Source organism: Adlercreutzia sp. ZJ138 (assembly GCF_011038935.1).
In the GTDB taxonomy this organism is placed as follows: domain Bacteria; phylum Actinomycetota; class Coriobacteriia; order Coriobacteriales; family Eggerthellaceae; genus ZJ141.
The window spans coordinates 57,672-114,498 of the sequence record NZ_JAAKEA010000005.1; the positions used below are offsets into that span (position 1 = coordinate 57,672).

The 56,827-nt window shown below is 55.5% G+C and carries 57 protein-coding genes (2 of these 57 only partly in view); 17 read left to right on the forward strand and 40 right to left on the reverse strand.

The window, feature by feature from the left end; genetic code table 11:
• The 9 genes from G7Y43_RS03475 to gluQRS all read left to right on the forward strand — a co-directional run.
• Positions 1-454: the end of a nickel-dependent hydrogenase large subunit gene (locus tag G7Y43_RS03475; RefSeq protein WP_165044130.1), read on the forward strand. The gene continues 635 nt to the left of window position 1, outside the view; only the last 454 of its 1,089 coding nucleotides appear in the window; the start codon falls outside the window, past its left edge; the stop codon is at positions 452-454.
• A 6-nt stretch (positions 455-460) separates the two neighbouring features.
• Positions 461-835: a 4Fe-4S binding protein gene (locus G7Y43_RS03480; RefSeq protein ID WP_165044132.1), complete on the forward strand. Its 375-nt coding sequence runs from the start codon at positions 461-463 to the stop codon at positions 833-835.
• 148 nt (positions 836-983) lie between these two features.
• On the forward strand, positions 984-1,646 hold the full coding sequence (locus G7Y43_RS03485; protein WP_165044134.1) for a CDP-alcohol phosphatidyltransferase family protein: 663 nt from the start codon (positions 984-986) through the stop codon (positions 1,644-1,646).
• Between the two features lie 55 nt (positions 1,647-1,701).
• Positions 1,702-4,065: a VanW family protein gene (locus tag G7Y43_RS03490; RefSeq protein WP_165044136.1), complete on the forward strand. Its 2,364-nt coding sequence runs from the start codon at positions 1,702-1,704 to the stop codon at positions 4,063-4,065.
• Between the two features lie 9 nt (positions 4,066-4,074).
• Complete coding sequence (locus tag G7Y43_RS03495; protein WP_241158137.1) at positions 4,075-5,484, forward strand: D-alanyl-D-alanine carboxypeptidase; 1,410 nt, start codon at positions 4,075-4,077, stop codon at positions 5,482-5,484.
• 20 nt (positions 5,485-5,504) lie between these two features.
• Positions 5,505-5,951, forward strand: a complete 447-nt coding sequence (locus G7Y43_RS03500) for an FHA domain-containing protein (protein ID WP_165044138.1) — start codon at positions 5,505-5,507, stop codon at positions 5,949-5,951.
• A gap of 88 nt (positions 5,952-6,039) precedes the next feature.
• Entirely contained in the window at positions 6,040-7,773 is a 1,734-nt protein-coding gene (locus G7Y43_RS03505; RefSeq protein ID WP_165044140.1) for a thiamine pyrophosphate-dependent enzyme, read from the forward strand.
• A 12-nt stretch (positions 7,774-7,785) separates the two neighbouring features.
• Entirely contained in the window at positions 7,786-8,421 is a 636-nt protein-coding gene (locus tag G7Y43_RS03510; RefSeq protein ID WP_241158138.1) for an indolepyruvate oxidoreductase subunit beta, read from the forward strand.
• 24 nt (positions 8,422-8,445) lie between these two features.
• Complete coding sequence (gluQRS, locus tag G7Y43_RS03515; RefSeq protein WP_165044142.1) at positions 8,446-9,402, forward strand: tRNA glutamyl-Q(34) synthetase GluQRS; 957 nt, start codon at positions 8,446-8,448, stop codon at positions 9,400-9,402.
• A gap of 8 nt (positions 9,403-9,410) precedes the next feature.
• Here gluQRS and G7Y43_RS03520 read toward each other — a convergent pair whose 3' ends face one another.
• From G7Y43_RS03520 to nrdR, 4 genes are all read right to left on the reverse strand, one after another.
• Entirely contained in the window at positions 9,411-10,310 is a 900-nt protein-coding gene (locus G7Y43_RS03520) for a prenyltransferase (RefSeq protein ID WP_165044144.1), read from the reverse strand.
• 41 nt (positions 10,311-10,351) lie between these two features.
• Entirely contained in the window at positions 10,352-10,858 is a 507-nt protein-coding gene (locus G7Y43_RS03525; protein ID WP_165044146.1) for a hypothetical protein, read from the reverse strand.
• Positions 10,859-11,284: 426 nt separating this feature from the next.
• Positions 11,285-11,761: a dUTP diphosphatase gene (dut, locus tag G7Y43_RS03530; protein ID WP_165044148.1), complete on the reverse strand. Its 477-nt coding sequence runs from the start codon at positions 11,759-11,761 to the stop codon at positions 11,285-11,287.
• Between the two features lie 22 nt (positions 11,762-11,783).
• Positions 11,784-12,230: a transcriptional regulator NrdR gene (nrdR, locus tag G7Y43_RS03535; protein WP_165044150.1), complete on the reverse strand. Its 447-nt coding sequence runs from the start codon at positions 12,228-12,230 to the stop codon at positions 11,784-11,786.
• Between the two features lie 519 nt (positions 12,231-12,749).
• Between nrdR and lexA the strand changes: the two genes are divergently transcribed.
• A complete protein-coding gene (lexA, locus tag G7Y43_RS03540; RefSeq protein ID WP_165044151.1) occupies positions 12,750-13,388 on the forward strand; it encodes a transcriptional repressor LexA in 639 nt (212 codons plus the stop codon).
• 10 nt (positions 13,389-13,398) lie between these two features.
• On the opposite strand, the gene hflX is transcribed toward lexA, so the two are convergent.
• The 10 genes from hflX to G7Y43_RS03590 all read right to left on the reverse strand — a co-directional run bounded on the left by hflX (position 13,399) and on the right by G7Y43_RS03590 (position 23,770).
• Entirely contained in the window at positions 13,399-14,709 is a 1,311-nt protein-coding gene (gene hflX, locus G7Y43_RS03545) for a GTPase HflX (RefSeq protein ID WP_165044153.1), read from the reverse strand.
• Between the two features lie 202 nt (positions 14,710-14,911).
• Positions 14,912-15,832 carry a diaminopimelate epimerase gene (gene dapF / locus G7Y43_RS03550; protein WP_165044155.1) on the reverse strand — a complete coding sequence of 307 codons (921 nt, stop codon included), beginning with the start codon at positions 15,830-15,832 and terminating at the stop codon, positions 14,912-14,914.
• A gap of 11 nt (positions 15,833-15,843) precedes the next feature.
• Entirely contained in the window at positions 15,844-16,845 is a 1,002-nt protein-coding gene (gene miaA / locus G7Y43_RS03555; RefSeq protein ID WP_165044157.1) for a tRNA (adenosine(37)-N6)-dimethylallyltransferase MiaA, read from the reverse strand.
• 9 nt (positions 16,846-16,854) lie between these two features.
• Positions 16,855-18,216: a tRNA (N6-isopentenyl adenosine(37)-C2)-methylthiotransferase MiaB gene (gene miaB, locus G7Y43_RS03560; protein WP_165044159.1), complete on the reverse strand. Its 1,362-nt coding sequence runs from the start codon at positions 18,214-18,216 to the stop codon at positions 16,855-16,857.
• A gap of 8 nt (positions 18,217-18,224) precedes the next feature.
• Positions 18,225-18,551 (reverse strand): stage V sporulation protein S, encoded by a 327-nt coding sequence (locus tag G7Y43_RS03565; protein WP_241158143.1) that lies wholly within the window; start codon positions 18,549-18,551, stop codon positions 18,225-18,227.
• 150 nt (positions 18,552-18,701) lie between these two features.
• The gene (locus tag G7Y43_RS03570) at positions 18,702-19,817 is read right to left on the reverse strand and encodes an ATP-binding protein (RefSeq protein WP_165044163.1); all 1,116 of its coding nucleotides are present in this window, start codon (positions 19,815-19,817) and stop codon (positions 18,702-18,704) included.
• Positions 19,818-19,830: 13 nt separating this feature from the next.
• On the reverse strand, positions 19,831-21,363 hold the full coding sequence (rny, locus tag G7Y43_RS03575) for a ribonuclease Y (protein ID WP_165044165.1): 1,533 nt from the start codon (positions 21,361-21,363) through the stop codon (positions 19,831-19,833).
• A 237-nt stretch (positions 21,364-21,600) separates the two neighbouring features.
• Positions 21,601-22,242, reverse strand: coding sequence for a regulatory protein RecX (locus G7Y43_RS03580; RefSeq protein ID WP_165044167.1), 642 nt, complete (start codon positions 22,240-22,242; stop codon positions 21,601-21,603).
• A gap of 5 nt (positions 22,243-22,247) precedes the next feature.
• Positions 22,248-23,306, reverse strand: coding sequence for a recombinase RecA (recA, locus tag G7Y43_RS03585; RefSeq protein WP_165044169.1), 1,059 nt, complete (start codon positions 23,304-23,306; stop codon positions 22,248-22,250).
• Between the two features lie 155 nt (positions 23,307-23,461).
• Positions 23,462-23,770, reverse strand: coding sequence for a hypothetical protein (locus tag G7Y43_RS03590; RefSeq protein WP_165044171.1), 309 nt, complete (start codon positions 23,768-23,770; stop codon positions 23,462-23,464).
• Positions 23,771-23,957: 187 nt separating this feature from the next.
• On the opposite strand from G7Y43_RS03590, the gene G7Y43_RS03595 reads away from it, so the two are divergent.
• The 3 genes from G7Y43_RS03595 to nth all read left to right on the forward strand — a co-directional run bounded on the left by G7Y43_RS03595 (position 23,958) and on the right by nth (position 25,915).
• Entirely contained in the window at positions 23,958-24,587 is a 630-nt protein-coding gene (locus G7Y43_RS03595) for a TetR/AcrR family transcriptional regulator (protein ID WP_165044173.1), read from the forward strand.
• A gap of 123 nt (positions 24,588-24,710) precedes the next feature.
• The gene (locus G7Y43_RS03600) at positions 24,711-25,241 is read left to right on the forward strand and encodes a zinc ribbon domain-containing protein (RefSeq protein ID WP_241158139.1); all 531 of its coding nucleotides are present in this window, start codon (positions 24,711-24,713) and stop codon (positions 25,239-25,241) included.
• A gap of 8 nt (positions 25,242-25,249) precedes the next feature.
• Positions 25,250-25,915 carry an endonuclease III gene (nth, locus tag G7Y43_RS03605; RefSeq protein WP_165044175.1) on the forward strand — a complete coding sequence of 222 codons (666 nt, stop codon included), beginning with the start codon at positions 25,250-25,252 and terminating at the stop codon, positions 25,913-25,915.
• Between the two features lie 112 nt (positions 25,916-26,027).
• Here nth and G7Y43_RS10660 read toward each other — a convergent pair whose 3' ends face one another.
• The gene (locus G7Y43_RS10660; RefSeq protein WP_241158140.1) at positions 26,028-27,131 is read right to left on the reverse strand and encodes a diacylglycerol kinase family protein; all 1,104 of its coding nucleotides are present in this window, start codon (positions 27,129-27,131) and stop codon (positions 26,028-26,030) included.
• A gap of 216 nt (positions 27,132-27,347) precedes the next feature.
• On the opposite strand from G7Y43_RS10660, the gene panB reads away from it, so the two are divergent.
• The 3 genes from panB to panD all read left to right on the forward strand — a co-directional run bounded on the left by panB (position 27,348) and on the right by panD (position 29,634).
• Positions 27,348-28,178 carry a 3-methyl-2-oxobutanoate hydroxymethyltransferase gene (gene panB / locus G7Y43_RS03620; RefSeq protein WP_165044177.1) on the forward strand — a complete coding sequence of 277 codons (831 nt, stop codon included), beginning with the start codon at positions 27,348-27,350 and terminating at the stop codon, positions 28,176-28,178.
• Positions 28,179-28,284: 106 nt separating this feature from the next.
• Complete coding sequence (panC, locus tag G7Y43_RS03625; RefSeq protein ID WP_165044179.1) at positions 28,285-29,139, forward strand: pantoate--beta-alanine ligase; 855 nt, start codon at positions 28,285-28,287, stop codon at positions 29,137-29,139.
• A 111-nt stretch (positions 29,140-29,250) separates the two neighbouring features.
• Positions 29,251-29,634, forward strand: a complete 384-nt coding sequence (gene panD, locus G7Y43_RS03630; RefSeq protein WP_165044181.1) for an aspartate 1-decarboxylase — start codon at positions 29,251-29,253, stop codon at positions 29,632-29,634.
• Positions 29,635-29,687: 53 nt separating this feature from the next.
• Here panD and pgsA read toward each other — a convergent pair whose 3' ends face one another.
• From pgsA to lepA, 11 genes are all read right to left on the reverse strand, one after another.
• Entirely contained in the window at positions 29,688-30,950 is a 1,263-nt protein-coding gene (pgsA, locus tag G7Y43_RS03635) for a CDP-diacylglycerol--glycerol-3-phosphate 3-phosphatidyltransferase (protein WP_165044183.1), read from the reverse strand.
• A 2-nt stretch (positions 30,951-30,952) separates the two neighbouring features.
• Positions 30,953-32,335: a 30S ribosomal protein S12 methylthiotransferase RimO gene (rimO, locus tag G7Y43_RS03640; RefSeq protein ID WP_165044185.1), complete on the reverse strand. Its 1,383-nt coding sequence runs from the start codon at positions 32,333-32,335 to the stop codon at positions 30,953-30,955.
• A 9-nt stretch (positions 32,336-32,344) separates the two neighbouring features.
• The gene (locus G7Y43_RS03645) at positions 32,345-32,842 is read right to left on the reverse strand and encodes a YajQ family cyclic di-GMP-binding protein (protein WP_165044187.1); all 498 of its coding nucleotides are present in this window, start codon (positions 32,840-32,842) and stop codon (positions 32,345-32,347) included.
• Positions 32,843-33,057: 215 nt separating this feature from the next.
• A complete protein-coding gene (mtaB, locus tag G7Y43_RS03650; RefSeq protein WP_165044189.1) occupies positions 33,058-34,392 on the reverse strand; it encodes a tRNA (N(6)-L-threonylcarbamoyladenosine(37)-C(2))-methylthiotransferase MtaB in 1,335 nt (444 codons plus the stop codon).
• Positions 34,389-35,192, reverse strand: a complete 804-nt coding sequence (locus G7Y43_RS03655) for a 16S rRNA (uracil(1498)-N(3))-methyltransferase (RefSeq protein ID WP_165044191.1) — start codon at positions 35,190-35,192, stop codon at positions 34,389-34,391. Before G7Y43_RS03655 ends, mtaB begins: the two co-directional genes overlap by 4 nt.
• A gap of 28 nt (positions 35,193-35,220) precedes the next feature.
• On the reverse strand, positions 35,221-36,354 hold the full coding sequence (gene dnaJ, locus G7Y43_RS03660) for a molecular chaperone DnaJ (protein ID WP_165044194.1): 1,134 nt from the start codon (positions 36,352-36,354) through the stop codon (positions 35,221-35,223).
• 35 nt (positions 36,355-36,389) lie between these two features.
• The gene (gene hrcA / locus G7Y43_RS03665; RefSeq protein WP_165044196.1) at positions 36,390-37,403 is read right to left on the reverse strand and encodes a heat-inducible transcriptional repressor HrcA; all 1,014 of its coding nucleotides are present in this window, start codon (positions 37,401-37,403) and stop codon (positions 36,390-36,392) included.
• A 274-nt stretch (positions 37,404-37,677) separates the two neighbouring features.
• Positions 37,678-38,790 carry a radical SAM family heme chaperone HemW gene (gene hemW, locus G7Y43_RS03670; RefSeq protein ID WP_165044198.1) on the reverse strand — a complete coding sequence of 371 codons (1,113 nt, stop codon included), beginning with the start codon at positions 38,788-38,790 and terminating at the stop codon, positions 37,678-37,680.
• Positions 38,791-38,859: 69 nt separating this feature from the next.
• A complete protein-coding gene (gene dusB / locus G7Y43_RS03675) occupies positions 38,860-39,840 on the reverse strand; it encodes a tRNA dihydrouridine synthase DusB (protein WP_255464301.1) in 981 nt (326 codons plus the stop codon).
• A gap of 12 nt (positions 39,841-39,852) precedes the next feature.
• Positions 39,853-40,050: a hypothetical protein gene (locus tag G7Y43_RS03680; RefSeq protein WP_165044199.1), complete on the reverse strand. Its 198-nt coding sequence runs from the start codon at positions 40,048-40,050 to the stop codon at positions 39,853-39,855.
• Positions 40,051-40,053: 3 nt separating this feature from the next.
• Positions 40,054-41,859 (reverse strand): translation elongation factor 4, encoded by a 1,806-nt coding sequence (gene lepA / locus G7Y43_RS03685; protein WP_165044201.1) that lies wholly within the window; start codon positions 41,857-41,859, stop codon positions 40,054-40,056.
• Positions 41,860-42,351: 492 nt separating this feature from the next.
• Here lepA and rpsT point away from each other — a divergent pair, with 492 nt between their 5' ends.
• On the forward strand, positions 42,352-42,840 hold the full coding sequence (gene rpsT, locus G7Y43_RS03690; protein ID WP_165044203.1) for a 30S ribosomal protein S20: 489 nt from the start codon (positions 42,352-42,354) through the stop codon (positions 42,838-42,840).
• 134 nt (positions 42,841-42,974) lie between these two features.
• Here the strand turns inward: rpsT and holA are convergent, their stop codons facing one another.
• From holA to G7Y43_RS03760, 14 genes are all read right to left on the reverse strand, one after another.
• Positions 42,975-43,949 (reverse strand): DNA polymerase III subunit delta, encoded by a 975-nt coding sequence (gene holA / locus G7Y43_RS03695; protein ID WP_165044205.1) that lies wholly within the window; start codon positions 43,947-43,949, stop codon positions 42,975-42,977.
• A 10-nt stretch (positions 43,950-43,959) separates the two neighbouring features.
• Positions 43,960-46,311 (reverse strand): DNA internalization-related competence protein ComEC/Rec2, encoded by a 2,352-nt coding sequence (locus G7Y43_RS03700; RefSeq protein WP_165044207.1) that lies wholly within the window; start codon positions 46,309-46,311, stop codon positions 43,960-43,962.
• Complete coding sequence (locus tag G7Y43_RS03705) at positions 46,308-47,063, reverse strand: ComEA family DNA-binding protein (protein ID WP_165044209.1); 756 nt, start codon at positions 47,061-47,063, stop codon at positions 46,308-46,310. The genes G7Y43_RS03700 and G7Y43_RS03705 overlap by 4 nt, the downstream gene beginning before the upstream one ends.
• Positions 47,064-47,342: 279 nt before the next feature.
• Positions 47,343-48,557, reverse strand: coding sequence for a tRNA uracil 4-sulfurtransferase ThiI (thiI, locus tag G7Y43_RS03710; protein ID WP_165044211.1), 1,215 nt, complete (start codon positions 48,555-48,557; stop codon positions 47,343-47,345).
• A 56-nt stretch (positions 48,558-48,613) separates the two neighbouring features.
• Positions 48,614-48,874 (reverse strand): DNA-directed RNA polymerase subunit omega, encoded by a 261-nt coding sequence (locus G7Y43_RS03715; RefSeq protein ID WP_165044213.1) that lies wholly within the window; start codon positions 48,872-48,874, stop codon positions 48,614-48,616.
• Positions 48,875-48,881: 7 nt separating this feature from the next.
• Positions 48,882-49,454: a guanylate kinase gene (gene gmk, locus G7Y43_RS03720; protein ID WP_165044215.1), complete on the reverse strand. Its 573-nt coding sequence runs from the start codon at positions 49,452-49,454 to the stop codon at positions 48,882-48,884.
• A 5-nt stretch (positions 49,455-49,459) separates the two neighbouring features.
• The gene (mihF, locus tag G7Y43_RS03725) at positions 49,460-49,768 is read right to left on the reverse strand and encodes an integration host factor, actinobacterial type (protein ID WP_165044217.1); all 309 of its coding nucleotides are present in this window, start codon (positions 49,766-49,768) and stop codon (positions 49,460-49,462) included.
• Between the two features lie 173 nt (positions 49,769-49,941).
• Positions 49,942-50,670 (reverse strand): orotidine-5'-phosphate decarboxylase, encoded by a 729-nt coding sequence (gene pyrF / locus G7Y43_RS03730; protein ID WP_165044219.1) that lies wholly within the window; start codon positions 50,668-50,670, stop codon positions 49,942-49,944.
• Entirely contained in the window at positions 50,664-51,608 is a 945-nt protein-coding gene (locus tag G7Y43_RS03735) for a dihydroorotate dehydrogenase (RefSeq protein WP_206215084.1), read from the reverse strand. Before G7Y43_RS03735 ends, pyrF begins: the two co-directional genes overlap by 7 nt.
• Positions 51,609-52,406, reverse strand: a complete 798-nt coding sequence (locus G7Y43_RS03740; protein ID WP_165044221.1) for a dihydroorotate dehydrogenase electron transfer subunit — start codon at positions 52,404-52,406, stop codon at positions 51,609-51,611.
• A 113-nt stretch (positions 52,407-52,519) separates the two neighbouring features.
• Positions 52,520-53,812 (reverse strand): dihydroorotase, encoded by a 1,293-nt coding sequence (locus G7Y43_RS03745; protein WP_165044223.1) that lies wholly within the window; start codon positions 53,810-53,812, stop codon positions 52,520-52,522.
• Positions 53,796-54,740 (reverse strand): aspartate carbamoyltransferase catalytic subunit, encoded by a 945-nt coding sequence (locus G7Y43_RS03750; RefSeq protein WP_165044225.1) that lies wholly within the window; start codon positions 54,738-54,740, stop codon positions 53,796-53,798. Before G7Y43_RS03750 ends, G7Y43_RS03745 begins: the two co-directional genes overlap by 17 nt.
• Before the next feature lie 3 nt (positions 54,741-54,743).
• A complete protein-coding gene (gene pyrR / locus G7Y43_RS03755) occupies positions 54,744-55,331 on the reverse strand; it encodes a bifunctional pyr operon transcriptional regulator/uracil phosphoribosyltransferase PyrR (protein ID WP_165044227.1) in 588 nt (195 codons plus the stop codon).
• A gap of 397 nt (positions 55,332-55,728) precedes the next feature.
• Positions 55,729-56,827, reverse strand: the 3' portion of a protein-coding gene (locus G7Y43_RS03760; protein ID WP_165044229.1) for a serine/threonine-protein kinase. Its footprint extends 182 nt past the window's final position; the window shows 1,099 of its 1,281 coding nt (coding positions 183-1,281); the start codon falls outside the window, past its right edge — the gene reads right to left on this strand; its stop codon occupies positions 55,729-55,731.

Genomic DNA, 56,827 nt, shown 5'->3' on the forward strand with positions numbered 1-56,827 from the left:
TATGGTGGGTCCGTTCGCTCGCGCTTCGAACGTACCATACGACGTTCGCTCGCTTGGTCGAGGTGCCTACGGTAAGCTATCTGACTTCCAGCCCATCGTTGACACGCAGGGCGACTGCTACGCCCGCGTGAAAGTGCGCGCGAATGAAGTACTGCAGTCAATTGACATCATCGAAGAGCTGATCGCTGGCATTCCTACTGGTGACATTAGTGTTCCGGTGAAAGGGTCGCCCGCTGCGGGCGCGCAGGCGAGTAATGTGGTAGAGCAGCCGCGTGGCGAGTGTTACTACTTTGCGCGCGGAAACGGCACGAAGTACCTCGACCGCATGCGCATGCGCACACCGACCTCTCAGAACCTCGCAGGCATGGTCAAGGCGCTCGAAGGGTGCGAGCTGTCCGACGTCAATATGATCATTCTGACGATCGATCCGTGCATTAGCTGCACCGAAAGGTAGACGACAATGGGTGGATTCAAACTCGGAAAAATGACGTTGGGCTCGCTGTTTAAGAAGCCTGAAACCGTGATGTACCCGCTCGAGACGAAGCCTGTGCCAAAAGGCTTGAAGGGTTGTGTAGAAAACAATGTGAGCGCATGTATCCTCTGTGGCATTTGCGCGAAGCGCTGCCCCTGTGGAGCCATCGTGGTGGACAAGAAGGCTCGCACGTGGACGATCGATCGTTTCCGCTGTGTGCAGTGTGGTACGTGTGTGGCAGAGTGCCCGAAAAGCTGCCTTGAGATGAACCCCACGCGTCCGAAGGTGGCCAAGGAAAAAAGCCTTGTTGAGCTGCATGTCCCCGAGCCGATTGCCGAGCCTTTGCAAAACCCTAACGGTTAGGTTACCGTCTTGCGATTTAGCTGTGTCAATCGCGCTGCCACTACACTTACGGGTAAACGGGTGGTGTGAAAACTGATAAAATTTTCCCGTATAACAGATCCGGGCGCGAAAGCGCCCGGTTTTCAACGAAGCAGGGGAGAAAGCTATCATGCCAAGGCATGTCGATACGGTAGTCAATACTGTGTCAAACAAGGTTCTGACGGTACCGAATGTTATTTCGGCCATCAGACTATGCCTGATCCCCGTGTTTTTTGTAGTGCTGCTGAGTGGGCATGACGTTGCAGCGGCTATTATCTTTGCTATCGCGGCGGGCACTGACTGTATTGACGGTCAGATTGCTCGGCGTACAAATGCGGTAACGCGCCTAGGCCAGTTGCTTGACCCCGCGGTCGACCGTTTGCTCATGATCTCCGGAGTACTCGGAGTATTTTTGGTTGGTCGCTTGCCGCTGTGGATCATTCTCTTCGTGCTGGCGCGTGATCTCTTCTTACTGGTGGGAAGCTTCTATCTGTTGCGGAGCCGTCATATTCGTATACCTGTGGTTTTCGCGGGTAAAGCATCAACCACGTTTTTGTTCATCGGGTTTGCTGGCTTGTTGCTGAATGCTCCACTTATCTCTGGGTTGGGCTGGGTTTCTTTCGATTGGCTACCAGGGTTCAACGCCGATCCCTGCTCGTGGTCGATCTGGTTTCTGTATGTTGGGCTGGTGCTCAGCGCCGTGACGGCGGTGTATTACGCGTACTCAGCGCTACGCGAACTGCGAGAACACCCTTCTGCTGCACGCATGCAACGGGAGTTGGGACATGAGTGATGCAAAAAAGCCACGCCGGGGTGCACACGCATCACCCACACGGCGAGGCCAAGCGATGCAGGGAACGAATCAAACAACCAGGCGCCCACGTGGCGCCTGGTCGCGTCGCACTGAATCCGCTTACAATCTTTCTTCGGAACGTCGTGGTAGTCATAGTGCCGAACACGACTTCCAGCGCTCTTCGCAGGACGCTTCCACTCGTGTGAGATCTGAGCGTTCGGTGGCCCATATGCACTTTCCGCGTGAACACAGGAACCGCGCAGCCGCGCGCAGGAAAGCTGAGTACGCACAGCCGACGCGTGGCGTTGCGCTGTGGACGAAGGGTGAGCCACGTGCTACATCACGAATGGGGGCTGCGTCTCGTGTTATAGGTGTTCTCAAAGCGCTTGCTCACGGTATCGTTTCTCTTGTTGCTGTAGCTGCGAAAGCTGCATGTGCGGGAGTGGTTGCCCTTGCGCACCGTAGCAAAATTGCGGCGGTAGTGCTGGTGCTTGTCTGTGCGGTAGCGCTCCTAGGTGCAGGCGATGCGCTTGTTCATCTGGGCCGCGCTTACGGCGGTGTGAGCGTGGGCGGCATTGATGTTTCGGGTATGACACAAGATGAGATTGCGTCGATGCTGGATGAAACCTACGCCGATACGGTTTCTCAAGGGCAGGTTTCAATTTACGCGAGCGATGAGGCACAACAACGTGTGAACGACGCTGCTGTCTCAGCTCAGGATGCAGCACTTGCCGAGCAGCTTGCTGTTGAAGAGGCGCGTGAGAACAAGCAAATGTGGATGGCTACGTCCAGTTCGCTTTCCGCATCGGTTCCCGCTCATTCGCTGGCTCAGGCGGCGTTGGCGGTCGGCCGCGACGACGGGGGTATCATCGGGCGTCTTGGTGCGCGCCTGCTCGGCCACGACATTCCCTTTTTGCTTGAGTTTAATGAGGAAGAACTGGAAGGGCTTGCGCTCGACATCGACAAAACTATCGGCACGCCGCGGGTTGATTTCAACATTGCCGTCGATGGTGGCGTAGCCAGTGTTTCGCCTGGCAACGACGGTAACATCATCGACCGCGACGATTTGCGCCAACGCCTCACAAATGCGTTTGCTGGGACGAATGGCGGCGAGACATCATTTGTCGCTGAGGTGTCGTATGCTCCCGTGCGTATCGATGAAAAGGAAGCACAGAAGGCCTGCGATACGGTAAACGCTGCCATCGAGCACGGTGCTACCGTTTCGTGCGAAGGTACAACATGGGAAGTAAGTCGTGCTGATTTGGGAGAATGGGTGAGCGCGCGGCCGGTTGAGAAACGGGAAGGGCATTGGGAGCTTCTTCCTTGCTTTGACGCCGATGTGGTGAAGCCGGCCATTTTGCAAAACATCGAAATGGATCAGGAGGGTGGCTCGATCACGGTGTCGTTCTCGACGTCTGAAGATGGTGAGGTCAGCGTCGCGGCGCAAGGTGTAGCAAAAATTCCTCTGGTTGCTCAAACGGTGAGCGCGATGAACGAAGTTGTGTTCGGTGAGGCATCGCGAGCTGCCGCCGCAGAGGAAGAGGGCGATGTTGCACCGGATGCGGCCTCAATGGTTTCTGCCGAAGAAGGGCAACCGATCAAGGTTAGCGTAGCGACTGGGGAAATGCCTAGTTCCATGACGTTTGATGAAGCGCTTGATTACGGCATTATCGAGCTTGTTTCCTTGTATACCACCGAGTACACGTCGGGTGCGGGTACCGAGAACCGCAATCACAACATTCACCTCGCTGCCGATCTTATTAGCGATTCTGTTGCGAAAGCGGGTGGCACGTGGTCGTTTATCGAAAATGTGGGCGAATGCGACGAAAGTCAGGGCTTTGCCTCAGCAGGTGCTATTGTGGGAGACGAGTATACCGACGAAATCGGCGGTGGGGTTTGCCAAGTTGCCACCACCGTGTTCAATGCAGTGTATGAAGCGGGTTATCCGGTGCTCGAACGGCGCAACCATTCGCTTTACATAGCTAGCTACCAAGCAGGGAGGGATGCTGCTGTTGCTTGGCCTGATCTCGATCTGGTATGGGAGAACGACAGCGATTCTGATGTGCTTCTTCGAGCATCGTACACCGAAACTTCGATAACCGTATCCTTGTACGGTATTGATCCTGGTTATGAGGTTACATCAGAAGATGGCGTGTGGGAAGAAGGCGAGAAGTACATAACCCGCGTGGTTATCAACGATCAGCTTGATCCGAGTACCGTGTTTTTGAAGTCGTCTGGTGCTGACGGTAGCAGCTTCTGGGTAACCCGAACGGTAACAAACGCGGCGGGCGAGGTATTGCACGTCGATCGCTTCGATTCGGTATACCAGCCGAAAAACGAGGTGTATGAAGCGGGTTCGCAAGAAGCAGCCCAGAGTGTGACACTACGTCAGAACGTAATGAGCGAATCTGAGGGGTAGGAACGTCGTATGGCAACGCATGAAAAGCACAATCGCAACGGTATGAGCTTCTTGGCGCGCTCACTGTTGTCTGCTGCGCTTGCAATAGCGCTTGTGCTGCCTGCAACAGCGTTCGCTGATGTGCGGAAGGCTGATGTTGTCTGTGGTGAAACCGTTGAGGCTCGGGGGCTTTCGGTTGCGCAATGTCCGAACATCGATGCAGAATATGCTCTTGTTATGGGGGCTGATGGAACAGTGTATTTCGAGCGCAACGCGATTACAGCAACCAAAATCGCCTCAATTACGAAGATTATGACGGCAATTGTTGCCCTTGACGCTGTGGGGAGTGATTCGAACGGCGTCGTGGTTACCGTAAGTGAGAACGCTGCTACTGTAGGCGAGTCGTCGGCTGGTCTGGCGGAAGGCGACACCATGGACTTCGAATCGGCCTTGAAGGCTTTGATGGTCCCCTCAGGTAACGACGCCGCAGTAGCGCTGGCCGAAAGCCTTGGCGACCGGTGCGCAAGTTCGAACGAATCGCTGTCGGGCTACGACCGATTCGTGCAGGCTATGAACGACAAAGCGGCAGCGCTTGGCTGTACCGACACGCTATTCACGAACCCCCATGGCCTGGACTTCGGCGAGTTTGAGGGAGACCTGCATAGCTGCGCGCTCGACGTTGCTAAGATTACCCAACATGCAATGACCAACGATCTCTTCCGTAGTATTGTTGCTGGAGGAAGCACCGCGATTACAGTCACGCACGCAGATGGCGCGGTGGGTGAGGTCTTTCTCGAAACCACCGACGAGTTCTTAGAACTCTACGAATACGCATGTGGCGTGAAGACCGGCGTTACCGAGTATGCCGGCCCCTCGTTCGTTGGTGCGGCGAACAAAGACGGCCGTGAGTTGTACGCTGTTGCTATTGGGTCAAGTTCGGAAGCGCAACGCTTCGTTGATTGTCAACAGCTGTGTGAATGGGTGTATGAGCATGAGATCTCTTACCCGCTTGCGACAAGCGACGAAATGATGCGAGCAAACGTGAGCGGTGAACAAGCAGAGGTTCCGGTGGTTGCTCGGGTGGCTCATCAAGATTGGATTGATCGCACGGTAGCAGCGACGCTTTCCGACCCCGATGCCGCGGTGACGATCTTCGATCTGAACGGAAACGTTAGTCAGTCGGTAACCTACGACAATCTGACGGGCAACGTGCATGTAGGCGATAAGGTTGGTACGATTACCTTCAAGCAGCGTAACAACGTCATTGCCGAATATGATCTCGTTGCGTGTGAGGACGTGTACGCACCGACATTTATTGAGGGTGTTAAAATATGGTGGACGAGGTTGTTTAACGGTTTTACCGGCAAGCCCAAGGTAGCTGAATCTGTTACGTTGAACGAATTGCCCTACGTTATCGACAAAACTTCGAACACCCAATAGGGAAGGAAAGCGCGATATCCATGAACGTTCTTTGCCCGGTATGCAACAACGATTTTGATGCGGCCTTAAACGGTGCGTGTCCGTTTTGCGGGTTCAAGCTCGCCGAGTCGACGCAGCGCTTCGAGCCGATTGTTTTAACGGACGTAACGAATACGCGTATGGCGCCGGTGCGCTCATCGGCCTCGCTGCGCGTGGTGCGCGGTCCGCAGACCGGCATCGAGTTTCGCTTGGAAGGGGATAGCATTCGGCTCGGTCGCAATCCCCATTGCGAAATCTTTCTGAACGACATGACCGTTTCGCGCGATCATGCCACCATCGAGCGTTCTAATTCCGGTTCTTATGCCATCGTTGACAATCATTCCTATAATGGTTTGTGGGTTAACAACGAAAACGTTGATGCCGCCGAGCTGAAATCGGGCGATTTCATTCAAATCGGGTCGTTCTGCTTGGTCTACCAAGAGGATTAGGCTCTATCAAAAATAATGATGCGCACAGCGTTTTAGGAGGTCATCCTGAGACACTGTGCGCAGTGCTGTGAACTTAAGGGGGTTTCGTATGATACTCATGTCGGGAAACGAGGCTATCGCTCAAGGGGCATGGGAAGCTGGTGCTACCATTGGCGTCGCGTACCCTGGTACGCCCTCAACCGAAACGCTTGAGAACTTTGCGCTGAAAAACGGCGTATACGCCGAGTGGTGTGTAAACGAGAAGGTTGCGGTCGAGGTGGGTGTCGGTGCGTCCGCAGCTGGTGCTCGCGTACTTGCTACGATGAAGCACGTGGGCGTGAATGTTGCTGCCGACCCGCTGTTTACTGCTGCTTACACGGGTGTGAATGGCGGTCTGGTGGTGCTTGCTGCCGATGACCCCGGCATGTATTCGTCGCAAAACGAGCAGGACTCGCACTGGTACGCGCGTGCGGCGTGCATTCCCATGTTCGATCCTGCTGATTCGGCCGAAGCGCTCGCCTTTACCCGCGATGCGTTCGACGTGTCCGAACGGTTCGACGTACCGGTGTTCATCCGCTCGACTGTGCGCGTGTCTCATACGAAGACCCCGGTTGAGATTGGCGAGCGCAACGAATATGTGCGCAAGCCGTATGAATCCAATCCAGCGAAGTACGTCATGATGCCCGCATATGCAAAACCCCGTCGTATCGACCAGCTGAAGCGCGTCGCTGACCTGAAAGAATGGGTTGAAACGTGTCAGTACAACGTGCGCTTTGACCGTTCGAACGAGATTGGGATTATCTGCGCTGGGGCAACGTATCAGCATGTTGAAGAAGCGCTGGCGGATGCTTCTGTATTCAAATTGGGTGTCACGTGGCCGTTACCCGAGCGTGCCTTGCGCGATTTCGCCAGCTCTGTTGACCGCGTGTATGTGGTGGAGGAAGGCTCGCGCTTCCTTACCGAGTCGGTTTCTGCACTGGGTATTTCGCTTGCGAGTCCGCTTCATCCCGTGCCAGAAGCTGGCGAGCTTTCTCCGGGCATCATTCGCGCTTCCTTTGGCCGTGAGCTGCCAACGCACCAAGATGCGCCGGAAAACCTGCCCGGTCGTCCGCCGGCGCTGTGTGCTGGGTGCCCGCACCGTATCGTGTTCAAGGAACTCTCGCGTATGCGCGCTATCGTTACGGGTGATATCGGCTGCTACACGCTGGGAGCGTTGCCTCCGCTTGCCGCTATGGATACGTGTCTCGATATGGGAGCGTCAGTTTCCATGGCACATGGCTTTGAGCTGGCCATGGCGGACGAAGAGCACCGCCCGGTTGTTGCGGTTATTGGCGACTCAACATTCGCACATTCCGGATTGTCGTCGCTGATTTCGACGGTGTACAACAAGGGATGCGGCACGGTGTGCGTGCTGGACAACCGCACCACAGCGATGACCGGCCGGCAGGGAAACCCCTTCAATGGTGAAACCCTGCAGCACCGTCCTTCGCGCGAGCTCGATTTGGAAGGCGTCGTGCGGGCGATTGGTGTCGAGGACGTGCAGGTGATTGACCCGAACGACATGAGAGCCGTGCGCGGTGCCCTGAAGCGTGCCACGCAAACCGACGATATCAGTGTTCTTATCTTCCGCTCGCCTTGCATTCTTATCGACCGGGTGCGCAAGCCCGCATACGAAGTGACGGACGCCTGCCGTGCATGCGGCGTGTGCCCAACGTTGGGCTGCCCTGCCATCTCGACAGACGAGCAGACGGGGATTGCCAGCATCGATCCAGATCAGTGTATTGGATGCGGCCAGTGCTCGCAGTATTGTGGCTTTTCCGCTATCCGTCAGACGCAGGCTTAGGAGGGATTACTCATGACTCAGGAAGAAATGCAGCAAGCTGCGCCCGACGCGATAACCGTGCTACTGTGCGGCGTGGGCGGCCAGGGCACCATCCTCGCCGCCGATCTGCTTGCGAAAGCAGCGCTTGAAGCAGGCTATGTCGTGAAGGTATCCGAAATCCACGGCATGTCGCAGCGTGGCGGCGCGGTGACCACGGTAGTACGCTTTGGGCGTGGTCGTGTGGCGTCGATGGTTGCCGACGCTGGTACGGCGGACTGCGTCGTTTCGTTCGAGCGCATGGAAGCGCTGCGTAACCTTGCCTATGTGAAGGAGGGCGGCTACTTGCTGGTGGCCGATGAGCGCATTAAGCCGCTTCCCGTGGCTGCTGGTCTTGTGAAAGCGCCAACTGATCTTGACAAGCGGTTAGAGGCTACGGAAGCAACTATCATTCCTGCGGGTCAGATAGCTCGTGCTGCTGGCTCTCCGAAGTCGGCGAATGTAGTGCTGCTCGGAGCGCTCGCCACAAGGCTCGATTTCCCGTTGGATGTGTGGAAAGATGTTATCGCGAAGCGCGTGCCGCCTAAAACGGTTGAGGCGAATTTGGCAGCCTTCGATGAAGGCTACAAATTCGCCCGTGAAGCTGCTCTTGGCGCGCCTGATCAAGCGTAGCGAACATGGGAACGCGGCGAAGCGATGGGTGAAGCTGCAATTAGCCAAGAAAAGTGCCGTCCCGTGGTCGGCAGATTCGCTCCGTCGCCCACGGGTCGCATGCATGCGGGTAATGTGTATGCGGCACTGATGGCTTGGCTTATCGCTAAGAGTCAAGGTGGTCGTATTGCGCTGCGCATCGAGGATCTCGATGCGCAGCGCTCGAAGAGTGAATACGTAAGCGCCATCATGCGCGATTTTGATGCGCTGGGGCTTACGTGGGACACGGGTCCGCTCTACCAAAGCGAGCGTGGCGAGGCATATCGTGCAGCGCTTGACGAGCTGAAACGGACGTGCCGCGTGTACCCGTGCTTCTGCTCGCGTGCCGATTTGCATGCGGCATCGGCACCGCATCGTGGTGAAAAGCTCGTGTATGCGGGAACGTGCCGGAATTTGAGTGATGGGGAGGTTGCCGCGAAACGGCTGCAGAAAGCCCCTGCTGAGCGGATTGAAGTTCCTGCCATGCGCATCGATCTTATTGATGCCATTCAGGGTCCGTATGGGCAGAATCTGGCAACTGAATGCGGCGATTTCTTGGTGCAGCGTGCGGACGGGGCGTTCGCTTATCAACTGGCTGTTGTGGTTGACGATGCTGAACAGGGCGTAACGTCGGTAGTGCGCGGTGTTGACCTTTTGTGTTCAACACCGCAGCAGATGTTTCTGCAGCGCTGCCTCGGTATGCCCTCGCCTGTATATGCACACATTCCTCTGCTTGTTGCCGAAGAGGGGAGACGTCTCTCGAAGCGCGATCGTGATGCGGCGCTACCCGAACTCCTCGAGTGTTACCGCACGCCGCAGGGCGTGGTGGGACACATTGCATACGTGGTTGGCTTACAATCAGTCGATGAGCCGGCAACACCCGAAGAGCTGCTTGAAACGTTTGATCTCAATCGCTTTAAGGGTGGTATTTCTGATTTCATTCAGATAGCATGGCGCGCGTAACAGACGAGCTATAGCGAAAACGTTAGTGCGTAACCACTTGTCACAATGCATAGCGCGTAGAAGCTACCCAGTACCACGTTCACGCTGCATACTTGTGCCATGGCACCGATGCGTGTGCGCGGCTCTAAGGGGTTTGCATATAGGGCCTTGAGCAGGGGATATGCCGCCGCAAATAAGAAGGGAAGCACGATAGCTCCACGTGGGAAGAAGAAAAAAACGATAACCACGATACAGACAAGCCAGGTGATCAGTACGGCGGAATAAAGCTTGCGAGCTTTCGCGCGACCGAGACAGACTGGCATGGTGTGACGCCCTGCAAGTTGGTCTTTCTCGATGTCACATTGGTTATTGGTGAACATAATGAGTCCGATACCGATGATTTCCGGCACCGTCCACACGAATACCCAAGGACTAAGCCATCCGGTGAGAACCTGGTAACAGGCAAGGGGAATAAGCCCACCCATCACCACGCCGCTGACAAGTTCGCCAATAGGTAGGTACGAAATAGGGGTTTTGCCAGCGGAATACGCTACTACGAAAAGAGCACCTACAAGCGCGATAAAAAGCGGCATGAATCCAGCATGCACGATGATGACCAAACCCAGCGCAAAGGCGGTTGCTAGAAACCCGATCGCAAGTATGAGCGCCTCTCGTGGGTTTACGTTGTTATACACGAGCACAGCATCACTCGTTTCAACGTTGTCGTTGGTGGAGTCCGATCCTTTTACGTAGTCGTAGTAGTCGTTGAAGGTATTCACCGACGACTGCATGAGCACACAGATGACGAGCAGCAGTATCGCATCGAGCACAGCTAGCTGGCCAGTGTGTGCAAGTGTCAGCGCGCAAGCAACAAGCACCGGCAATACCGATGCAGGCCAAGTATGCGGTGCTGCTAGTTGCACCGCCATTCGCAGCGTAAGATGCTGGTTTACATAACACATATTATCAATTAACCCCAGGTGGAATTTGAGGGGCTGGGGGATGCACCTTCTAAGTTGAGGTTTCCTGAGTTCAGCATGTCCATGATCATCGGCATCATTTGCCAAGCGGCAAATGCGTTCAATGCGAACGACATCGCACAAAACATTGCTGATACTACAGCGGTACGCTTCAAAGCTATAGCGAATGTGCCACCGTCTCCTGGATCGCTGAAATGTGGCTTTAACGTTCGATAACTCAAGAATGCGCATACCAAGCCTGCAGTACTAAGGAACATGCCGCCGAAGAACAGCGACACAACGGCGCACAGCATGGCAATACTACTGAGACGTCGCGCTTTCTTGAAGCTTGTCTCTTGCGCGCTCGTAAGGTTAATACGCGGGCCGTTTGGGCTTCCTGTAGGATTACGTTGCTCATTGAGTTTATTTGGAGCTCCTGTGGGCTCATTTGGCTTGTTTGGACATTCGTTCGAATTGCGTTCTGGCTCGTTGGGTTTTATTTCGTTTTGCTGATCCACGGTTGTCTCCATGCCTTTGTGTGATGACGTAAACGGTTGTGCCATAAGTCTGCTGTGAAATATGCTGCGTGCACAGCCTGCGAAGCTTATTAAACCTTCCTAGGGAAACACTGATTAAAGCCGTCTTGCCTTGCACTGACGAACCGGTATCTGAGAATTTCAGACCTCATTTACGCACGTCAGTGCGCGCATTCGGTCTTCAATCCTCAGGTATCCGCCTCGCCAGCGCAAGGCAAGACGGCTTTAATCAGTGTTTCCCTGGAACGCTATTTTCTCACACCATGCAACGGAGCGGTCAAGTCTGGAAAAAACGCATATGATATGTTACCCATGAGTTGAAGCCTGCTGTTGTAGGTCATACGCTCAATACGAACATATGAAAAAAACGAACATACATTCGTATTTGAGGTTGAATACAGAAAAGAGTTAACGTCCGCTGCTACCGAAACCTCCGATGCCACGCTCTGTGGTATCGAGTTGATCGGTTTCAGTAAGGCAAACCGCTGGCAACTTGATAATGACCAGCTGTGCGATCCGGTCGCCCGCATGCGCGGCAAACGTTTCGGTTGGATCGAGGTTAATAAGCACTGACTTGATTTCCCCACGATAGTTCGAATCGATGAGACCGGGTGAGTTTACGAGCGAAATACCGTGCTTAGCGGCAAGGCCGCTTCGGGGTAACACCAGCCCTGCGTATCCGTGTGGTATAGCTAGTGCCATGCCGCACGGTACCGCCATACGTTCAAACGGTGCGAGCTTGAAATCGCAGGCGGCGCGCAAATCCATGCCGGCGTCTCCAACGTACGCGAACCGCGGAAGTGGATTGCTCGGTTCGAGCCGCTGGATAGGAATGATAATCGGACTGTGGTCGTCGTTGTACGACGTATTGCTTTCACACGACATGGGGCGAATTCTTTCGTACATATTAACGCAACCGCTCAAGCGCTTCGGCGAATTCGCTCGCGCTTTGGAAGTCTTGGTACACGCTTGCGAAACGAACGAAGGCAACCTCATCAATGCTGGCTAAACGCTCAAGCGCCATATCGCCAAGTTCTTTCGAAGTCACTTCGTACTTCGGCTTGTTGCGCAGTTCAGCTTCGATGTCGGCGACCAATGATGAAAGATCGTCGGGTGAAACCGAACGTTTCGCACAAGCGATGGTGAGGCCTCGCATGAGCTTTTCGCGGTCATATACTTCAGTTGATCCGTTTGTTTTCATCACCATGACAGGATTGTCTCCCAGTCGTTCGTACGTGGTGAACCGATGCCCACATTCAAGGCATTCGCGACGGCGTCGGATGGAAGTTCCATCTTCAGACGGTCGGGAGTCGACGACTTTCGACTCAAGGTTGCCGCAGCTTGGACAATACATGCGCACTCCCCTCTCAGCTGAGTGCGCTTAGGCTACCATACAATATATTGTGGTTCAATGGTTATGGTGTCTTAATGATCACACCAATGCAACGAGATACGACACAGCAGTGAACAGTACGGCACTCACCGCGATCTGCTTGCGTGTAAACAGATTAAATGGACACCCTTCGCTGGTTCCGTATGTGAGCTGACGTACGAGAGGTACGTTTTCAAGCCTTATGCGATTGCTACACTGTTGAAGCGATGGACAAGGTGTCCGGTGACGCAAATCGCCTTCCAAATGTGTGCGTTGGCAGTGATCGAACGGTATCACGTTGCCTGTGGCTGCGGATGGAGCGACATGGGGTGCGCGAGCGAGTGCTGCCGTGCCGGATACCGCCCACATTGTATCTTCTATTCTCATTTTCAGCCCCTTTGCTCTTGCATAGAACCTTTGTTCGTGTTTATAATAGACCGAACAAAGGTTCACGTCAATAGAATTTGAAACAAATGTTCGCTTTTCTTAAAGGAGTTGGCTATGGACGAGAAGATCACCAAACGGCAACAAGCCGTACTGGACTGCATCGAGGAATGCATCCGGGAAAAGGGCTATGGGCCCACCGTTCGGGAGATCTGCCAATCGCTCGGCCTGTCCTCCCCTTCCACGGTTCACGTGCATCTTAAGGCGCTTGAGCAGAAAAACCTTATTAAGCGCGACCCCTTAAAGTCGCGCTCTATTGCCTTAGCGCATCCGATCGACGCGGCTCCTGCTGCTGTTGCAACCTCGCCTATGGGATTCAGCAAAACTATCAACGTTCCGCTCGTTGGAAATGTAGCCGCTGGCACACCGATCCTCGCTGAAGAGAACATCACTGAAACCATCACGCTTCCCACCGACATCGTTGGCGATGCGCCGTCGTTCATGTTGTCAGTGCGCGGCGACTCGATGATTGAGGTGGGCATCAACGATGGAGACTACGTGGTCGTGAAGGAGCAGCCGGTTGCCAACAATGGTGACATCGTGGTTGCAATCATCGACGATGGAGCGACTGTCAAAACGTTCTATCGCGAAAAGGATCACGTTCGCTTGCAACCAGAGAATTCCTCCATGGATCCCATTATCACGAGAGACTGCTCCATTGCAGGAAAAGTTGTAGCCGTGTTCAGACGGTTGTGATCAAAGCTATTTACTGGTTACTCTTCGGACAGAACGTCGAAACATACGATGTCGGAACAAGCATCGTCAAGTGTGTGCCGTCTGCTTCGTAGTATTCGGAGAGAATGTGACAGCGCTCATGCGCAAGTGACACGAGATTACCGTTATTGTAGGGAATAACCGTCTCAATGTGAACGTCGCTTGATGCGGCGGCTTGCGCCAGACGGTTAACCAAATCGTCTATGCCTTGTCCCGTGCTCGCCGAAACAAGCACACTGTCGGGACGCCGTGCGCGCAGCGCTTCTACTTGCGCGCTATCGAGCAAGTCGGTTTTGTTTAGCACCTCAATGCGTGGAATGTTCTCGGCATGGATTTGCCCCAGCACATCTTGCACTGCTTCAATCTGCGCATCTCGGTCGGGTGACGAAGCGTCGATCACGTGCAGCACCAAATCGGCACCGGATATCTCGTCAAGCGTCGACTTGAACGCTTCCACGAGTGTGGTCGGGAGCTTTTGGATAAAACCAACCGTGTCGGTTATGGTGATTTCACGGCCTTGTTCAAGTTCAAACTTGCGTGTGGTGGAATCAAGCGTGGCAAACAGCTGGTCGTAGCTGAGCACGTCAGCGCCGGTTAAACGGTTGAGAAGACTTGACTTTCCGGCATTTGTATACCCAGCAAGCGCGACTTTGAACATACCGCTCGCGTATCTGCTCTCGCGTTGTACGTTTCGTACGTTTGCAAGATGGGCAAGCTCAGCGCGTATGGAAGTGATGCGCTTACGTACCAGTCGGCGGTCTACTTCAAGCTGGCTTTCACCTTCGCCAAATCGTGACCCTACGCCGCCACCCATGCGGTTCGAGGCTAAATGTGCCCACATGCCGCGCAGACGCGGCAGCAGGTACTGATTCTGTGCGAGCTTGACTTGAAGGCGGCCTTCTTTGCTGGTTGCATGCAATGCGAATATATCCAAAATCAGTGCCGTACGGTCGATTACTTTCACCGCCTGTCCAACCGCTTTCTCCAGGTTCGACTGCTGTGATGGTGTGAGCTCATCATCGAACACCACCAAGTCAGCTTCAAGACTGCAGCATAGTTCGGCAATTTCTTCTGCTTTTCCGGTTCCAACAAACGTACGCGGGTTGGGAGATGTAAGCTTTTGGGTTGTGGTGGCCACTACGTCGGCACCGGCGGTATCAGCCAACCGTTCGAGCTCAGCGAGTGATGAATCGAGTGACCAGCTCATATTTGGTCGTTCAACACCAACGAGAACCGCACGTTCGCGGCGTTGTTCGGAAAACAGATGCGGGCCACGCGTAATAACGGGTTCGAATTCAGACATAAACGAGCTCCTTTGCCTACGATGACTGGCACACGCGTTCGCATGTGACCATTATGATGTAACGGAGGGGTATCGCCTGTGCAATGAGCGCACAGAGATGACTAGATCGCGAACATCGTTGTCATCACATCAATAGAGCTCCTTTTTGTTTCGTGATCATACGGATCGACCCATGATAGCATAGCGCGCCGACGCCTTCGCTCTACAAGCGAACCGTACCTGTGAAGCTTTCCTTCGCCGGCCCCGTCATCATAACGTGATTGTTGTTTGCCCAGGTAATGTGCAGCGTACCGCCGCGCAGTACTACGTCGTTCTCGCACCCGGCTCGTCCGGTTAGGCATGCAGCGACATTCGTGGCGCACGCCCCAGTTCCGCACGCAAGTGTTTCAGCACACCCACGCTCGTACACGCGCATGTGGATGCCGTCTGCTTCAACGCAAGCAAATTCAACGTTTGTTTTCTCGGGAAACGCAGTGTGGCTTTCGAAGTACGCACCAACCGTATTCACATCAAATGTAGCAAGGCGCTTGTCGCCTGGATGAGTGAATAGAGCGTCGGGCAGCGCGTCGAATGAATCGATAAAGCAGATGGCATGCGGGTTACCCATAGAAACACACGTGAAAGCAAAGTCACCCCATGGGGAGGTTAGAGCTGCTTCGCGTACGTAAGGAACCCCGTGTGGCGTTTGCGCATTTGCGTCTGCGGCGACCGGAACCTTGCTCGGTTCGAGAATCGGCTCACCCATGTCGACCGTAGCGGTTGTCATCTTCCCTGCTTCGTCGACAGAGAAGCGGATCGGTTTCGGGCCTGCTAGGGTGTCGGCTACTAATTCGCCTGCAGAAGCATCGACTAAACCACGATCAACCAGGTACTTTGCGAAGCAGCGTACGCCGTTACCGCACATTTGTGCGAGCGTTCCGTCGGCGTTGATGTAATGCATGTACGCCGCGCATTCCTCGCGCGCAGACGGGCGCACCATGATGACGCCATCGGCTCCAATGCCAAAGTAGCGATCGCATAGGTATGCGACCTGTTCATCGGTGAGCGAAAGTTCATTCGTCAAGTCATCAATGAAGACAAAGTCGTTTCCTAAGCCATTCAGTTTTGCAAAATTGATGTTCATGTGTGTCCAATCTATCGTGCGAGTTTTCTTGAGTTCTCTGATGATTGATAAGTCGCATCCATGCTAGCAACGATGTGTAACGCCTCTGTTAACAGGGCGTCGGTGAAACCGTCGTCTGCATTGATCCACCGGATACGCGAATCCTTACGAAACCAGGTGCGCTGTCGCTTCGCATAGCGTCTCGTTGCTGTTTTGATGCTTATGATTGCTTCTTCAAGCGTGATGCGCCCGTCAAGTGCATCAACGATCTCCTTATAACCAATTGCCTGAGGTGAGGTAATACCATCTCGAAAACCGTTTTTAAGCAGGCACGTAACTTCTTCCACCAGCCCTCGTTCGACCATGGTATCAACGCGGGCGTCTATGCGTGTGCGTAGTATGTCGGGCGTAACTGCAAGCCCAATAAACGTTGCCGGCACCACCTGAGGAATACTTGCCAGTCGCGTTTTCTGCTGCGCATAGGTAAGCCCCTCATCAAGCAGTTCAAACGCGCGTACCACACGTTTTACGTCGTTGGGAGCAATAATGCGGGCGCTTTCCTCGTCGCGTTCGCAAAGCTGTTCCCAAAGAGCATGAGCCCCGTACTTGCGGGCGAATTCCATCCAACACTCGCGAGTAGGATTATTCTGCTGTTCACCTTTTGGGAACTCATACCCGTCGATAGTGGCGCGTACGTAAAATCCCGTACCACCGCACAGCACAACGCGCTTGCCACGTGAACTGATGTCAACGAAGCGCTCGCGGGCGTAGGTTTGAAAGAGCGCAGCGGAGAATGACTCTCCGGGGTCAGCGATATCGAAACCATGGTGCGCAACCACGCGATCGACTTCTGGAATCTTTCCCGTACCAATATCCATGCCACGGTAGATCTGCATCGAGTCAGCACTAACCACTTCCCCATCGATATGTTGCGCGATGGCTTGTGCCAGGTCGGTTTTACCCGATGCGGTAGGCCCCACCACGCAGATGACCGGCGTGGTAAGGTTAAGGATGTTGATGGAGCTGTCAACCATAGGAAGCGGTTAGCGAACGACCTGGCCGGAGAGATACCAGGTTTTCGCCTGATCAACGCGAACGTTCTGGATTGAACCTGCAAGGCTTTCTGCTGAAGTCCCCTGCGGGATGGGAGCGTGTACCGTCTGATTTTTGGGGCTCTTCCCCACGAGCAGTCGTGCATCGCGTCTCGATGCTCCTTCAACAAGCACGGGTACAGTGCGTCCGGCATCAGCCTGGTTGCGCTCGAACGCTTGGTGTTGCACGAGATCGACCAGGCGGTCAAAGCGATCTTGAATGACTTCACGCGGAGTGTCATCGGGTATCGAAGCGGCAGGTGTCCCTTCACGTTTGGAATAGATGAACGTGAATACTTGATGGTATCCAACTTGTTTCACCAAGTCGTATGTTTGTTGGAAATCATCTTCCGTTTCTCCAGGAAACCCGACGATGATGTCGGTCGACAGCGCAATGTCAGGTACTGCCTTACGCAGCTTGCGTACAAGCTCGAGATAATGTGCGGAAGTATAACGGCGGTTCATGGCTTCGAGTATCTTATCGGAACCCGATTGAGCGGGTAGGTGGAGCGCTGGCATAAGTGAGCGAAGCGTAGCGAACTTCCCGATAACCTCGTCAGTCAGATCCTTTGGGTGACTCGTTGCGAAACGGAGCCGCTCGATTCCTGTCGCGTCGATTGCATCGAGTACGTCGGCGAATCGTGGTTCTCCGTACAGATCGCGGCCGTAGGAGTTCACGTTTTGCCCCAGCAGCGTGATCTCCTTTACACCGGCAGCGACATAGGAACGGGCCTCGCTAACGATGTCGTCCATCGCACGTGACTTCTCACGGCCACGCACGTACGGCACGATGCAGTACGTGCAGAAGTTGTTGCAGCCGATGGTGATGGGCAACCACGCCGCCCAGGCATGCTCGCGGGAAGTCGGCAGTTCGGTTGGGAAGCTGTTCGCCGAATCGAGCACCTCAACATGGTGTCCACAATCGGCAATCGCTTCACCCAACAGGCTTGGCAGCGAGACGAGGTTGTGTGTACCGAACACTACATCGAGATGTGGTAGCTTCTGTATGAGTTTTTCGCCATCGCGTTGGCCGATGCAGCCTCCCACGGCAACGATGCGTTTCGTAAGCGGAGATTCTTTTCGCAAGGGCACGTTTTTCAGCGATGCCACCTGGCCGTATAGGCGTACATCGGCCGCTTCGCGCACGCAACACGTCATGTAGATGACTATATCAGCTTCAGGGATGGAGTTGACCGGCAACGAACCTAAGCCTTCGAGCATGCCCGAAATGCGCTCGGAATCGTGTTTGTTCATTTGACAGCCGAATGTGACAACATGGAAAGTCGTTCCAAAGAATGGCGTAGATGTCGTCATGAGGTACCTCAGTTCGAAGCAAGGTGGCCATTGTCTGCATACTGCGCACCATGTGTTGTTGCAGTGCCGTGCAGGTAGCGAGGCTCGACCGAAAAGCGAATGGCGGTGCGATACTCTCCGTCGATAACGATGTCGGCAAACGAGGGAACGCAGGCGATTTCAATGCCGATAGGTGCAAGAAAGCCGCGCGATATAGCGATGGCCTTCACTGCTTGGTTTACTGCGCCAGCGCCCACCGACTGGATTTCAACACAAGCGCCATCTTTGATCATGCCTGCAATGGCACCCGCAACTGATGCAGGGGATGACTTTGATGAAACCTTCAAACAGCCGATATCGGCTTTGCGATCATGATCGGACATGGAATTCCTTTGGTTTGTGCTTCGTTTAAACTGCGTGTAGGCTCAAGCGATGGTGTATATGCGCAACGCGCGAGCAACAGACAGCATTCTACCATTTCATGGTGCACAATCAATCGGTTTCGCCTAATCAACGGGACGAAACGGAATGAATACGCGAATGCCGTCTTTTCCAACCGTCACTTGAGGATCGACGTCGGGTTCCAGATAGTAGCGCGCTGCTATGTCGTCGTAGGCTACTCGTACGGCTTCTTCAAGCATGTGTCGGTCATTGTCGTGGAGTTTGAGCCCCTTGAGCACGTGATCACTCGTATGATTTGGGGCTTTTGAGTTTGACTCCTTGTGTGACGTGTGAGTGTCTTGTTTGTTTTGTCGAGTAAGCTCGGCAGCGACGATGCTTGCCAAGTCGGCAGGGGCTGCTATTTCGCCGTTAAGGATGCGCCGTGCCGATCGAACCGACAGATCGAGCCCGATCGCTTGCGCGTTGGCGGCGAAATGTTCCGGGCTAGCACTTGCCGCTAAACGTTCGCAGAGGGGAAGGCTGCTTGAGTCTGCGTGGAAGATACGCCTTTCCGCCGACATCGCATGTAAGCCACGTTGGTATAAACACGATGCGATTTCGGTCGAAGAACCTGCGAACACAAGACACTGATGATGAGAATCAAGCGCAAATTCGCAGGCGGTGCGCACGATGTTGCGTGGGCCGAGTACTTTCACTGAGGATGCTTCACGGTGAAACGAAGGAAACGTTGACTGGTCGGCCTTCTCCCCCACACGCTGCACGTCAGTTTCAACGAGCAGTGCCGTGCCTAACCCCTTATCCGATGCAAGTACTGAAGCTATTTCGGCGTTCTCGCGGATGGAGAAAAGAGCCATGCCCCTTCCGTGCACACCCCACGTATCGATATGCATGGTGTCGAGCTTCGAGGTCACCCGAGGTTCGAACACTGCATCGTGCAAATGGGGCGGAATGCCGCATCCGTTGTCGATCACGCAGATTCGCCGTCTGGTGCCCTCACGCGATGTTGCGAGATAGATTTCGGTTGCATCAGCGTCGCGGGCGTTTCTGAGCATCTCAATGACAATGTCCTCGCTTGATCTGATGTCGTGAACAGCCTGGCGTCGCTCCGCCTCTTCCGACCTGAGACGAACAAAGCCATCTCCAAGATCGTCTTCGATCCGGAGATGGCTTGTTGTGCAAACAGCGTCGATGAATTGTTCGAGCGATGCGGAATCAGACATCGTGATACGCAGGTTATTTGGCGATGCCGATGGCGCGGCTCTCTCGAATAACCACGACCTTCACTTGTCCGGGGTACTGCATCTCGCTTTCGATGCGCTGGGCGATATCGTGTGCAAGCACTGTGGTGGTAGCCTCGTCAACCACATCGGGCTCAACCATCACGCGAACCTCACGTCCCGCCTGGATGGCATATGTGCGCTCGACACCTTTGTAAGAATTCGCGATTTCCTCGAGCTTTTCGAGACGCTTGATGTACGCGTCAAGGGTTTCCTTGCGTGCACCAGGACGAGCGGCAGAAACTGCATCAGCGGCCTGAACCAACACTGCGAGTACACTTTGCGGATCGATGTCATTGTGATGTGCTTCGATAGCATGCACGATCTCAGGCTTTTCGCCGAAGCGCCGTGCAAGGTCGGCGCCAATGACAGCGTGGCTACCCTCGACTTCGTGGTCAACTGCTTTTCCTAAGTCGTGCAGAAGACCGGCACGCTTGGCAGGAATGGGATCAAGCCCCAGCTCGGATGCCATTACGCCAGAAAGGTAGGCAACCTCAAGAGAATGATTGAGCACGTTTTGCCCGTATGAGGTGCGGTACAACAAGCGACCAAGTGTACGCACGAGCTCGGGGTGCAGGTCGTGAATTCCCGTGTCGAACGTGGCTTGCTCGCCGGCTTCCTGGACACGCTGATTCACGAACGTTTCGGCCTTTCCGAACATCTCTTCGATGCGAGCCGGATGGATTCGACCGTCAGCAATGAGGTTTTCCATGGTGACACGGCCGATTTCGCGGCGAACCGGATCGAAACACGAAATGGTTACGCACTCCGGCGTGTCGTCGATGATGAGATTCGTGCCAGTTAACTGCTCAAATGAGCGAATGTTGCGGCCTTCACGTCCGATAATGCGGCCCTTCAGGTCGTCCGACGGTATGCTGATGGAGGAAACCGTGGTTTCAGCCGAATGATCGGCAGCTACACGCTGGATAGCAAGGCTCAAGATAGAGCGGGCGCGCTTATCTGATTCGGCTTTCACGCGGGCTTCCGCATCGCGGATGATAGCGGCGGACTCATGAGCAACGTCATCCTTGAGCGAAGAAAGTAGCTCTGCTTTCGCCTCTTCTGAAGTCATACCAGCCACGCGCTCAAGGTGTTGTCCCACTTCGGCTTCTGCCTGATCGAGCTTGCGAGAACGGCTTTCTAGCTGACCTTGTAATGATGAAATCTGATGTTCGCGGGCATCGAGAGTTTCAACTCGCTTGTCAAGTGACTGTTCACGCTGGCTGAGGCGCGATTCAGCGACGCGTACTTCCTTCAGGCGTTCTTTACTTTCAGCTTGGGCTTCTTGCTTGAGCTTGAGAGCCTCGTCCTTTGCTTCAACAATAGCTTCGCGTTTGAGTGTCTCGGCTTGCCGCTTCGCCTCGGCAACGACGCTTTCCGCCTCTTGAGCGGCGCGTTTCGTGGATGCGTTGACCAGGTAACGAGCGATTACGAAGCCGAGGGCGATGCCGATGGCAGCGCCGATGAGCAACCATAGATAACTTGGCATGTTATGCCCCCTTTCATGTATGGGTTTACTTATCCAATCGAGTTTGCTTTCCATGAAAAAACCCGGGTGAACCGGGCATGAGTAAGCGCACGTATGATGAGACGCCTTATACGATTGTATATATAAAGCACCTGCAACAGGCGCGATCACTCAAGCTCCCCTAATGATAAAGGTTTGGCAAGCATTTGTAAAAAACTCCCTGCGAAAAAACACTCAGGATCTTATGTTCCTGTTGTCCTATTGTGTCCCTTGGGTAACTATGCTCTGCTCGCTCCATTCGCGGGCAACCACGGCGGATATATGTGAGTCGAAGCCCTTGCGCATGAGAAAGCGATATGCGCCTTCACGTTGGTTCTTTGAACGGGGTGGATGCGCAAGCAACGCAGTGCGAGCACGCTTGAACTCATGACTATCCCCTAAATCGGTTTCCGCGAACGCCTCCACCGTAGCTGGATCGATGTCTTCGCTCTCAAGTTCTCGTGCGATGCCTGCGCGGCCCTTTCCCTGAGCAAGACGACTTCGCACGAGTACGTCGGCAAAACGGGTGTCGTCAAGAAGGCCGCAACGTACTGCACGGTCTACTGCACTATGTGCAACATCAGAGGAAAACCCTTCGTGTTCGAGTTTACGTAGCATGCCTGCAGTGGACTGCTCCCGCCGCACCGAAACTCGTGTAATTCTACGAAAGGCGTCTTCTTCGGTATACGTGCGCTCTGCCTTTCGGGAGACTTCACTTCGGGTATTGCAGCTCTGACGGTTGTAGACACCTTTCCCTATGCTATTTATACGCGTGATGGATGCTTGTTTGTAATGGTTAGAGCCCGATTCCATTGCCGCTATACGAGCGCGCAGTTCTTCGATCGTCGCATTGTTCGCCATACGCGTTACTTTTTACCCTTCGGTTTTGCTGCAGGTGTAAGCGCGTCAGCCTGTGCCGCCTCGCGTGTGATAATGGGCACGCCGTAGTATTCGCGAACCTTCACTTCAATTTCGTCGCGTAGATCGGGGTTGTCACGCAGCGTCTGCTTCGCAGCTTCTCGGCCCTGCCCAAGGCGGTCTTCGCCATAGGTGTACCAGGCGCCACTTTTCTTCACAACACCGCTTTCGGCGGCCATGTCGATGATGCTACCTTCGCGCGAGATGCCCTCACCGAACATGAGATCAAATTCTGCTTGGCGGAACGGCGGCGCTACCTTATTCTTCACGACTTTAGCGCGCACGCGATTGCCAATGTTCTCGCCATCTTTCTTTATGCTGTCGATGCGTCGGATATCGATGCGTACGCTCGAGAAAAACTTAAGTGCCCGTCCACCCGTGGTGGTTTCGGGATTACCGAACATAACACCAATCTTTTCACGAAGCTGATTAATGAAAATGCACGTGGTTTTCGATTTCGACAGTGAACCTGCCAGCTTGCGCAGCGCTTGCGACATCAGCCTCGCTTGCAGGCCAACCGTCGTGTCGCCAATTTCCCCTTCGATTTCAGCACGGGGAACAAGTGCTGCTACCGAGTCGATAACGATAGCATCAATAGCACCGGATCGCACAAGCATATCACAGATCTCAAGTGCTTGTTCGCCGGTGTCGGGCTGAGAAATGAGCACTTCATCGATATCGACACCTAAGCGAGCCGCATATACGGGATCGAGCGCGTGCTCGGCATCAATAAAGGCAACAACTCCTCCGAGCGCCTGCGCCTCGGCGAGGATCTGTAACGCGAGTGTGGTTTTGCCGCTTGATTCAGGCCCGTAGATCTCAACGATGCGACCGCGAGGAACGCCACCAATGCCGAGCGCAGCATCAAGTGGTAGTGCTCCGGTGGGTATGGCCTCTACGATTAGATTATGCCCGTTGTCTCCGAACTTCATGATCGAACCCTTGCCGAACTTCGATTCGATCTGATCGGTGGTGACTTTTAGCATCTTCGCTTTCTCGTCGTTCATGCGAGTCCTTCCCCGTCGTGCTGCGAGCGTTTCCTGTTGATAATCGAATCCTATACGAACATCTGTTTGGAATCAAGCTCTTTCATTGAATTTTGATGCAACGACACGATAACCGAAATGAACTCGCTGTTTGTAGCGGAAACCTTGCAGGAATCTTAGAGGTTCTTGCAAATATCGGTACGAATTGCATGCTCGTTTTTGTCAAAACGCATTCGGATAATACGGCGAATACTCGCGATGTCCTGATTTGATGCACAAACAAGGAAGGAGCCCTTTGAGGCCCCTTCCTGTCGCATCCAGTCACGCTTTGCTTTCGCGCGGTTGTACTTCGTGTCGCCATGTGTGCCATGCCCGCACGCGAATCCGTTGTAGTGTGGCTTTTTTGCCAGAGTGGCCTCTTCGGCCGATTGTCGCCACACCACGTTGCCGCTTCCGTGAGCAAACATATTCCGTTTTTTCGACATACGCCTCACCTCCTTCAATGTATTGCTGACGTTCTTCCACATCATAGCACAGACGTTCTTGAGCGTGTTCTTTCGATTCATTCATACCTGTTATCAGGTTATTTACTGCAGAAAACTAGCAATTACTCGTTAATTGTAGTAGACTAGCAAAGACTAGTTATTAACCGTGTAGAAACTAGGATAAACTATGGTACGACCATCGAACCAGACGCGCAACACGCGTGAGGAAATTCTGAATGTGTCCATGACGCTGTTTGCAACAAGAGGCTTTAAGGCAACCACCGTAAAGGAAATTGCTGCCACTGTGGGCATTAAGGACGCTTCGTTGTACAACCATTTTCCAGGTAAGCAAGCTATTTTCGACGCTATTATTGAGCGCGAACTTACACGGATTGAGCATGCGTTTCAAGATTCGAATGCCATGTTCGATATGAGTGACAGCTCAAGCATATCCATTGCACACAGCATTGATCAGCTTGAAGATGCTCTTATGAAAAGCTACGAACCCTTTTTCACTGATGCGGGAATGATTGCGCTTCGTAAGATGCTTACTGTTAATCAATTTGAAAGCGAGCAAGCAGGAGTGCTCTATCGCAGGATCTTTCTCGATCAGCCGCTCGCGTTTCAAACGTCTGTCTTTGAGCGTCTCATTGCGATGCGTGCGTTCGCTCAGGGTAATGCGCGTATCGCCGCATATGAATCATATGGACCTGTGTTCGTTATGCTTTCCCAAGGGCTTAGCTGGAAGGAAGCTCAACCGAAGATCCGTGCCCTTCTTCGGGCGTTCGAGCGCTCACACAATGCGCAAGACCAATAGCAACATGCTGTTGCTTTACGTGTTTATGGTATACGTGGTTCAATGGAATTGCTTGGAAGCATCATACGTGTCGAGCAAAAATCGGTATCTTTAACTGACAACCCACATCAAGCAAGGAGCATCATGAACGAATCTATGCAATCTGTAGTAACTAACGCAGCTGTTGACACTTCCCGACCGTTTGACGACGACGAAACCTCGCTGGGAGCATCTATTGCCAAGCATCGAAAGCTTCGAGGCCTTACCCAGGAAGAGCTGGCGCGGAAGCTTTACGTTACCCGACAGGCGGTGTCGCGCTGGGAAACCGGTGAAACGATGCCCGGCATTGACATGCTCAAGCTTATTGCCGTAACGCTCAATGTGCCCATTGCACATTTGCTCGAAGCACCCGCCAGCGTCGACGGCTACTGCCAAAGCTGTGGCATGGGATTTTTTGGTCAGCCGGAAAACCATGGCACCAATGCTGATGGAACACCGTCTGCTGACTACTGTACCTGGTGCTACCAGAATGGTGAGTATGAGCGTGAGGAAACCATGGACGACCTTATTGAGCGTTGTGCGCCGTATATGATGGAATCGACGCATGTTTCTCATGACGAGGCTGTCTCGATCATGGGAGCCATTCTCCCCAACCTGAAACGCTGGAAGGATTAGGAGCTGCTATGCCGCGGGAGAGCCTGACCACACAGCGTGAGCGTGCTGGCACTATCGAAGAACGCATGTTTTCGCACTACGGTGAGGGTGCGTGCTCTCTTGAGCACGAAACCCCTTTTCAGTTGACCGTTGCTGTGGTGTTGTCAGCACAATGCACTGATGCTGCCGTAAACAAGGTGACACCAACGCTGTTTATGCGTTATGGCACCCCAGAACGCATGGCGGCTGCAAGCCCCGCAGATATCGAAGCAATCATTCATTCGCTGGGGTTCTTCCGTACCAAGTCGAAGAATCTCATCGCGCTCGCACAAACTGTGCTCGCCGAGTTCGGGGGCGAGATTCCCAATGATATCGACAAGCTACAGAAACTTCCAGGCGTTGGCCGCAAAACCGCCAACGTGGTCATGTGCCAAGCGTTTCGCAACCCGCAAGGCATCGCTGTTGACACACATGTGTTCCGTATTGCCCATCGGCTGCGTTTCGCCACGCGCAATGACGATACCCCAGCGAAAACTGAGGCAAAGTTGCTGAAAGTCCACCCGCGGCAAACCTGGCTCTACATCAACCACCAATGGGTGCATTTCGGGCGTGATTATTGCCGCGCACGCAACCCGAAGTGTGCAGAGTGCTTCATTTCTGACCTTTGCCCGAGCTTCGGCTGTGAAGCGCGTTAAGGGAACAGTGGTTTATTCCGCCAGTTCTGGCGTCAGGAACCTTCAAACCCAGAACAAGACGGCCTATGTTTAGTGTTTCCTTAAACGGATACGAGAACACCGCTACTTAAGCCTAAGCTTGACGGCCAGTCAACACCGATAGCGCGTGCTTGTGCATACGAATGTCGAATTCCCGTCCGCGTATGCGTTCGCCATCGGCCTGAGCTGGCAGCTCGCTTTCGAAGCGTACGTGCACGCCACTCGCCTGTGCGAGGTGGATCTGGCGAAACCTTGTATGATGTCCGCCCTTGGCAAGCAACAGAATGCCTGTGGCAGAAAGCGAGCTCAGTGGTGGTGTCGCTAAACACACATCGAAGAGTCCGTCATCGATGCGGGCACTCGGACACACTTTAAAGCCGCCTCCATACGTAGGTCCTATTTGCACGGCGAACAGGTGGGTTTCACCAGATAAACGCTGTGGAGCTGCAACGGATGCGCTATCGTGCACAACTTCTGCATCATCCATGAGATCGGTGGCGTTTGCGTGTTCAAGTTCGACATCTACTTCAACGACAGGGTGGTTATTTCTAGCGCTCACATCGTTAGCACTCTCTGTGCCGTTTAATTCTAGGCTTTCCCATCTATCGGCAGTACCGGTAAAGCCGGTCATATCGGCGCCGAACGGGAAGGGACGTAAGACCCCAAACAGCTGCGCGATTGCGCTTTCCAGATACAGAAGCGTACCGGTACGCCCTGTTCGTTGCCGGCGCTCGACCGTATCGAGCGCGATGGCGGCATCCAGCCCAAATGAGAGCGTTTCGGCGAAGTATTCTCCGTTCACGCATCCAACATCGGCAGGTGTAATGTTGAATTCAAGGAGCTGTTTGAGGGCGCGGTCGGGTTTTGCTGACATACCAAGTGTTGCCGCATAGTCGTTTCCCGACCCGAAGGGAATAAGCCCAAAACGAGGACGATCCGTTTCGTTGCGAGCCATCAGCCCGTTAACCACTTCGTGTACCGTTCCATCACCTCCCACAGCGATTACGGTGCGGTATGTTGGATGAAGCGTTCGTACGATATCGATGGCGTGCTGAGCATACTCGGTTGGGAATAAATCACATGCGTCTGCTCCCATGGCACTACGCAGCTCACACACGATGCGCTGAGCAACGTCTATCCCTGCGCCGCTTCGTGCTGCTGGGTTCGCGATAACGGCAATTCTCGCAAACTGATGCACGGTTTCTCCTTTTCATGATGGATGGCGGCGTGTACTTGATCGAGCCGCTCTGCGACATAATCGGCTACTTTGTCGCGTTTTGCAAGGGAAAACGCAACAGTGTCGTTTCACGTCACCGCTCACCGCTTGTCGGCGTCTTTCCCCCGGTAATATGGGTTTTCTTGTTGCTTTTGTCGCGCATCGCTACAATGCAGGCATACAGCGAAAGGGGTATCAATGAAAAAGCAGACCGTAGCCACGTTTCGCGCGGCGAAGCAGGCAGGCACCAAGCTGGCCATGCTTACTGCGTACGACTATTCAACCGCAAAATTGGTTGATGAGGCAGGTATTGAAGGCATTTTGGTGGGTGATTCGCTGGGCATGACCATGCTCGGATACGATGACACGCTGCCCGTAACCATGGACGACATGGTGCATCACACGCGCGCAGTTACGCGCGGTGCCGAGCATGCGCTCGTGGTTGCCGACATGCCGTTCATGTCGTACCATCTTTCACCCGCTCAAGCGGTGGAAAATGCTGGGCGACTGGTGAAGGAAGGCGGCGCACAGGCGGTTAAGATTGAAGGAGGCGCACAGTTCGCATCCGAGATACAGGCCATCACTCGCGCATCAATTCCCGTTATGGGGCATTTGGGTCTCACACCACAATCTATCAATGCGTTTGGCGGCTTTAAGGTGCAGGGTAAGACCACGCAGGCTGCACAGCGTCTGGTTGACGACGCCCGCGCAATCGAAGCGGCGGGTGCGTTTTCCATCGTACTCGAGTGCATTCCATCTGAACTTGCGGCTATTATCACAGAAGCAGTGGATGTTCCAACTATCGGCATTGGTTCGGGTGCGGGATGCGATGGGCAAATTCTGGTGTATCAGGACATGCTGGGTATGTACGGAAACATGGCACCGAAGTTTGTTCGTCGGTTTGCCGAAGTGGGCGACATGATGAGAACGGCGTTTGCCGACTACCGTACTGCCGTGCAGGGTGGGAGCTTTCCTGCCCCCGAGCATACGTTCGCCGCGCCTTCGGGCACGTTCGACGGTGTGAACTAGCTGTTCGGTATTACCCAAACCGCTGAAGAGACACAATTGACAACGAGCAATACGGGTGCGGACGGGTTCAGCCAAGACTGCATCCGTACATAGAAAAGGATCATTCATGACGCAGATCATCACCACTATAAGCGAAATGCGTGCGCAGGTGCACGCTTGGAGAAACGCTGGCGAATGTGTTGGCCTTGTTCCCACCATGGGCTACCTGCACGAAGGGCATAAAAGCCTCATTGAACGCTCTGTTGCTGACAACGATCGCACGGTGGTGAGCGTGTTTGTAAATCCCACGCAGTTTGGTCCGAACGAAGACCTCGAAAGCTACCCGCGCGACCTCGACCGCGATGTTGCGCTCGTTACGCATGCCGGTGCCGATGTGGTGTTTCATCCCGAACCTGAAGAGATGTACTTCCCTGACCGCTCCACCACCGTACACGTGGAGGGCTTGGGAAACGAGCTATGTGGTAAGAGCCGCCCGATTCACTTCGACGGCGTGTGCTTGGTGGTAAGTAAACTCTTAAACATCACCACGCCCGATCGTGCGTATTTCGGACAGAAGGACGCCCAACAGCTGCTTATCGTGCGGCGCATGGTGCGCGATTTGAGCATCGGTACAGACATCGTGGGCTGCCCCATTGTGCGTGAACCCGATGGGTTGGCGAAAAGCTCGCGCAACACGTATCTTTCGCCTGCTGAGCGGGCTGCGGCCGTTGTGTTATCCCGTTCGCTTGCGTGTGGCCGTGCGGTGGTTGAATCTGGCGAGCGTAGTGCTGAGGCCGTGCGTGCGGCCATACGCGCCGAACTGGCAACCGAACCGCTCGCCGAACCTGAATACGTCGAAGTTGTTGACACGAATACGGTAAGTCCCGTCGACGTTATAGCTGGTGAAGTGCTGGTGGCTATTGCGGTACGCATCGGCACCACGCGCCTGATCGACAATTTCTTCTTCGATCCGGCCGCATAGGCGTTGTCTATCACTTTTGATTGAGATACCGCTTAGTTTATAAACCAGTAACACGTACGTAAGCCCATAGGTGTTTAGAGAACGTTCGAGAAAGGACCATAAAACCCCATCATGCAGCTGACTATGTTGAAGGGAAAGATTCATCGCGCCATCATACAACAAGCCGACGTGGACTACGTCGGATCTATCACTGTTGACCCGGTACTGCTTGATGCGGCTGGCATTCTCGAGTACGAGCGTGTGCAGGTGGTCGATGTGAGTAATGGCGCACGCTTCGAAACCTACACCATCGCTGGCGAAGCAGGAAGTGGCATGGTGTGCGTGAATGGCGCTGCGGCGCATCTGGTTACGCCGGGAGACCTTTGTATCATCATGTGCTACTGCCAGATGACACCTGTTGAGGCACGCGAACATCGCCCACGCGTGGTGTTCGTTGACGATAAGAACGCCATTGCCAAAGTTGCGCGCTACGAGCGTCACGGCGAAATTCACTGACTCGCTGGCGCATTCCGAATATAACGTGACGAGGTGTGATTCTCGTCACGTTATTACTTTTCGGTAACCTCGCTTGCAAGCGTCTCTAATGCGGCGCGCACTGTCAATCGTCGCACCTGACTGCGATCGCCTGGTACGAACAGCCGCATCGCTTGTGCTTCGTGTGCATTGGCCCAACCAATCCATACGGTTCCCACTGGCTTGCCCGGCTCCGCTCCTGTAGGTCCGGCAATTCCTGTTACCGACACCGCAACGTCGCAGCCAAGTGCTTGACGAGCGCCGCGAGCCATATCAAGCGCCACTTGTTTGCTTACTGCCCCATCGTCGGCGAGTGTGCGGGAACCGACATGCAGCGCCGCATACTTCACCTCGTTCATATAACTGGCAATGCCACCACGAACCACCGTTGAGCTGCCGGGCACTGCTGTCAACGCCGCACAGATTCCACCGCCTGTCAGGCTTTCGGCTGTGCCTATGGTCACACCGCGCTTGGCGGCTGCGGTAATCACGCTGCTCGCCGTTTCAACCAAGGCGCGGTCTTGCGCCAACGCAAGCTCAGCTTCGGTCGCCGCGCGTGTGTACGTTTCATCTTCGGCGCGCGTCGCATCGAGGTTTTGCGCTAGTAGTTCGATTAACGATTCGGACACAGGCTGCGCTGCTGTGTCCGGGTCTGCCGTGGCTCTCTTGCCCGACGGCGCAAAGCCCAGCAGTTGCTTCGCCTTCACAAAGTAATCGAGCATGCTCACAATGGTCAGCACTAACGCTACGATCATTACAAGCCAGGCAATAATATAAAGCGGGTTTTGGAGTGGATTGTCGCCGCTTTCAAAAGGCACGCCGTCCATCACGATAAACAGCACAATCGCCACCATCTGGGTAACCGTTTTTGCCTTGCCATACCAGCTTGCGGCAATCACCGTACCTTGATTCGCCGCGATCATGCGGATACCCGACACGATAAACTCACGCGACATGATGATCAGTGTCACCCAAGCAGGCAGTACGCCCAGCTCGGTGAGCGACAACAACGCTGCTAACACGAGTATCTTGTCGGCGAGCGGGTCCATGAACTTGCCGAAGTTGGTCACTTCGCCGCGACTGCGGGCTAAATATCCGTCGAGTGCATCGGTAGCTGCGATCAGCACAAACACCGCCGCCGCAACCCAGGGCTTCCACACTTCGCCGCCATCAAGGAAGGGGAACCAATCGAACCAGGGAGCCAAAAACACTACTACGAACACCGGCACGAAGCAGATGCGCGTAAGCGTCACGATGTTCGCCGGCGTCCAGAGACGTTCTTGTGGTTCCTGAGCCATGTTTATTCACCTTCCATTTCGTACAGCAGCGTATCGGTGATGGTAACCCGCCGCACGTCGCCGACGTTTCCTTCGCTCACATACACCACACCGTCGACCTCGGGTGCTTGGCACATGGCACGCCCGAACAGTTGGCCATCCTCTTCAATACCTTCGATCAGCACGTCAAAGGTACGCCCAATGCGTGCAGCAATAATCTGGGAGCACACACTGTCGGCAATGTCGCGCACACGTTGGGCACGATCGCGCTTCTCATCTTCATCAATTTGGTCAGCTAGCGCCGCCGCACGCGTTCCTTCTTCGCGCGAGTACGGGAATACACCCACGTAATCGAAGTAGCCCTCCTCCACAAACGAGCACAAATCCTCGAACTGCTCATCGGTTTCACCGGGAAATCCGGCAATGAGTGTGGTCCGCAGCACCACATCGGGAAGCATGCGGCGAATCCTATCAACCAACTGCACGAACTCGTGCCTGTTACCATGGCGGTTCATCGCCTGCAGCAAGCTTTCATCAACGTGTTGCAGGGGAATATCAAGGTAGTTGCAGATGTTATCGTGCTTGGCGAATACGTGGAGCAGCTCGTCGGTTATTCCTTCGGGTTGCAGGTACATCACCCGAAACCACACGTGGGCGAACTCATCAGCGAGGCGATCCATCAAACTTGCGAGCGTATCGTCGGAACCTAAGTCGGAGCCCCATCGCCCAGTATCCTGCGCGATAAGCACAATCTCTCGTGCGCCGGCAGCTATGCGACGCGACACCTCTTGGCGGATGTCGCTGTACGTGAAGCTGTGATAGCGCCCGCGGATGTACGGGATCGTACAGTACGAACAGAAGCGATCGCACCCGTCGGATATCTTCACGTATGCCGATACCGCGCTCATCTCCTGGTCAGGCAACGCATAATCGGCAGCTTCGATGTTAAGGGCGCTGGTACCTGCACCGTTCGCTTCGCCGTATGAGAAATCATCGTCAATCGGTTCCACGGTGCGATCAATGCCAAACAGGTCGCACAGGATGCTCACAATGTCGTCTTCCTTACTGCATGGCACAAACATGCTTGCTTCGGTTAGCTCGGCGGCGAGATCGTCCCCGTAGCGCGCCGGCATGCAGCCCGCCACCACAAGCTTCGTGTGGCCACAACGCACAGCATCAAGGGCCGCCACGTCGAGAATTGCCTCAATGCTCTCTTCGGTTGCGCTTTGAATAAACGAGCAGGTGTTCACCACCACAGCGTCGGCGTCAGCAATCTCATTAACAATGGAGAAGCCTGCATGCGCAAGCCGCTCCTGCATATGTGCAGTGTCAACTTCGTTTTTCGCACAACCAAGCGTGAGAAACGACACTGCCAACGGCAATGTTTCGTGTGAAGGGTGCGTCATGGGATGCGCCTAGCGATAGTTCACGTACTGAAGGGGCTGACCGTAGTCTTTCTCCTTCAAAAACGCGATAACCTCTTGCAGTGTGTCGCGGGAAGCTGAGCTTACGCGCAGCTTGTCACCTTCGATGGTTACCTTCACCTTCATCTTGGTGCCGCGAATGTCCTTCGATATGGTGCTGGCGGTATCACGGTCGATACCTTCGACGATAGTTGCCATCTGACGTACGCTTTGTCCGGCCGCGGGTTGTGGGTCACCCCACTTCACGGCGGAAAGCTCGATGCCGCGGCGAACAAGCTTTGAGCCCAACACGTCGATGACTTGCTTTGCTACGAAATCGGCGGGAGCCGATACGGTAAAGGTCTTCTTTGCTTTGTCAAGCGTTATTTCCGCGCCGGAACCTTTGAGGTCGTAGCGCTGGGAAAGCTCCTTGCGAGCCTGCTGGAACGCATTGTCTATCTCTTGCATGTCGACGGTGGAAACCACGTCAAAGCTTGATTCCTTAGCCATGGAAGCATCCTTTCTCGCATTGCGATGCGCATTGGTACAGCCACGATGTTATCCGTATAGGATACCTTACCTTTTCCTTATGAAAGGGCGTAACGTGCAATCAGCGCGCACGCGCACGATAAAAGCGACATATTGGAAAGCAAGCAAGATTCGCGAGAGATAGTTGTTCAAAGCCACCTGCGCAGGGCTGAATGTTATCAGCAGTTCGCTCGCTCCTACGACAGGAACCGCTTGGGTAGCGGTAGGCGTACAAGGCTGCCACTTTCAAGGCTTTCGGGCACGGCGATCTCGTAGTAGCTCTCCGTTGTCGCATGACCGGCACCTTCGACGAGCACTCGTTCCTCAGACCCCGCCCGGGCTGCATAATCTTGTTCGCGCAGGTGGTCGCTTAGCTGACGCAGGTGTGCCGCTCGTTCAAACCGCAGCGCATGTGGAACTTGGTCGGTGCGCTGCGCCGCTGGCGTACCTTTGCGAAGTGAATAGGGAAACACATGCAGTTTCGAGAACCCACAGGTAGTACATACAGCGCACGTTTCTAAAAACTCTGTTTCTGACTCGCCAGGAAACCCGGCAATCACGTCGGTTGTGAGCGACAGACTGGGCACCTGAACTCGCAAGTCGTCGACAATTTCACAGAATCGTTCTGCGGAATACGGGCGAGCCATCTCGCGCAATACCTTCGAACTTCCCGATTGCAATGGCAGGTGCAAATGCCGACAGATACGCCCCTGAGTGCTTGACAGTAACTGCACGAAATCGGGCGCGACATCGCGCGGCTCGATACTCGACACGCGGAAGCGAATGAGTTCCTGCGTACCGCGCGCACTACGGTCGGTTGCCTCGAGCAGGATCTTCAGTAGTCCCGCAAGGCGCACCTCACTCGCCGATCCCGTGGACGCATGGTACGACCCCAAGTTGATACCGGTCAGTACCACTTCTTTCGCACCCGCCTGTGCCAGCTCGAGCACTTCGTCGACAATCGACGTGACCGAACGGCTCCAAGCGGGTCCGCGAGCTACGTGAACGATGCAATAGGTGCAGGCGTTGTCACAGCCATCCTGTACTTTTACGCCGACACGCGTGCGAAAGCTCTCGCCAATACGCAATGCGGTTGCATGCGTGTGCGTAGTGTCCTCAAAACCATGCAGCTCCATGCGATCGAGCAGATGCACAATCTCACCAGCTGAGGCATCCTTATCACCAGCCAAGACATCTTCGATGATGCTCGATTGACCTTCAAGCACTTGCAGCAGTGTGCCTTTTGGTGCCACAACCACACGGTCACTCATGTCGGTATACGTTTTTGCGTCGATTGCTACAGCGCAGCCAGTCACTACCACCAACGCATCGGGGTTCGCGCGCAGCGCCTGATGGGTTGCCTTGCGCGTTTTCCGTTCGGCCTGACCCGTGACCGTGCAGGTGTTCACTACCACCAATGCCGCATCGCCTGCATCGGTTGGGACGTGTCCGCGCGCCAGTAGCGCCGCTGCAAATGAATCGGATTCGACGCGATTCACCTTGCAACCGAGATTAATCACCTGAAACTTCATCTGTTGCCCCTTGCGCCTAAGCATCCCAGCTCGTAAAGCACAAGCGCCGGAGCGACCACGCCAGCGGTTTCGGTGCGCAGGATACTCGGTCCAAGCGACACAGTAAACCCGCATTTAACACCTTCCACGATGCGACTGACTTCACGATCAGCAAGCCCTCCTTCCGGGCCGACCACCACAGCTACACGTGCATCGGCAACCTGGCTGCAGGCGCAGCGCTTCATCCCTTCCCACAGAGCTTCATCAATGGCGGCTGACCCCGGCGCTTCTTCCCAGCAGACAAGCACAGCTGTTGCCTCACACATAAGCTCAATTGCCTGATCGAGTGTTGCAACTGGGGCAACATCGGGCACGAAGGGCTGCCCTGACTGCATGGCGGCCGACTTTGCAATAGCCTGCCAGCGCTCGCGTCGGGAAGCCGCCTTCTTCGCATCCAGCTTTACGATTGCGCGTTCGCAGGCAAGTGGCACAAACGCTGCTACACCTAACTCAGTGGCATGGCGCACGACCGAGTCCATCTTGTCGCCTTTTGCCAGACCCTGCACGAGTATCACCTGCGGTCGCGACGTCTTTGCGTCTTCACGACAAGCGATGCGCACGATCGGAATTGCATCGTCAATACGAACGATCTCGCACTCAAAGTAGTCGCTTGCGGCGTCTACTACAGCAACATGTTCGCCGGGTACAAGACGCAGCACGCGGGCATGCTTAGCATCGTCTGGCGCAAGACGCAGCGGAAACACCTCGTTGGTTTCCGCTGCAAGTACCTGATTATCCAAAAAGAACCGATGAAGAGACACATGATCTCCTTTTACAACGGTGGAGCTGTTAGTTGAATGCGTCGCGCAACTTCTGGAAAGGCGTGCGCGCATCCGCTACGTCTTCACCCATCTCAGCTGCCAGTTGCTCAAGGATCTCGCGCTGACGCTTCGTCAGCTTCTTCGGCACCACTACGTTTACGTGCACATACATGTCGCCGCGTGCGTCGCTGCGGAAGCGCGGCATGCCGTAGTTCCTCACGCGAATGACCTGTTCGTTTTGACATCCTTCGGGGATACGCACGCTAATGCGTTCGTCTTCCATGATGCCGTCGATCTCAATTTCGGCACCCAGTGAAGCTTGTGCGATAGACACGTTTACGCGAGTATGCAGGCTGTCGCCTTCACGCTCGAAGTATTCATGCTGTTGAATACGGCACGTGACAATAAGGTCACCCGATCGAGCCGCATGCATGCCGGCCTCTCCGAATCCGGTAATGCGCAGCTGCTGGCCGTCGCGGATGCCGGCTGGAACTTCCACGGTGACGCGCTGGCGATCGGGTACCCTGCCCTGCCCGTCGCATTCGGGGCACGGGTTTTCGATCGACTTGCCCGTGCCGCCGCATGTCTGGCACGGTGATGCTGTTTGCATGTCGCCCAAGAACGTGTGCTGCACGGTAACTACCCGGCCGCGCCCGTTACAGTCGGGACACACAACCTCGCGGCCGTTCTCACCCAAGCCCGTACCATCACAATCGGCGCACGGTGCCAAGCGGTCGTAAACAATTTCCTTCTTCACGCCTGACGCAACCTCTTCAAGAGTCAGCCGCAAACCGACTCCCATGTCGCGGCCTTCCGTGCGCGTGGTCGTCCGTCCGCCACTACCGCCGAAAAACGAGCTGAAGATATCGCCCATGCCGAAGCCCCCGCCGAACAGGTCCTCGAAATCGACATAGCCGCCGCCGAAGGGTGAACCACCCGACGCCGCACCGGGAATTGTGCCGAAGCGATCGTACTGGGCGCGCTTCGCAGGGTCGGATAGCACATCATAGGCTTCGTTGAGTTCCTTGAAGCGATCTTCGGCATCGGGTGCCTTGTTGATGTCGGGATGGAGCTGGCGCGCCTTGCGACGGAACGCCTTTTTTATCTCGTCGTCAGACGCATCGCGCGCGACGCCTATCACCTCATAAAGATCCTGAGCCATGAAACGTTACCTTTCCTTGCCGTGTGAAGATTCGGCTATCTATCCTGTAAAGCGGCGCTTGCAACCTGCACCGCGTGAATGACCTTCGAATAGTCCATGCGTGTAGGGCCAACAACTGCCACAACGCCGGTTGCCGCGCCTTCGCCGTAACTACTGGCAACCACCGATACGCCCGAGAGACCCGCCGCCACGTTTTCGCTTCCGATATGCACCGTTGGTAACGCACCTCCTGCATGTGCCGCATCATCAAAAATTTGCAGAAGCACAGTGTCATCCTCGAGTACTTCCATCACCGGAATGAGCGATTGCGAGTGGCTGAACTCGGGTTTCGACAAAAGTGAACTTACACCGAGTCTGCGAGCGCGCGAGAGTTCGCCCTCTTGCAGGCATGAGAGCACTTCTTCGAGAACCATGCGCACGAGTGGGTCGGCAACTGCCGTGCTGAAGCCATGTGCCAGGCGCTCTTCCATTTCGTGAAGCGAGCGCTCCGAGAACATTTCGGCGAGCAGGGTTTGTACTCGAGCGAGATCATCAGGGGAAATGTCGGTTGAGAACTCCATCTGGCGGTTAAATACACGCGCGTCTTCAGTGACCACCACTACAAGTGCTTTGCGCGGCGACAGCGAGATCACCGATATCTGCTTGATGCGCATGTCCATAACACTTGGCGCAATAACAATAGAAAGGCAGTCGGTGAAGCGAGAAAGCGCAAGCGAGGTTTGTTCAAGCAGCGAATCGAGCTCGGCGGCGCTGGCGCGCATGCGTTCAACCGCTGCGGCATACGGAGACTCCTGTGGCAGAAGACCCTGCTGAAACAGGCGGTCAACAAAGGCGCGATATCCGTAGTCGGTAGGAATGCGACCCGCCGAGGTGTGCGGCTGCGTGATGTAGCCGTCTTCTTCGAGCACCGATAGCTCGTTTCTCACCGTTGCTGAACTCACACCCAGCTGGTACTGCTCCACGAGTGTGCGCGACCCAACGGGAAGCGCGCGTGCCACATATTCCTCTATAAGCGCTGCTAGAACGCGTTGTCTCCGGTCAGAAAGCATGGCACCTCCCTTTGCGTCGAATCCAAAACATGCCACAACCGCCCGCAGTGTCCCTCCATTAAGACACTGGCGCGATCGACGTTGTATGTGAAACGCTATTTTAGCAGCCGACAAGCGCGAGTGCTAATATGAATGGTCAGCGAGGAAAAATTCAACGCGAGCGCCACATTCGGGCTTGAAACGCGCGAATTCGACATGAATGTGAATGGGGTTTCTAAAGGGTTGCCAGCGGGATTGCCAGAACCCAGCGAGACGAAAGTAGCCCCAGGATGCTTTACGGTGCAAGGTTGAACAAGCGACCGTATAATTCGTTGCCGCAAAGCCACCCTGTTCTGGTCGGCTTCCAACGCCCGTGCTCGTGCACAGCCAAGCCATCGCGAGCAAGCTCTTCAAACGTTGTACGTACGTCGGGCAGAAGTGCGCTTGCCGCAGCAACGCGCTCGTCGCTTACTCCACGTGACATACGCATGCCAAGCATCAGGTCTTCTGCCGCCATCTGCCGCGCGTCAAGATCATCGGTAACCTGCCCGTCCTGCATGCGCATCCGGCGGTTTGAATTCTGCGTCATAGTGGTGGCCGCAAGCCCAAGCCCTAAATACGGCACGCCTGTCCAGTATGCCGTATTGTGTCTGCTCTCGAAACCTGGACGAGCGTAACTGGCAACCTCGTAGCGCGTAAACCCCGCTTGTCCGAGTACCTTTTCTGCTAGCTCCATGTGCTCAGCTTCTATATCATCGTCGGGTTCTTCCAACTGACCACACGCGACCATGCGCGCGAATGGCGTATGTTTTTCAATAGTAAGTGGATACACGCTTATATGTGTAACGCCCAACGAGACGGCTTCCTCCAAGCTTGCGCGAAAGTTATTGGCGCTCTGACCAGGAAGTCCGCACATAAGATCGATACTCACGTTCTCGAAGCGCTCTTGCGCCGCCACAATGGCGCGCCGGGCATCGTCGGCGCTGTGCGCGCGACCAAGCGTTTCCAATAAGCTGTCATTAAAGCTTTGCACGCCGATAGATAAGCGGTTTACGCCCAGCGCCCAGATGTCGCGCACCATACGCTCGGTTAGACTTTCGGGGTTCGCTTCCATAGTGCACTCTACGTCTGGCTCAAGCCGTAGGGAAAGCGACAAGGTGTACAGCAGCATAGACAACCTTGAGGTGCCAACATGGCTCGGTGTGCCACCCCCAATGTATATCGTTTTCACCTCGGTGAGCTCGCCTTCTTTCGCCTTACGGCGGATTTGCAAGCACAAATCCTCCACGTACTCGTCGATCTCGGTCGAACCGGTTGGAACAGCGCGCGTCGTGAAATCACAGTAGCCGCAGCGCTGCACACAAAACGGCAGATGAAGGTAGAGCGCCTTATACGGATCATGCGGCATGTGTGGATCCTTTCTGTTGATACGGTGCTTTTCGGTAAGCTTTGGGCTGGCGAAACCAGCTAGCGTTTCTTACCTGCGCTCCGCGTTGCTTCCCTCAGCGATTTCTAGCAGCTCATCGAACACAGCGTCGAAATCCGAAAGCGTTGAGCAGTGGTTGATGCGCTCGCGTGCGCACGCCGCGCCCGGCAGGCCCGCCACGTACCACATGGCATGCTTGCGCATACGCACGATGTTTCGACCCTCACGTTGTGACAGTAACTGGGCATGGCGACGCGCCATGCGTAAGCGCTGCTCGACGGTTGGTGTACATGGTTCGCTGTTGCCCGCAAGCGCCGCTTTTACCTGGGAGAACAACCAGGGGTTCCCCTCAGCAGCACGCGCAATCATAATGGCGTCGCAGCCGGTCACGTCACGCATGCGCACGGCGTCGGTACCGCTTCGCACGTCTCCGTTGCCAATAACCGGTACGCGAACTGCATCCTTCACACGCGCGATGGTGCCCCAATCGGCACTGCCGCGGTACAGCTGCTCGGCGTAGCGCCCATGCACAGCAAGCGCGTCGGCACCGGCATCTTCCATGCGCTGCGCGAACTGCGGTGCCGTTTCGTCGCCTATCGACCAGCCACGCCGGAACTTCACCGTCACCGGATGGCTGACAGCCTCCTTTACCGCCCGCACGATGCTGGCCGCAAGATCGGGTTCGCGCATGAGGGCACTGCCGTCACCCTTGCTTACGATTTTGCGCGCGGGGCAGCCCATATTGATATCCAAGTACGCAAGCGTCTGACCCATCACGTCTTCAATCCACGCCGCTTGACTTGCCATAGTGTCGGGTTCATGGCCGAATAATTGCACACCAACGCTTTTCTCCCCTGCGGCCAGCGCCAGCAGGTTTCGGGTTTTCTCGTTGGCGTACGACAGTCCCTTCGCTGACACCATTTCGGTAAACGCCAGATCGGCTCCTTGTTCCAGACACAACGTGCGAAACGCGATGTCACTCACGCCCGCCATGGGCGCGAGCAGTACATTGTATTTCCCAAACAACGTCACGCGTCGCGTTCCCTAGAAACTAAGCCCGCTACTCAGCGCGCCAATAACGCCGATACCGAGCGCGACGAGCAGCGCAACCGCCACTACGGCGACAAAGGCAACCAGGCATCCCGTTGCCTTTGATCTACGGGCGCGCTGAAGCTCTTCGGCGCATTTTTTCTCGTCGAAGGGGTCGTTGAGCCAGTCGTATTCTTCGCGTTTTCTTGTCATGGGCTAATCGTCCACCTTTAGAATCGCCATGAACGCCTCTTGGGGCACTTCCACATTGCCGATGGCCTTCATGCGCTTTTTACCGGCTTTCTGCTTTTCTAACAGCTTACGTTTACGACTAATGTCGCCGCCGTAGCATTTCGCAAGCACGTCTTTACGCTTCGCCTTCACCGTTTGGCGCGCCAGCACGCGCCCGCCGATAGCAGCTTGAATGGGTACTTCGAAGAGTTGCCGCGGAATGATCTCCTTCAGCTTCTCGCACAGTACCCGTCCGCGATCGTACGCCTTGTCTTTGTGTACGATAAACGACAGCGCATCGATTGGTTTGCCCGACAATAAAATATCAAGTTTCACCAGCTTGGATGGCTTGTATCCTGCGAAATCGTAGTCGAGGCTGGCGTAGCCTTTCGTACTCGACTTGAGCTTGTCGAAGTAGTCCAAAATAAGCTCGGAGAGCGGAATCTCCCACAGCATCTCCACTGTGGTTTGTGAAAGGTAGTTCATCGTAACGAAGGTGCCGCGGCGCTGTACGGTAAGGTCCATCACCGCGCCCACGTAGTCGGGCGGAATGAGAATCTTCGCCTTCAGATACGGTTCTTCCACCATCACGATCTCGCCAGGATCAGGCATTTCTTGGGGCGAATGAATCGTGATTATTTCGCCTGCCTGCTTGTGTATACGGTATTCAACACTCGGCGCGGTGGCCAGCAAGTCGAGCCCAAACTCGCGTTCGAGGCGCTCCTTGATAACTTCCATGTGCAATAGCCCCAGAAAGCCCACGCGGAAGCCAAAGCCCAGTGCATGTGACTTTTCGGGTTCCCAGACAAGTGCCGGATCGTTCAGCGACAGCTTCTCAAGCGCTTCTTTTAATGGCTCGTACTGGTCGCCATCAATGGGGAACAAACCCGTGTACACCATTGGTTTCGCCTCGCGATAGCCCGGCAGCGGCTCGTCGACGCCACCGTGCAGGGCGGTTACGGTGTCACCCACCTTCACCTGACGGACGTCTTTAAGCCCCGTGACCAGATATCCCACCTCGCCCACAGTTAGCTCGGGTAATGGCGTTTCGGCAGGGCGGCGCGCGCCAACTTCCTCAACGAGCACCTCGGCACCAGTGGCCATCATACGCACGCGATCGCCTTTTGCAATGTGACCGTCAACCACGCGTATAAGTGCTACCACGCCGCGGTAGGCATCGAAGTAGCTGTCGAAGATGAGCGCGCGTAAGGGGGCATGTGCGTCCCCAGTTGGTGCAGGGATGCCGTAGACCACCGCTTCGAGCATGTCGTGTACGCCCTCGCCTGTTTTGCCGCTTGCAAGCACCGCATCGTCGGCGGGAATGGCCAGGCCATCCTCGATTTCTGCCCGTACGCGGTCGGGGTCGGCGGCAGGCAGATCGATCTTGTTGATGAGCGGAATAATCTCCAAGTTCGCGTTCATAGCCATCATGGCGTTAGCCACCGTTTGCGCCTCAACACCCTGCGTCGCATCGACTACAAGGACAGCGCCCTCGCATGCGGCCAAACTTCGGCTCACCTCATAGGTGAAGTCGACATGACCGGGCGTGTCGATAAGGTTGAACTGGTATTTCTCACCATCATCGGCCGTGTATTTCACACGCACAGCCTGGCTTTTGATGGTGATGCCGCGCTCGCGTTCGATGTCCATGGAGTCGAGCAGCTGCGCTTGCATGTCGCGTGCGGCCACGGTGCCTGTAAGTTCCAACACGCGGTCGGACAACGTCGACTTGCCGTGGTCGATGTGCGCAATGATGGAAAAGTTTCTAATATGCGTTGGGTCGTTCGCCATAACCTTATCTTTCGATCAACTCTATTCGTGTCACCAGCCGATGACAAAATCTTCGGCGGCGCAAAGCGTCAATGTTGCGATATTCTACCCTATGGATTGCGTGCAGTTCCGTTTTCAATATGGAAAAACGTTGATTCGGAAGAATAAATGGATTTTTCCCGTTCAATTTGATAATCTATCGCCTTGCGTAAACCAGCGACACCTGCGCGCGATATTCCCTATCCGCGAATCCGCAGACATGGCTGCATGAAGGATGTGCGTTGCTGGAGGGCCGAAGGCCTGCGGTGAGTCGGAAAACCAGTGGCTTGCCAACGAGATCGCGCGCACGTGCATTCGCTGTAGGGCGGCTGTTCACGTTGTGGTTGCGCGTTCTTTGCCTTCCTTCACCTCCACACACTGCATATGCTTTCGCTCTGCCGGTTCTCGGATGGGGAAACGACACGCGTCGCCGGTTCGCACGTATTGTTCCGCATCGTTTCGAAGGAGAACGACATGGCAAATATTAAGAGCCAGAAGAAGCGTATTATCACCAACGAGAAGCGCCGCATGCGCAACCGCGCCGTCAAGTCGCAGCTGAAGACCGCCACCCGTCGCGTGAAGGACGCTGTGGCCGCCAGCAATGGTGCCGAGGCGTATGCTGCCGCACTGGCCGCTTGCCGTTTGATGGATAAGGCCGCTTCCAAGGGTGTTATCCACAAGAACCAGGCCGCCAACCGTAAGTCGGGCATCATGATGCTCGCAAACACCGTGGTTACCGACGCCGATCGTGCCGCGTATGTGAAGCCGGAGCCGAAGCCGCAGAAGACCGGTTCGAAGAAGGCCGCCCGCAAGGCTGCTAAGCATGCTGCCGTAGTCGCTGCTGCCGAGGAAAAGGCTGTTCGTCGTGAGAAGCAGCTGAAGATGGAGGCTGAGGCTGCTGCCCGCAAGGCGAAGGAAGCCGCTGAGGCCGAAGCTGCCGAAGGCGAAGAGGCTGCCGAATAGCGTTTATAGGTGAGACGAGGGTTGAGTAACGTCGTTTACGGTAGTTACGAGAGGCTCGAAAGACCACGCATACATTCAAAGCGTTACAGAGAAATACTCTGAGCTGAATTGGCGTCGACACAAGTCGGCGCCAATTACTTTCGGACAATTACCGAAAGCACCCAATCAAGAAACGCCGTGCGCGCGTCGGCTCCGCTTTTCATGGCGCGCTCTGCATCGCATGCCGATATGAGCGCACACCTCAGCTCGCGCTCTGTGAAGCCCCGCGCCCACGCGGCATGATGTTTCACTTTCCAGTCAGGCATACCAAGAGCATCGGCAACGCTTATGCCCTGCCCGCGCTTAGTGAGCGATTGGACGCAGATTAGCTCGCGTACCCGTGCCGTGCACGCTGCCATGAGCGCATAGGGCGACGCAGAACTCATCCGTCCGAACAAATCCATACAAGCACGAATGTCGCGCGAAGTGAAGGCGTCAACAAACTCCCAGGGTTTCGCTTCCGCAGTACGCTGCACAACTGCCGTTACGTCGCGCTCGTCAACCGTTCGTTTGCCAAAATGTGCGAGCGCGATCTTGCGAACCTCGGCATCGAGATGAACCGTGTCCTCACCAACAAGATCAACGAGCAGCCTTGCCGCGCGATCGGTCATAGTAAAACCATGCGACACCGCCATGGAGCGCACGGTTTTGGGCAGCTCGTAGCGCTTCAATGGCGTACATTCGATGACTGAGCTCTTCCCTACGGCAGCAACCGCCTTGCGCAACCGCCTGTTCTTGGCCATCTTGTCGGCAACAAGGGCGAGCACCGTGGTGGCACACGGATTCTTCACGTAAGATACCAGCGCGTCGATATCTGCCTCTTTAAGGTGATCTGCGGCTTTCACCTCTACCAAGCGAACGTCGCTGGCAAATGGAACTGTGTTGCAGGCAGAAACGATGTCGGTGCCCACCGCCGTGGAACCGTCAAATGTATCGGAGTTGAACGCCAAGTCACCCTTCGACTCAAGTCGCGTGCGTAACCGTTTCAGTACCGCATCGCGCTTCAAAGCGTCCTCACCAACAATGAGGTACACAGGAAGCAGCGGAGTGTCTTTGGAAGCATTGGCCATGGCAGCGATTCTATCCCACCTGAACCCGCACTGTGCCATCGTTTTCGAACGTGCACGAAACATCTTCCTGTTCGTCGGTGCGAAACACCTGTGCACCAACACCGTCAAGTATGGCAAGACACTCGTCGGCCGGATGCCCGTAGCGGTTACTCTCGCCTACGCTTATGAGTGCGATGTTCGGCGAAAGCTCACGTGCTACCTCGTCGGTCAGCGACGCACGCGAACCGTGATGGCCAACCTTGAGCACATCAACGTTTCCTATGCGCTCTTCATCGATCATGTATTCGAGCTGCTCAGCTTCGGCATCTCCTGTGAATAGCATTGTTGCTGAGCGCGTGGTGTCGGTGGAGCTTACGTTATGCGTCATTAACAAGCACAGACTGTCAGCATTGCCCCCTTCATCGGAAAATGAGTCAGGCCATATTACCGACAAGGAAAAATTGCCCACCTCAATCTCATCTCCTGGCGAAAGTCCTAAAACCGAGCCATCACGTGCCGCCAAGCTCGCTGCATGAAGCAGACGCTCGCAAGAATCGCAAGCACAGGAAAAGGCGTCGTTTGCCACCAGTATGTTGTCGATTTCTACCACGTTCGCTACATCCTCGAGTGATCCCATGTGATCGTCGTCCCCGTGCGAGATAATAACCGCATCAAGCGAGAGTACCCGATGTCGGGCAAGTGCCTCGCGCAACATTGCGTCGTTGGTTCCCGTGTCGATGAGTACCGCGCTTCCTTCACTTCTCACCAGAAATGCATCGCCCTGCCCCACATCTAGCATGACAACTTCGTCAGAGCATCGCGCAGACACCGCCCACGGCACCACGCAGAGCACAACTGCGCCGGCAAGAAGCGCTGATGCCGTGCGCACCGAAACCCTCGTTGGCCAGGCCATCCATAGTGCCGCAGCAAAAGCGCCCGATACCGCCAAACACACCGCCGGATTCGCGTATATCGGAATGGCTGCATGAGGTATGGCGGCACATGCTTGAACCAAATTGTTGAACCACGTTGCCGCAACACACGCTGCTCCCACACAGGCATGTGCTGTGAAAGGAAACGTGAGTCCGGCCGCACAGCTTACGTACCCACCAACGCACAACACCGGGAAAAACGGCGCAGTAAGCACGTTGGCAAGTGGGCCGACAAGCGACGTCTGCGAGAAGAGTGCCGCCGAATACGCACCGGTGAGTACCGACGATGCAAGCGTTATAACAACCGGGCCACAAGCGACACGAATCGGTGCGAATTGCACGCGGTCAACCCACCCTGAAAACAGCGGCGCGAACATGACAATGCCAGCAGTACTCAACGCTGACAACGTGAACGACACCGACACCGCATTCTTCGCATCCAGTAGAATGAACGCCACTACTGCCAAGCCCACTGCCGCAAGCGATGCATGCCGTTTGCCCGCAAAAAACGACAGAAGCGACACACCTGCCATAATGGCAGCTCGCACTGACGAAGGAGAACAGCCGGTCAGAACAAGAAACGACGCCAGAAACAGCACCTGCGCTCCGATAAGCACACCTCGTCCTGTGCGAAGCTTCCGTAACACGATGCCGAACGCCATCGAAGCAATACTGAGGTGGGCACCGGAAACAGCCACCAGGTGCGCAAGGCCGGTTGTCTTGAACGCATCGTACAGAGCACTGTCGGATAAGTTACCCCGATACCCACACAAGAGCGCTTGAAGCAGCGCAGAACCCGATTCCGTGCCAGGTTCTGCTTGTACGTTGAGCATCGAAATCGCACGGGTGCGAACCGTTGATATGGCTGAGAAAACCCCTTGCTCTTGTTTGATTTCACATGAGCTCAGTTTTATGTCGTGCGACAGACCAGCCGACCATGCGCGATCTTTCCCCGACTCTCCAACATTGCTCCATGAAGCGTCGCCCACCACCCGATTACCATACAACGGCGTTTGCGCGCCTTCGGGCAGGCACGCTCGCACATGTAAACCGGCTCCGTCCCCAGTGAGCACCTCGGCTGCGAACACAGGACCAAAGCCAAAGTCGCGTGCGTCTTCTATCGCGCGCAGCTCGATTGTGCCACCAGTGGGCGTGCGAGCTTCGTCTCCATGCAGTAAACCACCGCACGAGAGAGCCCACCCCGCACCGCCGAGCAAGCCCGCAACAAGCAACATTGGTAACGCCCGCACCGCCTTCCAATGTATAAGCAGCGCCACCAGGCAAAGTACCGCGCTTACTATGGCTACAACAAAGCAGCTTCGCGCGGTCGCGGCTTGAGCGCCGTTGTAGGCAAGCGCAGCACCGAGCCAGAGGGCAAGCGAGAACGACAGCAATGGCGGCACGTCGGGCCGCGGAGCGGATACAGTGGGCAGCTGAGATGTGCCGCTCACACGCATACAAATTCCCGAATGGCCTCGAGCTTCTTTTCACCGATACCCGACACACGCGTCAGGTCGTCAACCGAAGCAAAGGGGCCATTCGCTTCGCGATCATCGACGATGCGCTGCGCTGTTTTTTCGCCGATACCTGGAAGTGATTCTAATTCGGTTACATCAGCTGAATTCAGGTTCACCAGTGTCCCCTGCGCTGCCGATGCAGAAGGATTTGATCTCTTTGCCGCCCCGCCACCCGATGTGCTCGGGGCACCGCCTGGTGCCCCCTGTACCGCTTCCTCAAGGCTTGCGACGTACAACTGCTCCCCATCTTGCAGCACACGCGCAAGGTTCACCGAGGACGTGGCTGCGTTTTCGGTGAAACCGCCTGCCGCCTCCACCGCGTCAAACACGCGCGCGCCTTCTACGAGTTCTATCACACCTGGTTGAGTAACTTCACCACTTACGTGGACATAAATGAAGGCTGGTTGAGTGTCATCGGCGGAATAACCGGCTGAAGAAGCGTCTTGGGCGTTTTCTGTGCCGTTTTTGTCGTTGGTGTTCTGTTCGGGTGCTTGCGCTTCTGGGGCGGTCGCTCCTTCTGCAACGTTGATGGAAAACGCATCGTTCGTGCATGCGCGCAACAGCCCAAACGATACGAGTGTTACCACACACAGCGCGATCGCCGTGATACCCACGAGCACTGGCAGCTTTGTTCCCGTTAGATGGGCTTTTGCCCGAATGCTTTCCGCTTGCTCTTGAAACGACATGTGCGCAGCTCCTTTCCGTACTGTCAGGAGCTTATCTGTCAAGTACTCGCGATGCGTAGCAGATTTCTACACTACGAAGAACGTTATTCTGCCGCGAATTTGTACAAACGCATGAAAAAGCCTGCCAAAAACAGCAGGCTTCCAACGGTTTTCTTGCAGAAATCTTGCAGGAATCTAATATCCCAGATCACACAAGCAATCGACAAAGTTCATTGCTTCACGAACGAGCGTTTCAGGTCGTACAGATGATGTACGGAGAATAAGAACTCATATAATGTGCTAACGCGCAGCGCTCTTCGGTGAGCAGGCGGGACAGTGATATTCCCGGCATTCTACCTTCTCTAAGATTTCCTCTATCCACTCATCAATTGGAAGCGCCGCCTCAGCGAGACGTACCGCATCAAGCTTCGCGTGAGTTTCGGGGTTTCGCGGCATAAACAACGTGCAGCAGTCAGGGGCATCCTGCGACGAAATATCGAAGGTACCCAAGCGTTTTGCCTCTGCGATGATTTCCAGCTTATCGGTGCCAATCAGCGGGCGAAACACCGGCATATCAACGGCATCGTCGGTTGCGCGGATGTTGTCGAGTGTCTGCGACGCCACCTGACCGAGACTTTCTCCCGTAACCAGTGCTCCTGCACGCTGGCGTTTTGCCACGCGTTCGGCAATTATAAACATGAGCCGTCGGTACAAAATAATGCGCAGCTCAGGCGGTGCTGAAAGTGCGATTTTGCGCTGGTAGTCGCCAAATGGCACCACAAACACGCGCGCTATACACCCCGTGTGTTCGAGCACCTGTGCGATGTCGTCAACCAAATACTCGCTTGCGTCGGAGGTTTGAGGACGCCCTGAAAAGTGGATACCCATACACAGCGCACCGCGTCGAGCAAGCTTCCACAGGGCCACCGGCGAATCGATGCCCGACGAAAGCAGGCACATCACACGCCCCGAGCTGCCAACTGGCAGACCACCAATGCCCGGCACGCTTTTCGCATACACGTATGAAGCGTTTTGCACCACTTCCACGCCTACGGTTACGTCGGGGTCTTTCATCTGCACGCGCTTTTCGGGGAACGCATCGCACAGTGCGGCCCCAATCAGGCGATTCATTTCCATGGAGCACGTAGGGAAATCAGTGTGGTTACGTCGGGCAGCCACCTTAAACGAGCAGAAGCTTTTCACCTCGCCAAGTGCCGTGCACGCCGCCTCGGACATAAGAGCCATATCTCGCTCGCACTTGTACCCGCATGATACACGCGCAACACCTGGTACCGCCGTTATCAAATCCGTTGCCGCAAGTGCGGTTTCACGATCGGTGCCTTCGCGTAGAAATACCAATAGCCGACCAGAAATGCGGTGAATGGTCACCACAGGATAGTCGGCGAGTAATGCTTCAAGGTTTTTCAACAGGCGCATTTCAAACGACGCGCGGTTGTGGCCTTTGAGCCCGATCTCGTGGTAATGCACGAGAATAATGCGTTGGAATTCAGTCATGACGGTTCAAGCGACAGCGTGTGCACGAACACTCATCCGCGCACACTGTCGTTATCCTAGTGATAGGTGACGTCGATCGAAGCGGAGTCGTAGGAAACGTCACCACGAGCGATTTCGCCGAACGCGATAGCCAGCGGCTTCTTGTCGGCGGCGCGCGCGATCTCCACCGCGGTCTGCAGCTTGATGGCTCGATCGCGCTGACCGCGCATCATGTCATTGATGTCGTGTGCGCGCTTCGATGCGAGCGTGCACAGCAGGAAGCGGTCATTGTCTGTCTGGTCGAGAAGAATGTCAATCTTCGGATCGATAATACTCATTTATGCATCAACCTCTGTCAGTCTCAGCTTGCTGATTGACGAAAGCAACCAAATAGTCAGCTGCTACGTCCAGCTTGTCATTCACAAGCTGTATATCATACTCCATTTTGCGCGAAAGTTCCAGTTCGGCTGCACGAAGACGCTTTTGAATGCTCTCTTCCGATTCGGTCCCCCTACCGCGAAGGCGCCGCTCGAGCTCTTCCATTGATGGGGGTTCGATGAACACCAGATGAGCTTCGGGCAGCTTTTCACGCACTTGGAAGGCACCCTGCACGTCAATTTCGAGAATAACCTGCACGCCTTGTTCCATATGGCGTACGGCTGGCTCACGTGGTGTTCCGTAGTAGCTGCCGCTGTAGCACGCCCATTCAAGAAAACCATCCTGCGCGATGAGTTCTTCAAAGCGCTCGTTCGTCAGAAAATGATAGTGCACGCCGTCCACTTCACCATCGCGCGGATCGCGCGTGGTAGCGGAAACGGAAAGCCAAGCGTCAGGAACGCGTTGCATAAGTTGGGCCACCAAGGTGCCCTTGCCGGCACCTGATGGCCCTGAAATAACGAACAGGTTGCCGTTACGCATGGAACCTAGCCCAAACGCTCCAGCAAAGCAGCTTGCTGACGCTCACCCAAGCCGCGAAGGCGACGGCTTTCTGCAATCTGCAACTCCTTCATAACCTTCTCAGCCTTTGCCTTGCCATAACCAGGCAACGTTTCAATAAGCGTGGAAACCTTCATACGGCCAACCACAGCGTCTTCCTTCATGTCAAGCACCTGAGCAAGGCTGAGCTTGCCAGTCTTCAGTTCCTCGCGAACCTCGGCACGCTTGATGCGGGCAGCCTTCGCCTTCTCGAGCGCGGCCTGACGCTCTTCAGGACTGAGTTGGGGAATAGCCATTGTGTATCTCTCCTTCTATTGCAAACGATTGCCAGATAATAGCATTTCAACCTGCAATTTCTTGAAAAGTTTAAGCAATTTCAGAAAATCTCGCCGCTCATCACAATTACTCAGAGAAAACAACGCCGGAAAGTCCCGCGCATGCGGCTTTCCGGCGAGAAAACGCAGATCAGTTATGCAAGTTCAGCGGCAATTGCTTCGAATGCTGCAGCGGGATCGGCGGCCTGTGTGATAGGACGGCCCACCACAATGTGCGATGCGCCGGCAGCAAAGGCATCGGCAGGCGTTGCAACACGGCTTTGATCGCCCTTGTCGGCACCCGCAGGACGCACACCCGGTGTGACGATGTAGGCTTCAGGACCCAAGATCTCACGCAAGCGAGCTGCTTCTTTCGGGGAAGCGACCACACCGGATATACCCGATCGCTTCGCTTGCTCAGCAAGAACTACCACCTGGTCGGCCATGCTGCGGCTCACACCGGTTTCAGCGAGTGCGGCATCGTTCATGCTGGTGAGCACGGTGATACCCAACGTTGCTGGCACTTCATGCCCGTATTCGGCTGCTGATTGCTCAGCACCGCGCTGCGCCGCCATCATCATATCGACGCCGCCAACAGTGTGCATGGTCAGCATGTCTGCGCCGCTCGCCGCCGCTGAATACGCAGCGCCTTCCACCTGATGTGGGATATCGTGGAACTTCAGGTCGAGGAACACCTTAAACCCGCGCTCCTTCAGCGCATACACAATAGCGGGGCCATTCGCGTAGAACAGCGTCATGCCCACCTTCATCCACACTGCCTTGCCCTGAAGCTTGTCGGCGAGGTCGAATGCTTCTTCGATGCCGCAGTCAAGCGCAACAATAATGCGCTCGCGTGCCGGGATGTTGTCGAAAACCGTTAGCATTCCAGTGCTCCAATCAGTTCCGTGACGTCTTTGACGCCGTTGTCTTCACAGTATGTTGCGATGCCGTCGATAACGTCTATTGTCGCAGCGGGGTTGACGAAGTTCGCCGTTCCCACCGACACCGCCGTTGCGCCTGCCAGCATGAACTCAACCGCATCGGTTCCGGTGCTGATGCCGCCCATGCCAATGAGTGGCACACGCACGGCCTTCGAGCATTCCCACACCAAGCGCAACGCGACCGGCTTCACGCACGGACCAGACAAGCCGCCCACCACGCGAGCGAGCAAGGGCTTGCGCGTGTGTGCGTCGATAGCCATGCCCAGAAGCGTGTTAATGAGCGAGATGGCATCGGCTCCGCTCGCTTCGGCAGCAACCGCAATCTCGGCGATGTTGGTCACGTTCGGGGTGAGCTTGACAATCAGTGGGCGCTTCGTGGCCGCACGACAACGCGATACCACCGCTTCAACGCTTTTCGGGTCGGTGCCGATAGTCATGCCACCTGCATCAACGTTCGGACACGATATGTTTACCTCATAGGCGTCAACAGGAGCTTCTTCAAGCGCTTCGATGACTGCCACGTATTCGTCGAAACTGTGCCCCGACACGTTGGCGATAACTGTTGCCCCTACCTGAGAAAGCCATGGCAGATCGTGTTCTTTCAGGTGTGCAACGCCAGGGTTTTGTAGACCAATGGAATTCAGCATGCCCGATGGTGTTTCAGCAATGCGAGGGCTCGCGTTACCTTCCCAGCCGTGAAGCGACACACCCTTCGTGGTTACTGCACCGAGTGTGCTTACGTCAACGAAGTCGTGGTACTCGCGCCCTGCGGCGAAGGTGCCCGATGCTACCGTTACGGGGTTTTTCATTTCCAAGCCGCCCACGTTGACCGACATGCGTACACTCGTTGCGCACGGCTTGCGCTGAAAATTGCAAGTCATTTAAGCCCACACCACCTTTCTCGCATCGAATACCGGACCGTCGACACATGAGCGACGCCTGCCATCGACCGTCTCGACCACGCACGACAAGCACGCACCCACGCCGCATGCCATTCGGCGCTCCATGGAAACCTGGCAGTGCACGTTCGCATCGGCCGCCATGCGTGCGACAATGCGCATGAGCGGCTCAGGACCACACACGGCGACATAGTCGTACGGCTGACCTGCGGCGTTCGCTTCTTCGAGTGCCTCTTCCACAAGCGAGGTGCAGAAACCCGCACGTCCGTAGGTTCCGTCGTCGGTAGCGCAGCGCGGTTCATGCCCTAGCAGCGCCTCGTAGCGGTCCTTGCACACAAGGGCGTCGCGCGTAGCGGCACCAAGCACAACAGTAAGGTCAACATCGGAAGCAAGCAGGTGCTCACACAGCATGAACACCGGCGCAGCCCCCACGCCACCGCCAACAACGAGCGCGCGATGCGTACCTGTAGGCGGCTGCCATGGCGTTCCAATTGGGCCGATGAACTCGCAGTTTGCACCGGTAGCCATGTCGGTCATGCGGGCTGATCCCGTGCCCACAACCTGATAAAGCACATCGAAGGTTCCCTCTTCAGCATTGCGTGCGTATACCGAAAACGGACGGCGCAGAATATGGTCATCCATGCCCGCTATCTTCATGTGGACGAACTGCCCTGGCAAGATCGACCGCGCGATTTCGGACGATTCGACCCGCATAAGGTAGAGCTTTGCCGCAAGCTGCTCATTTGAGACAACCCGGGCGCATTCGTTGACAAGCGCCACGTTCTTCCTTTCCCTTTGGGTGCCGCCTTACTGACGGCACCCTGCGTTTGTGCTTATGCGTAACGGATGCGGGCGCATTGTAAGCCCGACAGCCTCCGCACGTTATTCGACGATTATTCGACGATTTGGCCATCCTCCAACGTTGCGTAGCCGCCAACATAGACATCGGTGGCCCGTCCGGTAAGCTCCTGGCCAATGAACCCGGAGTTTCCTGCTTTCGAAATGAAGCTATCGGCTTCCACCGTCCAAGCTACGTCAGGATCGAACACCGTCAGGTCGGCCGTGCTGCCAACTTCAAGCTTTACGGGCTCAACGCGCAGGATAGCGCGCGGGGCTACCGCCATCAGCTCGACCATGCGCTCGAGCGTGATCGTGCCCGCCGCCACCAAGTTAGTAAGCACCAACGCCAGCGAGGTTTCCAAGCCTGTCATGCCGAAGGGAGCCAGCTCAAATTCGCGGTCCTTTTCAAACGGGGTGTGCGGCGCATGGTCGGTAACAATGGCGTCAACCGTGCCGTCGGCAACGCCTTCGATGAGCGCTTGCGCGTCGGCAGCCGTTCGTAGCGGCGGATTTACTTTCAGGAAGGTGTTGTAGTCGTCACCGATAGCATCCTCGGTGAGGAACATATGATGCGGGGTAACCTCGCAGGTGACCGGCAGTCCTTCGGCTTTCGCAGTGCGCACCAGCTCAAGGCCGCGCGCAGTGGAAAGGTGCTGAACATGCAGTGGACAGCCTGTCAGGCGACACAATGCGATATCGCGTGCGATCTGGATTTCTTCGCCTTCCGCCGGCCAGCCGAGCATGCCAAGGCGCGTGGATGCCACACCCTCGTTCACCTGGCCCTCGCCCACTAAGTCCTCATCTTGGCAGTGGCTCATCACCGCGCAATCGAATTGGCTGGCGTAGTCCATCACGCGACGCATCATGCCCGCGCCCTGTACGCCGCGGCCGTCATCGGTAAACGCAACGGCACCGTGCGCACGCATGTCACCCATCTCAGAAAGCGTTTCGCCGGCAAGCCCCTGGCTGCAAGCACCCGCCACGTGAACTCGGCACTTGCCAACCGCTGTAGCACGCGCCTGCACATATTCCACGCCAAGCGCGTTGTCGATAACCGGCTTCGTGTTCGGCATGCAGCACACTGCAGTGAAGCCACCTTTAGCTGCCGCACGCGTTTCGCTGGCGATATCACCCTTTTGCTCGAAGCCAGGTTCACGCAGATGTACGTGCATATCAACCAGACCAGGCACAACGATCTTGCCAGCAAGATCGCGCTCGACACCCTTTCCCATGATAAGGTCGCGCCCTACACCCGCGATCTTACCGTCACGGATCAGGATGTCGGTTGTTTCGTTCAGACCAACCTGCGGGTCGATCACATGGGCATTCTTAAGCAGCAAAGCCATCTTCGCTCCCTCCAAGCAGCAGGTACAGTGCAGCCATGCGGGTTAAGATGCCCGCATAGACCTGGTTCAGAATGACCGAGCGCTTCGGGTGGTCGGCCATGTAGCTGTCAAGTTCGACGCCGCGATTAATAGGACCGGGATGGCAGATGATGGCGTCGGGCTTCATAAGGTGCTCGCGCTCCTGCGTGAGGCCGTAGAGCATGTTGTACTCGCGCAAGCTGGGGTACGGCGCACCTTCCAGACGTTCGCGCTGGATACGCAGCATGTACACCACGTCGAGCTCGGGCAGCGCTTCGTCGATGTTGCTTGTCACATGATCGGCGCCCAGTACGTCGGGGCGAGCCGGCATGAGGGTAGGCGGTGCGATAACGGTCACCTCGCACCCCATGATCTTGAGTGCCGGAATCAGGCTGCCGCACACGCGGGAATGTCCGATGTCGCCCACGATGCCAACTTTCAGCCCCGTGAAGTCGCCCTTTGCTTCCCAAATGCTGAACAGGTCGAGCAACGCCTGCGTGGGATGTTGGTGCTTGCCGTCGCCTGCGTCGATAACATGCGCGCCCGAAACGTCGGCAATTTTGCGCGGCACGCCCGCATGACGGTCGCGAACGATAATCATGTCAATCTTGTAGGAGCACAGCGTGGCCACTGTATCTACCAAGCTCTCGCCCTTCACTGTAGAGGTTGAGCTGCCGCCGAAGTTTAGGCTGTCGCACGACAGGCGCTTTTCGGCGATCTCAAACGACGAGCGCGTGCGCGTGGAGGGCTCGTTAAACATGTTCACCACCGTGAAGCCCTTCAGCATAGGAACCTTCTTGATGCGGCGCTCGTTCACCTCCTTGAAACGGGCCGCCGTCTCGAGGATGGTCATGATGTCGTCAGCCGAATACTCGGTGATGTCGATCAGATGCTTATGATCGAAAGCCATAGTCTATTCGCCTCCCAAGGGAGCGGAACCTGCGCGCACTCCCGGCTTGTTCTCTGAGATAACCACTTCGGAACGCCCGTCGACTTCCTCCAGATAGAGCTTTACGCTCTCGCTTGAGGAAGAGGGCACGTTCTTCCCCACATAGTCGGCACGAATGGGCAGCTGCCGATGCCCGCGGTCGACCAGTACGGCCAGCTGAACGCATTCCGGGCGCCCGATGTCCATGAGTGCGTCGAGTGCGGCGCGGATGGTGCGGCCTGAATACAGCACGTCATCGACAAGTACGATGTCAAGCCCGTCGATGTCGAACAGAATGTCGGTGGAATGTACCTCGGGAGAGAGATACGTCGCGAAATCGTCGCGATAGAAGCTGATGTCGAGCTTGCCGAGTGGCACCTTGGTGCCCTCGATCTGCTCGATTTTTTCGGCAAGCCGCTTGGCGAGAAGATCGCCGCGCGTGACGATGCCGACAAGCGCGATTTTGCTCGCGCCCTTGTTGGTCTCGAGGATCTGATGCGCTATGCGCGTCAACGACCGCTCGATCTCGCCTGCGTCCATGCAGACGTTTTTGACCGTACTTGCGTCGCTCATACACACCCCTTCATGCATCGAGTGCGTACAGACTGACCAGTTCGAACGGGATGGCGTGCGGGTTTGCGTTGCCGTTTGCCCAGCATATCGGGCAAAACACTGAGCGCAATCACGTGCTTGCATCCCTCTTGTTCGACCTTCTGCCGCCGAGGCATGAAAAAAGCCTCCGCGGCAGACAAAGGCTTCATCGCTTCGCGCTCTTGTTCCGCGAGCGCTCGGGTGCTCCCTTGTCGGCCTCTCTGTACCGCTTTTAAAGGACGATTGCAGTATAGACGCAAACCGTCCGATGCTCGCGAGAAAACGTATATTTGCGAAAAAACTTCCGTTTGTAGCGGTGACCGGTTGGCCGGGGTTTGGTTGGGGTACAGAATCCAGCTCCAATACGCAACGCCTGCGCCTATACTCCAGTCATTTCGAGGACGCACATGACAACTACCAACGCGATAAATCCTGCTACGACGAGAAGCGCATCGATACCGCGCGTAAATTGAGGCAGCTTTGGAAACACACGAGAGATGGGTCGCCGGTCACGAAGTGCGTAGATCACAGGGGCGAACACGAAGAATAACAACGATGCGGAGCCGACAATGCGGTAGGCAAGCGTTTCGCTCGCGATAGGTTCATTGGGATCAGGCGCTACGGCAACCGATACCGAAGCCGCAGCGAACAACAGAAATGTCAACAGTAGCAGCACGTCCCACACAACACCTGCCGCAAAGGGAACTTTCGATACGGGTTTGCGAAGAATTTCACTTCCCCGTGTAAGCGCATTCCGCACGACAGCTACCACGTCTAAATGAGCGGGTGGCACCACCCTCGGCGCGGACGAAGCAGCTACCGCCGATGGCACAGACGTGGCAGCCACCGCTGATGCCGCTTGCTGAAACTCTTCCTTTAGTTCGCGAACCGTTGCGTAGCGGGCGGCCGGATCAAACGCCGCCGCTCGTTCGATGATGCGTCGTATTGCTTCGGGAACGCGCGCATCAGCAAAGCTGGCGCCTCGCGCAGTAGCGTCGGGCATGCGTTCGGTGAGACAGAAAAACAGCAGCAAGCCCAGCGCGTACACGTCGGAGCGCACATCGGTTTGGCCGTAGCCGAATTGTTCGGGAGGTGCGAACCCCCTCGTACCAAAGTGGCAGGTGTCGGATTCAGCATCTGTCTTGTATTCACGCGCGATGCCGAAATCAATCAGGAACACACCCGATGCCGACACAATAACATTCGACGGCTTTAAGTCACGGTGAATAAGCGGCGGCGAAAACCCCTCGTGAAGCTCGATGAGCGCGTCGCAGATACGCGGGAACAAGTCGGTCGCAAGCGCAAGTGAAGGATCGCAGCGATACACCACGTCGGTAAGGGTTTCGCCTCCAACATACTCCATAATAACAACGCGCTGCTCCCCTGCCTGATAGCAATCGAGCACACAGGGTATGTGCATGAAACGCCGGCCCTGCACGTGCGCCTCATGCAGAATGCCGTATGCGCTTCCTAAGCCG

Excerpts from the sequence above, each read along its gene's own strand:
- G7Y43_RS03480 (WP_165044132.1), top strand. The coding sequence starts at position 461 with ATGGGTGGATTCAAACTCGGAAAAATGACGTTGGGCTCGCTGTTTAAG.
- G7Y43_RS03485 (WP_165044134.1), top strand. The coding sequence starts at position 984 with ATGCCAAGGCATGTCGATACGGTAGTCAATACTGTGTCAAACAAGGTT.
- G7Y43_RS03490 (WP_165044136.1), top strand. The coding sequence starts at position 1,702 with ATGCAGGGAACGAATCAAACAACCAGGCGCCCACGTGGCGCCTGGTCG.
- G7Y43_RS03495 (WP_241158137.1), top strand. The coding sequence starts at position 4,075 with ATGGCAACGCATGAAAAGCACAATCGCAACGGTATGAGCTTCTTGGCG.
- G7Y43_RS03500 (WP_165044138.1), top strand. The coding sequence starts at position 5,505 with ATGAACGTTCTTTGCCCGGTATGCAACAACGATTTTGATGCGGCCTTA.
- G7Y43_RS03505 (WP_165044140.1), top strand. The coding sequence starts at position 6,040 with ATGATACTCATGTCGGGAAACGAGGCTATCGCTCAAGGGGCATGGGAA.
- G7Y43_RS03510 (WP_241158138.1), top strand. The coding sequence starts at position 7,786 with ATGACTCAGGAAGAAATGCAGCAAGCTGCGCCCGACGCGATAACCGTG.
- gluQRS (WP_165044142.1), top strand. The coding sequence starts at position 8,446 with ATGGGTGAAGCTGCAATTAGCCAAGAAAAGTGCCGTCCCGTGGTCGGC.
- G7Y43_RS03520 (WP_165044144.1), bottom strand. The coding sequence starts at position 10,310 with ATGGCGGTGCAACTAGCAGCACCGCATACTTGGCCTGCATCGGTATTG.
- dut (WP_165044148.1), bottom strand. The coding sequence starts at position 11,761 with ATGTCGTGTGAAAGCAATACGTCGTACAACGACGACCACAGTCCGATT.
- nrdR (WP_165044150.1), bottom strand. The coding sequence starts at position 12,230 with ATGTATTGTCCAAGCTGCGGCAACCTTGAGTCGAAAGTCGTCGACTCC.
- lexA (WP_165044151.1), top strand. The coding sequence starts at position 12,750 with ATGGACGAGAAGATCACCAAACGGCAACAAGCCGTACTGGACTGCATC.
- hflX (WP_165044153.1), bottom strand. The coding sequence starts at position 14,709 with ATGTCTGAATTCGAACCCGTTATTACGCGTGGCCCGCATCTGTTTTCC.
- dapF (WP_165044155.1), bottom strand. The coding sequence starts at position 15,832 with ATGAACATCAATTTTGCAAAACTGAATGGCTTAGGAAACGACTTTGTC.
- miaA (WP_165044157.1), bottom strand. The coding sequence starts at position 16,845 with ATGGTTGACAGCTCCATCAACATCCTTAACCTTACCACGCCGGTCATC.
- miaB (WP_165044159.1), bottom strand. The coding sequence starts at position 18,216 with ATGACGACATCTACGCCATTCTTTGGAACGACTTTCCATGTTGTCACA.
- G7Y43_RS03570 (WP_165044163.1), bottom strand. The coding sequence starts at position 19,817 with ATGTCTGATTCCGCATCGCTCGAACAATTCATCGACGCTGTTTGCACA.
- rny (WP_165044165.1), bottom strand. The coding sequence starts at position 21,363 with ATGCCAAGTTATCTATGGTTGCTCATCGGCGCTGCCATCGGCATCGCC.
- G7Y43_RS03580 (WP_165044167.1), bottom strand. The coding sequence starts at position 22,242 with ATGGCGAACAATGCGACGATCGAAGAACTGCGCGCTCGTATAGCGGCA.
- recA (WP_165044169.1), bottom strand. The coding sequence starts at position 23,306 with ATGAACGACGAGAAAGCGAAGATGCTAAAAGTCACCACCGATCAGATC.
- G7Y43_RS03590 (WP_165044171.1), bottom strand. The coding sequence starts at position 23,770 with ATGTCGAAAAAACGGAATATGTTTGCTCACGGAAGCGGCAACGTGGTG.
- G7Y43_RS03595 (WP_165044173.1), top strand. The coding sequence starts at position 23,958 with ATGGTACGACCATCGAACCAGACGCGCAACACGCGTGAGGAAATTCTG.
- G7Y43_RS03600 (WP_241158139.1), top strand. The coding sequence starts at position 24,711 with ATGAACGAATCTATGCAATCTGTAGTAACTAACGCAGCTGTTGACACT.
- nth (WP_165044175.1), top strand. The coding sequence starts at position 25,250 with ATGCCGCGGGAGAGCCTGACCACACAGCGTGAGCGTGCTGGCACTATC.
- panB (WP_165044177.1), top strand. The coding sequence starts at position 27,348 with ATGAAAAAGCAGACCGTAGCCACGTTTCGCGCGGCGAAGCAGGCAGGC.
- panC (WP_165044179.1), top strand. The coding sequence starts at position 28,285 with ATGACGCAGATCATCACCACTATAAGCGAAATGCGTGCGCAGGTGCAC.
- panD (WP_165044181.1), top strand. The coding sequence starts at position 29,251 with ATGCAGCTGACTATGTTGAAGGGAAAGATTCATCGCGCCATCATACAA.
- pgsA (WP_165044183.1), bottom strand. The coding sequence starts at position 30,950 with ATGGCTCAGGAACCACAAGAACGTCTCTGGACGCCGGCGAACATCGTG.
- rimO (WP_165044185.1), bottom strand. The coding sequence starts at position 32,335 with ATGACGCACCCTTCACACGAAACATTGCCGTTGGCAGTGTCGTTTCTC.
- G7Y43_RS03645 (WP_165044187.1), bottom strand. The coding sequence starts at position 32,842 with ATGGCTAAGGAATCAAGCTTTGACGTGGTTTCCACCGTCGACATGCAA.
- mtaB (WP_165044189.1), bottom strand. The coding sequence starts at position 34,392 with ATGAAGTTTCAGGTGATTAATCTCGGTTGCAAGGTGAATCGCGTCGAA.
- dnaJ (WP_165044194.1), bottom strand. The coding sequence starts at position 36,354 with ATGGCTCAGGATCTTTATGAGGTGATAGGCGTCGCGCGCGATGCGTCT.
- hrcA (WP_165044196.1), bottom strand. The coding sequence starts at position 37,403 with ATGCTTTCTGACCGGAGACAACGCGTTCTAGCAGCGCTTATAGAGGAA.
- hemW (WP_165044198.1), bottom strand. The coding sequence starts at position 38,790 with ATGCCGCATGATCCGTATAAGGCGCTCTACCTTCATCTGCCGTTTTGT.
- G7Y43_RS03680 (WP_165044199.1), bottom strand. The coding sequence starts at position 40,050 with ATGACAAGAAAACGCGAAGAATACGACTGGCTCAACGACCCCTTCGAC.
- lepA (WP_165044201.1), bottom strand. The coding sequence starts at position 41,859 with ATGGCGAACGACCCAACGCATATTAGAAACTTTTCCATCATTGCGCAC.
- rpsT (WP_165044203.1), top strand. The coding sequence starts at position 42,352 with ATGGCAAATATTAAGAGCCAGAAGAAGCGTATTATCACCAACGAGAAG.
- holA (WP_165044205.1), bottom strand. The coding sequence starts at position 43,949 with ATGGCCAATGCTTCCAAAGACACTCCGCTGCTTCCTGTGTACCTCATT.
- G7Y43_RS03705 (WP_165044209.1), bottom strand. The coding sequence starts at position 47,063 with ATGTCGTTTCAAGAGCAAGCGGAAAGCATTCGGGCAAAAGCCCATCTA.
- thiI (WP_165044211.1), bottom strand. The coding sequence starts at position 48,557 with ATGACTGAATTCCAACGCATTATTCTCGTGCATTACCACGAGATCGGG.
- G7Y43_RS03715 (WP_165044213.1), bottom strand. The coding sequence starts at position 48,874 with ATGAGTATTATCGATCCGAAGATTGACATTCTTCTCGACCAGACAGAC.
- gmk (WP_165044215.1), bottom strand. The coding sequence starts at position 49,454 with ATGCGTAACGGCAACCTGTTCGTTATTTCAGGGCCATCAGGTGCCGGC.
- mihF (WP_165044217.1), bottom strand. The coding sequence starts at position 49,768 with ATGGCTATTCCCCAACTCAGTCCTGAAGAGCGTCAGGCCGCGCTCGAG.
- pyrF (WP_165044219.1), bottom strand. The coding sequence starts at position 50,670 with ATGCTAACGGTTTTCGACAACATCCCGGCACGCGAGCGCATTATTGTT.
- G7Y43_RS03735 (WP_206215084.1), bottom strand. The coding sequence starts at position 51,608 with ATGACTTGCAATTTTCAGCGCAAGCCGTGCGCAACGAGTGTACGCATG.
- G7Y43_RS03745 (WP_165044223.1), bottom strand. The coding sequence starts at position 53,812 with ATGGCTTTGCTGCTTAAGAATGCCCATGTGATCGACCCGCAGGTTGGT.
- G7Y43_RS03750 (WP_165044225.1), bottom strand. The coding sequence starts at position 54,740 with ATGGCTTTCGATCATAAGCATCTGATCGACATCACCGAGTATTCGGCT.
- pyrR (WP_165044227.1), bottom strand. The coding sequence starts at position 55,331 with ATGAGCGACGCAAGTACGGTCAAAAACGTCTGCATGGACGCAGGCGAG.